The sequence below is a fragment of the Achromobacter colocynthidis genome (assembly GCF_057334535.1).
Genome location: NZ_JBHFIZ010000037.1, coordinates 167,868 through 213,871 on the forward strand (window position 1 = coordinate 167,868; position 46,004 = coordinate 213,871).

A 46,004-nucleotide genomic window follows, 5' to 3' on the forward strand; every position below is an offset into this window, starting at 1 on the left:
CGGCGGGGCCGCGCGCTTAGCCACGTCAACCCAAGAGGTTTTCATGCGTTTCCCGCGCTCTATTTCATTGCGCGCGCCCGTTGGCGCCGCGCCTTCCCACGCGCCCGATCCTCGGCGCCGCCTGCTGTTGTCTTCCCTGGCCCTGCTGGCCCTGACCGGCTGCGGCCCCGACGCCCCCAAGCTGCACGGCATGGACTTATCCGGCATGCCCACGGGCGATTTCCAACTGCAGGACAAAACCGGTCAAGCGCGCACCCTGGCCGACTACCGTGGCCACCCCATCCTGCTGTTCTTCGGCTTTACCCAATGCCCCGACATCTGCCCCACGGCGCTGACCCGCGCCCTGGAAATGAAGGACCTGCTGGGCGCCGATGCCGACAAGCTGCGCGTGCTGTTCATCACCGTGGACCCCGAGCGCGACACGCCGGAAATCCTCAGCGCCTACACCGAGGCCTTCGACCCCGGCTTCGTGGGCCTGCGCGGCACGGCGGAACAAACCCGCGCCGCCGCCCAGTCCTTCAAGGTGTTCTATCAGAAGGTTCCCACCGGCTCGTCCTACACCATGGACCACACCGCGCTGACCTACGTGATCGACGCCCAGGGCAAGTTGCGCCTGGCGCTGCGCCACGCGCAGACCGCCGCCGAATGCGTGGAAGACCTGCGCACCGTGCTGTAACGCTGCGCGCCACCGGCGCCGGGGCCTTCCTACGAACCCCAGATCCCTATAAATCCTTATAAACACCAAGACCCCATCATGAAGAACTTCTCGCTGCGCACGTTTGCCACCGCCCTGTCCCTGTCCGTGCTGGCAGGCTTTGCATCCCCCTCCCTCGCTGCCGACGCCGCGCTCAAGGTGGAAGATGCCTGGGTCCGCGCCACGGTTCCCAACCAGCACGCCACCGGTGTGTTCATGCGCCTGACCTCGCCGGACGCGGGCCGCCTGGTGGCCGTGGAGTCCGACGCCGCCAAGCATGTGGAAGTCCACGAAATGGCGATGCAGGACAACGTCATGAAAATGCGTGAAGTGCCTGCCGTCGACTTGCCCGCCGGTCAGGCCGTGGATCTGAAGCCGGGCGGCTATCACGTCATGCTGATCGACCTGGCCCGCCAGATCACCCCGGGCGACCACGTGCAACTGACGTTGATCGTCGAAGACGCCAAGCAGCAACAGCACCGGGTGCCGGTCACGGCTGAAGCACGCGCGCTGAACGCCAAGGCCGGCGCCGCGCCCGCAGCGGCCCATGGCCACGGCCACTGACGCGCTCTATATATAGAGGGCATTCAACTGGAACGCGATTGGCGGCGACAAAAATCGGGGACGCACACGACCCCGCGCCGCCAGCGTGTCGCGCTGAATCGCCATACAATGCCTGCACGTCCACCGTCGGCGCCTGCCCCCCCGGCCCGACGGCCAGCCGGCCACTTGCGCCGCGCGCCGGATGCCTGCGTTCCGCGCCGCCGGGCGCTTGACCCGCCGGCGGGCCGCCGGCAACTCTGTGTCTGGATATGCCCGGTAGTTCCGCTTTTTCATTCCTGCGTACCCTTTGCAGCCTGCGCTGGCTCGCCATCGCCGGCCAAGCCGCCACCATCCTGCTGGCCAGCAGCGTACTGGGCCTTGCCCTGCCGCTTGAGCCCCTGTGGATCGGCGTGGGCGTGCTCATCGGCTTCAACGCCTATGCCAGCCTGCGGCTGCGCCATCCCCGCGACCTGTCCCACGCCACTGCCTTCGGTCATCTGTTGGTGGACATGGCCGCCTTGTCCTGGATGATTGGCTGGAGCGGCGGCATCAGCAATCCGTTCGGCATGATGTTCTTGATCCTGACCGCGCTGGCGGCCCTGGCGCTGCCGCGCAATTGGGCGCTGGCGGCGGCGCTGGCCGGTATTTGCGGCTACGCGGCGGCGGGCATCTTCGGCCAACCCTTGCGCGGCGACGTGGACACGCACACCCTGCTGCTGTGGGGCCTGGGCGCCAATTTCCTGATTTCGGTAGTCGTGGTGCTGGTGTTTTCCACCCGCCTGGCGTCTGACCTGCGCGCCCGCGAGCGCGAACTGGCCCGCCTGCGCGAACGCTTCACCCGCAATGAAGGCATCGTCGCGCTGGCCACCCACGCCGCCGCGATGGCGCATGAACTGAACACCCCGCTGGCCACCATGACCTTGCTGGCCGACGAGATCGCCGCCGAGGTCAAGGACGAAGACCTGCGCGAAGATGTGTCCACCCTGAGCCAATTGCTGGCCCTGTGCCGGGAACGCATTCGCAATCTGGCGGTCCCAACCGCCGTGGACCTGGTGCGTGTGGTGGGCCAGTGGCGCCTGATCCGTCCGACTATCGACCTGCAACGCTCGGGCGCCTTGCCCCCCAGCCTGCGGGTGGACCCGGCGATCGCCCACTTGTTGCAGGCCCTGTTGAACAACGCGGCGGACGCCGGCGAAGCCGCCGAAACACCGCGCGTGGACCTGCATCTGGAATATGGCTACGGCGCTTTGCGCGGCGAAGTGCGGGACTACGGGCGAGGCTTCGACCCCGACCAGACCCTGCTGCCCGTGACCAGCCTGTTCAACAGCGGCAAGCCGGGCGGGCTGGGCGTGGGCCTGGCGCTGTCGCATGCCACCGTGGAACAGCTAGGCGGTGAAATGACCATGACCGCCGCCGTTGGGGGAGGCACCCGCATCCGCTTTTACCTGCCCCTGGGCAACCCCGGAACTTGATTGTGATGAACCCTACCGACCTTGGCCTGTTGATCGACGACGACGAACTGTATGTGCGCACCTTGCAGCGCAGCCTGTCGCGTCGCGGCCTGGAAACCAGAACCGCCACGGGCATCGCCGAAGCGCTGCGCGTGGCCGAGGAAATCCGTCCGGCGTTTGCCCTGGTGGACCTGCGCCTGGGTGAAGACTCCGGTCTGACGCTGATCCGCCCCTTGCGCGCCCTGCGCGCGGACATGCGGATCCTGCTGGTCACCGGTTACGCCAGCGTGGCCACCGCCGTCGAGGCCATCAAGCGCGGCGCGGACGACTACCTGCCCAAGCCGGCCACCGCGCCGATGATCCTGCGCACGCTGGGTTTGGTGAAGCCAGAATCCGTTACCATCGAAACGACCATGACGCCGTTGCACCGCCTAGAATGGGAGCACATTCATCAGGCCCTGCACGAAACCGGCGGCAATGTTTCGGCGGCGGCGCGCCTCCTGGGCATGCATCGGCGGTCGCTCCAGCGCAAGCTGGCCAAGAAACCGGGGCCGGAACGCGAAGTGATCGTCGACTGATTTGTGCGGGTGCGACACATCTTTACAACACCCCATTGTGCGGGTGCGACATAACGTCGCACCCCCTATATCTCCTCCGGGGCAACTGCCCCCCTAGGAAAACCCTGAATCTGCCCCTCTGGGGGCTGATTCCTCCCAGGCAATGCGACCATGTGTCGCATGCTTGACGGATATCAAGCCGATAGGATGGACGTTGCTGCTTGGCAGCATTTCGCCCCGCTGCTACGCAGCATTTCCAACCCTCCATCCAAGGCTGTACGTGAAACACCCCCTCCTTGCGACCCTAACGCGCATTTTTGGCGTCGGCGCGGTCATGCTGCTTGGCGGCTGCAACATGGAAATTCTCTCTCCCAAGGGAGACATTGGCGCCCAGGAAAAGACTTTGCTGTTCACGGCGACGGGGCTGATGCTCATCGTTGTGATTCCGGTACTGTTCATGATCGTGGCGTTTGCGTGGAAATATCGCGCATCCAATACCAAAGCTGACTACCAGCCCAAGTGGGCCCACTCCACGGCGATTGAAGTCGTGGTCTGGACCGTTCCTTGTATCATCGTGGCGATTCTTGCCGTGATCACCTGGCGCTCCACGCACGCGCTGGATCCCTACAAGCCGCTCGTTTCCGAACACAAGCCCGTCACCATCGAGGTGGTGTCGCTGGATTGGAAGTGGCTGTTCATCTACCCCGAATACGACATCGCCACGGTCAACGAGATCGCGTTCCCCGTGGACGTTCCGGTCAACTTCCGGATCACGTCGGCCTCGGTCATGAATTCGTTCTTCATCCCGCAACTGGGTAGCCAGATCTACTCGATGGCCGGCATGGAAACGAAGTTGCACCTGAATGCGCGCGAAGCCGGCACCTACGCCGGTATCTCGGCCAACTACAGCGGCGCCGGTTTCTCCGGCATGCGCTTCAAGGCCATCGCGACGTCGCAAGAAGGGTTCGACAACTGGGTCAAGGAAGCCAAGGCTTCGCCCACGGCCCTCACCCCCGAGGTTTATGCCGAGCTGACCAAGCGCAGCGAACGCAACCCGGTCGTCAAGTATTCGTCGGCGCCTCCCGCCATGTTTGATTTCGTCTTGGGCAGCACGATGTCCAAGATGGCCGGTGTGGACTCCGCCACGTGCACGTCCACGTCGAACAATCTGATCGCAGGAATTAACTAACAATGCTCGGGAAACTTACCCTCGAGGCCATTCCGTACCATGAACCTATCGTCATGGTTACGCTGGCCGCCGTGTGCCTGGGAGGCCTAGCGGTCTTCGGCGCCATCACCTACTTCGGCAAGTGGAAGTACCTGTGGACGGAATGGTTGACCTCCGTCGACCACAAGCGCATCGGCGTGATGTACATCATCGTCGCGCTGATCATGCTGCTGCGCGGCTTTGCCGACGCCATCATGATGCGCACCCAGTTGGCGGTGGCATCCGCCGACTCCGCCGGCTTCTTGCCACCACACCACTACGACCAGATCTTCACCGCCCACGGCGTCATCATGATTTTCTTCATGGCGATGCCCTTCATTACCGGGCTGATGAACATCGTGGTGCCGCTGCAAATCGGCGCCCGCGACGTGGCCTACCCGTTCCTGAACTCGCTGAGCTTCTGGCTGTTCGGTGCCGGCGTCGCGCTGATGATGATCTCGCTGTTCGTGGGCGAATTCGCCGCGACCGGCTGGCTCGCCTATCCGCCGTTGTCTGGGCTGGATTACAGCCCAAGCGTCGGGGTGGACTACTACATCTGGGCACTCCAGATATCAGGGTTGGGCACCACGCTTAGCGGCATCAACTTCATCGTGACCATCCTGCGCATGCGCGCACCGGGCATGAGCCTGATGAAGATGCCGATCTTCACGTGGACCTCGCTGGTCACCAACGTGCTGATCGTCGCCGCCTTCCCCGTCCTGGCCGCAACGCTTGCGCTGCTGACCATGGACCGCTACCTGGGCACGCACTTCTTCACGAACGACATGGGCGGCAACGTCATGATGTACGTGAACCTGATCTGGATCTGGGGTCACCCCGAGGTCTACATCCTGGTGCTCCCGGCGTTCGGCGTGTATTCGGAAGTGGTTGCCACCTTTGCCCGCAAGACGCTGTTCGGCTACAAGTCGATGGTTTACGCCACGGCCGCCATTGGCGTGCTGTCGTTCCTGGTCTGGCTGCACCACTTCTTCACCATGGGCGCGGGGGCCAACGTCAATGCCTTCTTCGGCATTGCGACAATGATTATCTCGATCCCGACGGGCGCGAAGATTTTCAACTGGCTGTTCACCATCTACCGCGGCCGCCTGCGCATCACGACGCCGGTGCTGTGGACGCTGGGCTTCATGATCGTCTTCGTCATCGGCGGCATGACCGGCGTGATGCTGGCCATCCCCGGCGTGTCTTTCGTGCTGCACAACAGCTTGTTCCTGATCGCCCACTTCCACAACACCATCATCGGTGGCGTGGTGTTCGGTTGTATCGCGGGCATGACGTACTGGTTCCCGAAGGCATTCGGCTTCACGCTGAATGAACGCCTGGGCCGCTACTCGTTCTACTGCTGGTTCGTTGGTTTCTTCATGGCCTTCATGCCCCTGTACATCCTGGGCTTCAAGGGCATGACGCGTCGCCTGAACCACTACGACAACCCCGAATGGCAGCCGTACCTGCTGGTTGCGCTGGCTGGCGCCGCGCTGATCATGCTGGGCATCTGGTTCCTGTTGCAGCAAGTGTTCGTGTCGGTTCGCCAGCGCAAGCAAAACCAGGACGTCACCGGCGATCCCTGGGATGGCCGCACCCTGGAATGGTCGATTTCGTCGCCGGCTCCTTTCTACAACTTCGCCCACGTTCCTCACGTTGATGAGCTGGACCAGTTCTGGGAAGACAAGCAAAGCGGCAAGGCCTACAAGCGCCCGGCCAAGTACGAAGACATCCACATGCCGCGTAACACCGGCGCCGGCGTCTACATCGGTTTGTTCGGCCTGGTGATGTGCTTTGCGCTGATCTGGCACATCTGGTGGCTCGCCGCCGCTGGCTTCGTCGGCATGATCGGTGCGTTCATCGCCCGTGCCTACGACCGCGACGTCGATTACTGGGTCCCGGCCGCGGAAGTCGAACGCATCGAAAACGCTCACTTTGACAAAATGCAGAAGGCCGCCTGAGCCATGATTCAAGCCGTAGCCACTCACCCCCACGCGGGTCACGACGATCACGCGCATCACGACGATGGATCCAAGACCGTTTTCGGTTTCTGGGTCTATCTGATGAGCGACTTGCTGATCTTTTCGGTGCTGTTCGCCACGTTCGCGGTGTTGTCCAACGCCACCGCGGGCGGCCCCACGGGCAAGGAACTGTTCGACCTGAAGTTCGTGCTGGTCGAAACGCTGTTGCTGTTGTTCTCCAGCTTCACCTTCGGCATGGCCAACCTGAACGTGCACGCCAACAACAAGTCCCGCGCAATGGGCTGGTTGATGGTCACGTTCCTGTTCGGCGCGGGCTTTATCGCGATGGAAGTCTGGGAATTCCATCACCTGATCACTGAAGGCGCGGGCCCCGGCCGCAGTGCTTACCTGTCGGCGTTCTTCACGCTGATCGGCACGCACGGCCTGCACGTCACCTTCGGCCTGATCTGGATCATCGTCATGCTCGACATGATCCGCCGCCATGGCCTGGACTCGATCAACAAGCGTCGCCTGGCGTGCCTGAGCCTGTTCTGGCACTTCCTGGACATCGTCTGGATCTGCGTCTTCACCTTCGTCTATCTCTTGGGAGCCCTCTGATGTCGCACTCCGCTGCGGCCGCACACGGCCACGACGATCACGCCGCCGACCACGGCAGCCTGAAGTCCTACATCATCGGTTTCGTGCTCTCGCTGCTGCTCACCTTCGGCTCTTTCGGCCTGGTGATGCACGGCGCGCTGTCGCACACCATCACCATCGTCGGCGTCGTTGCCCTGTGCGTGCTCCAGTTGCTGGTGCAACTGGTGTACTTCCTGCACATGGGCGCGTCGAAGTCGGCGCGCGACAACCTCGCCGCGTTCGTCTTCACCGTAATGATCATCGCCATCATCGTGGGCGGGTCGGCATGGGTGCTGTACAACATGAACGTCAACATGGGCCACGCCATGTAATGACGGCTTGCCGCCGGCGCGGTTAGCCGGCGTCAACGCAAAAAAACAGGCGCCTTCGGGCGCCTGTTTTGTTTTGGAGCGCATGCACCGTGCGCGGCCGCCTAGCCTGGCGCCTTCACCGTCAGCGTCACGTTGGCGCGCGTGGCCAGATCGCGGGCGGATACGCCCACAAAGGGCTGCACGCGCGAGGCCTGGTCCAGGTCGCAACTGGCCGCGCCCTGCGCGCCGTCCAGCACCTGCCGGATCGCCCGCGCGCCCGTCGGGCTGATGGGGCCGGTGTTGCTCAGTTGCCAGGCCAGCACGTCGGCCACCGCCATGCCGCAACGCCATGGGGTGCGATACAGCCCGGCGTCATGCGCCAGCAGCATTTGCGCCTTGGCGTCGTTGCCCACACGCAGCATGATCACCAGCGGCAAGGCGTCGGCATCCACGACGCCATCCAGGCGCGCGCCGGCGTCGCTTCTGTCCGACGCATCGGCGCCCTGTTCCAGCCATTGCAGATAGAGGTCGTCGGGCAGCCACGGCAGGCTGAGCGGCGCCAGGCGGTTGTTGCCCAGGCCGGTGGCGTCTTGCGCCCAGGTCAGCGGCACGCCGGCCGCCAGCAGACGGTCGGCGGTGGCGCGCAGCTTGGCGCGCTGGCCGTCCCATTCCGGGCTGTTCTGCTTGATGGCCGCGCGAATCTCCAACTGATTCCACACGCTCAACAGGCTGGACAGGGATTCCGGCGTCAAGGCCTGGCGTGGCGGCTTGGCGGCTTCCGCCAATTGGTCCACCAGCGTCGGCTGCATGGTGCGCGCGGCCAGCGTCAGCGCTTCATTCAGGCCATTGCGTTCCGGCGTCTTGCTGGCGCTATAGCCTCCCACCGCCGCGTCCGCGCCCTGGGCCAGGGCGAAGGTCACGCGCTCGGGAATGGGATACACCACCGTGGGCGTGAACTCGCCGCTGATGGCGCCGCGCAGCGCTTCCAGCAGGGGCGTTTCCCACATGTTCTGGTTGCCGTAGACCATGCGCACATAGGCGGCATTGATGTCGGCGCCCTTGGCCAGCAGCGCCTGGGCAAACCAGAATGTCTTGGGGCTTTGCATCGCGGCATGCAATGCCGACCGCCCGTTCTTTTCACGAGCGTTCGGGTTGGCGCCCTTGGCCAGCAGATAGCTGAGCGTGTCCTTGTCTTCGCTGTAGTACGAAATGCGGCGCACCAGCAGCGGCGTGCCGTTGGAGTCCGCCGCATCCAAAGGCGCGCCCGCCGCAATCAGGGTGTCGGCCAGCGCGTAGCGTTCGGCGGCGGGGCGGGTATCGCGGACGTCGGGCAGCGCGCTGGCCAGCAGCACATAGCCGTTGTTGGGCCCGTCGGCGCGCGCGCCCGCGGCCAGCAACACCCGCACCGTTTCCAACTGCTTGCGGGACACCGCCACCGCCAGCGCCGACGTGCCGTTCTCGTTCACGCCGTTGGGGTCTTGCCCGGCCGCCAGCTCGGCGCGCACGGCGTCCAGGTCGTCTGCCTGGATCGCCTTGAAGATGGCGAGCCTGGGGCGGCACGTCTCTGCGTTTAGCGGTGCGGCATCGTTCAACGCCGCGCCGATCCGCGTGGCGATGTTGCCGGGGATGGGCTCATTGGCTTCCAGCCTGCGCGTGCAATACAGGCGGTAATCTTCGCGCGCCAGGGCTTCGAAATAATTCCGCTTGTCGCGCGTCTTCGTGCTTTGCTTCCAGCGCGCATCGGCCCGGTTCAGATAGGCCACCGTGCGTGCCGGGTCGCGCCGCAATACGTCGGTCAGGATGCGGTCGGCTTGCTCGGTATCGCCCGACTCGGCCAGCCAGAAGCCGTAGTCGTTCAACGCCGTCAGCATCTCGGGATCTTTGCCGGTGGGGTCGATCTCGCGGTAGTCCTGCTCCATGACAAAGCGACGCAGATCGGCCAGCGCGCGGCTGAACTCGGCGGTCTTGGCGCGCGGCACGGCGCGCGCTACCTGATGCAGCGTGCGGAAGGTGGCGGTCACGTCCACCGGCGCGCGGTATTCAAAACGCACATCGGCGGGAAACGCCGGCATGCGCACGGGGTAGTCGGTCAGCGCCGGCCGCAGCGTGGCCAGGGCCTGCGTCTTGCGTTCGTCGTTCCAGGGCCGGTCGGCCGTCACGACGATCTGTCGTGCGTCGGCCTGGACGGTGGCCGCCACGCCGTCCGCATCCACCAGAAAGCCATCGGCCCGCGTGTCGTCCGAGCCCGGATAGGCGTAGCCCACCCAGTACTGGGTTTGACCCTCGCGCGGCGCCCTGACCCGCACATTTTCTTCACGCGTTGCCTGCCAGCTTGCCGGGTCGATCACCAGCGGCTGCGAGCGGAAATCCAGGCTGAATTCCTTGCCCGCGCCGCGCACGTACCGATACAGGTAAAGCCGGTTCTCCATCTGCCCGACCAGCACCGCGTCCTTGACGTTCTCGGTTCCCCAGACACGCCGCTCGGGTTCGCGCAGCGGGTAGCGCGACAGGCGCATGGCGTCGATGACGGCTCCGATGTCGTACGCCACGGCGGGCCGAGGCGCCGCCGAAAAACCTGCCAAGGCCACCAGGACGGCGCCGAACAATCGGGAAACTGCGGGACGAAAGCTGCGCGACATGCGTGGACGAAGCCAGAAGAATCAGGGACGCCGATGATACTCGTCCGCGCGCAGACATTTATCGCCCGTCATGGCCGGCTCTTCGGGTATGTCCTGAGACGATTTTGTCCACAATATCGTCAGGCTGACATGGCTTTCGTTATATATTTCGCAACATATCGAGTTCATTAACATCAGAATTACTTTCGCGACTGCCGCTACCGCCATGGACGCCGTGCTGACCCCTACTACCGCTCATGCCGACATTGCCATGCCGGCCCAGCGGTTTGCCCGCGCCCTGTTGCACCATGCGCCGCCGGGCCACCCTGATGCGGGCTTCTTCGCCACGGTGATCGGCACCAGCCTGGCGCACCATGACCTGGCGCGCAGCGGCCTTTGCCCCGAAGAACTGGCGGAACTGCTGAACTATCTGTTCCCGGGCGCACTCGCTTCCCCGGACGCCAGGCTGGCCGACCTGGTCCAGCAATACGCCGCCTACGCGGCGCGCGGCCGGGGCGACCCCAAGCCCGGCTTTACCTTGCTGATGCGCGTGCTGCTTGAAGCCTACCGCGCCCCCGATACCGCCACCACGCCCTGGGTCACCGGTGTGCTGGTGCACGCCTGCCTGCGACCCGACCATCTGTGGCGCGACCTGGGCCTGTCCGGCCGTGAAGACGTGACCTTCCTGCTGGCACGCCACTATCCCGGGCTGGTAATGCGCAACACGCGCAACCTGCGCTGGAAGCAATTCCTGGCCTACTCGGCGTGCGAACACGCGGGCTTGCCGCCGTCGGCAGCACCCGGCTGCCCGCAGTGCGAAGACCACGACGTCTGCTACGCCAACGCGCCCGACTGAAGGCATGTCGGTCTGAGAGATTTAGAACCGATAGGTGGCGCCCAGGCCCAACCCCAGGCTGCGCCCCGCGGCCGGCTCGTAATACCGGCCGTTGTTTTCGTTGACGATCACCGAGCCCACGTATTGCTTGTCGAACAGGTTGTCCACCCGCGCATAGGCGCTGAGTTCCCAGGCATCCACCTGCTTGATATAGCCGGCGCTTAAGGCCGCCACGAAGTAGCCGGGCGCGTCCTGGTCGTTGGCGTCATTCACATAGATCTTGCTGAGCAAGCGGCCTTCCAACGCCGCCTGCCAGCCTTCTGGCGGCGCCCAGGCCACGGAGGCAAACAGCGACTGCCGCGCAATGCCCGGAATCTTGTTGCCCGCGCGGATGCCGCCCGAGCCGTCGTCGGCGTAGCGCGCGTTCAACCAGGTATAGGCAAACTGCGTGCGCCAGTGCGGCGCCAGCTCCCCGGACCAGCCCAACTCCAAGCCGTCACGCCGCGTGCGGCCCGCGTTCTGGTACGTGGTGCGTCCGCCTGAACTGCCGGCCGAGACGATCTCATCATCGGTACCCGTGTGGAAAACGGCGGCCGTCAGCAGGCCGCCCGCCATGCGGGCCTTCACCCCCGCTTCCAGGTTGGTGCTGAGCGACGGCGCCAAGCCAAAATTCAAGCCCGGCAAGCCGCCTGGGCGATACGAGATTTCGTTGAAGGTGGGCGTTTCAAAACCGCGTCCGTAGGACGCATACAGGCTGACGTCGTCGCTTGCCGCATAGCGCAGCGCCGCAACCGGCAGGGCTTTGCGGTAGCGCGCCGTGCCGCTGTCGTCGCCGTTGCCGCTGGCGATGTAGTGGTCGTTGGAATTGAAGCTGACGGTGCTGTAGCGCAGGCCGGCGTCCAGCGTCCAACGCGAAGTCATTTGCCAGGATGCTTGCAGATACGGGTCGGCGTTGTACACGCTGTTGGTTTCATCGCGACGCAACGCGCCCTGCACGCCCAGTTGCGGGTTGGCCACCGTGCCGGTGAAGTTCTGATAGCCCTTGCGATCTTCCCGCATCGCATCGTAGGCAATGCCGCCCACCAGCGTCAGCGGCCGCCCGGCGACGTCCAGCTCAGACGTCCAGCGCACATCCGCGCCGCCGTACTGGCGCGATAGATCGATGACGCCCCCCGCCTGCGTGGGCGCCAATTGCACGGCCGGCGGAATCGATTGGTATTGGGTGGTGTCGCGCTGGCCGTAATACGCCATCACGCGCAGCGTGTTGCGGCTGTCCACCTGCCGTTCGTAGACCAGGCCCCCTTGCGTCTGGCGCACCGTCTTGCGGGTGTTGTACTGCTCGGCCAGGGGGGCAGCGCGGGGGTCGTCCTGAAACTGTTGATAGGTCAGGCCCAGCGGGTCTTGCGCGGTCAGGTCCACGCTGTTGACCACGATCGTCAAGCGGCTGGCGTCGTCCAGTTGCAGGCCCAGCTTGGCGTTGGCAAGGTTCTTGCGGGCCGCGCTGTGGTCGCGATAGCCGTCGGTGGTGAAGCGCGTGGCGCCCACCACATAGTCCAGGGCGCCGGGGTTGGGGCCGGAACCTGAGTCCGAGCCCGAACTCGAACCCGTGGCGCCGCTGGCGCGCGCGCCATAGCGCCAGGTGCCGTAGCTGCCGCCCCAGGCGCTGGCCGTCACGGACGGCGGCGCAACGCCGTCTTCGGTAAACGCCTGGATCACGCCGCCCGACGAATTGCCGTACAGCGCCGAAAACGGCCCACGCATGACTTCGACGCGGCCCAGCGTGGCGATGTCGATATTCGACGTCTGCCCTTGCCCGTCCGGCATCGTGGCCGGAATGCCGTCGACATACAGACGCACGCCGCGCACGCCGAAGGTGGACCGCGCGCCAAAGCCTCGGCTGGATATCTGCAGGTCTTGCGCGTAGTTCTGGCGGTTCTGGATCTGCAGGCCAGGCACCCCGACCAAGCCTTCGGACAGGTTGATTTGGGGTTGGCCCTGGCGCATGCGCACGCCGTCCACCACATCCACGGAGGCGGGCGTGTCCAGTATTGATGTGCCCAGGCGCGTGCCCGTCACCACCACGGGGGCCAGGATGGCGTCCGCCGGCTGCGCCCAGGCGCCATGGTCCAACCCTGCTGTCAGACCGGCCGTCAGGCCCCCCGCCTGCATCACCCCCCGCAAGCCTGGGCGCGGTCCGCGCCTGGCTTTGCCAAGTCCGATTTCTTTCTGCCGCGCCCTGCCGCCGCGTCCGACCGCCTGCGTCAAATCCGTCTCCCTGTTGAAATGCCTGGCTATTGCCTATGCCATTGGAAATCCGTCATGGGAATAGGTTCTAATAGCCGCCATGGAACCCATGCAAGACATCGAACGCCGCCTGCAAGAGCTGGAAATCAAATCCAGCTTTGCGGATGATCTATTGGAACAGCTCAATCAGATTATCGTCCGCCAACAACAGCAGATAGACCGGCTACAACGCGAAGTGGCCGACCTGCGCCAGCAGGCACCCGAAGGCGCCGCGCCTTTTCGCAGCCTGCGCGACGAACTGCCGCCGCACTATTGAAGCGGCATGATTGACGCGGCCCTACCGACGCCGCGCCGCTAGTAGCGGTAGCGCAGCAAGCGCCCCATCCGTCGCAGCAGCGGCACGCGCCGCATCAATCCGAAACCCAACCGCGCAAGCCAACTGAACCTGGCCCGTTGCGCGCGCCAGCTATCGTCATCCAGCCCTTGCTCGGTGTGCAGCAGCAAGCCGGGTGCCTGGGCTTCAAGATCTTGCGCATGGTTCAGGCTCCAGCGCATGGCGGCGCCCGTTGCGCGGAACATGCGGTTGCGCGAGGCCAGCGCCAGGCCCAGCCGGCTATAGGCGTCGAACACGACTTCCCCCGAGGGAAATTGCGTGCTGACCACCCGCAGCAGTTGCAGCACCTCTTCTTCGCGCAGATAGAGCAACAGGCCTTCGGCCACCACCAATGTCGGCTGACCGGTGGGAATGTGCGCCAGCCAGCCCAGTTCGGACAGCGTGGTCCCGATCAGTTCGCAACCCGGACGCGCGGGATAGAGCGCGCGGCGCAGCGCGATCACGTCGGGATAATCCACGTCGAACCACGCAACCGAAGGTGGCGGGTCCACTCGAAACACGCGGCTGTCCAGGCCGCAACCCAGATGCAGCACCGTGGCCGAGGGATGCGCGGCAAGGAACTCCCGCACCCAGGCATCCAGCCTGTGGGCCCGCATCGACAGCCCGATCATGGCATCGCGGCCCATGCGCAGCGCCGCGAAGTCGTAGTCGATGCGGGCAACCGCCGCCGCGGCGTAGCCATCCTGCAACAACGAATCGGGCATGCGGCTTTCTTGCGCCTTCGCGTACAGCGTAATCAGCAACGTGGCTTTTTCACCGCTAAGCCGCACCTTTTCCATGCAAATCCCCTCTGCCGGTTGGACGCTATCGATTCCATAAATGGAGACTATGCCGAAAATAGAACGATATTCTTTCCATTTATGGAAATATCTTTTACGGATATCCGGGTTTATCCCTAGCTTCGATCGGCGCAGAATTCAGTCATCGGGAAACAGCAACGAACCACGACGGATAGGCCGCCGGATTCGCTCCCACGGCTCTTGAAATCGGAGATTTACCATGAAGAAGACCCTCGCTACCGCTTTGATGTTGTCCTTTGCCGCCCTGAGCGCCGGCGCCTACGCATCGGATAACACCGAACCCAACAACGTGCCGTTCCAAGGCGTTTACGGCACGCCCTATCAAGGCCCGACCCGCGCCCAGGTGCAAGCCGAATTGGCTGAAGCCAAGGCAGCTGGTCTGGTGACCAACGTAGAACCGAACAACGTGCCGTTCCAAGGCGTCTACGGCACCCCGCACACGGGCAAGACCCGCGCTGAAGTTCAAGCTGAACTAGCGACCGCCAAGGCTGCCGGCCTGGTGTCCAACGTTGAACCGAACGACATGCCCTTCGCCGGCGTCTATCACAGCAACTGATCTGCCTGGCGACGCTTGGGCCGCGCACCCGCAACGCTCAGGCAACGAACGCACAACGAGTGCTCCCTCCCCTTGTTGTACCCTTGGCCGCCCGCATTCAGGCGGCCTTTTTTTGTCAGCCGCCCCCGCGTGGCAAACGCAACGGCTTCGCGTACTATCGGCTCCAGTGCAAGATAAAAATCTGACTCATCAGAAGGGAGCCCATCTTGAAATACACCCGCGTTCTCGCCGCGCTGCTGGTTGCAGGCGGTATGTCGGCAGCGGCGGTCGCCGCGCCGCCCGTGATGCTGAACAACTCGCTCATCACGCAAATTCCCAAACGCGACCGGACCTCTTTCCATGATGCCGTGGCCCAGGCCTTGAATAGTTCGGCCGATGGCCAGCGCACGGAATGGACCAGCAAAGCCCAGGCCAAGCGCGCCGCGCCGATCACCGTGCAACTGACGCCCACGCAAACCTCCAAAGTGAAGGACGACCGCGTCTGCCGCTTCCTGGTGGCGGATTTTGCGCGCACCAGCACCACCGAAACCTGGAAGTTCTGGTTCTGCAAGCAACCGGACGGCACCTGGAAGGCCAGCAGCACGTAAAGCTGCCCAAAGAAAAAATGCCCCCTCGGGGGCATTTTTCTTTGGGAGAGCGCAATGGATGCTATTGCGCAGGCTGCACGCCACACCATTGCGCGATGAACAGCGCGATGGTCTTGGTGATCAAGCGCACCGATTCCAGATGCACGCGCTCGTCGAAGCCATGAATGTCCAAAGACTTTGGCCCATAGACCAGGGTCGGCATGTCGCCATAGATCACGAACACGCGCGCGTCCAGATAGCCGGGCGTCGTGAACGTTTGCAAGTCGCTCTGAAACGCCTGGCGATGGCAATCGCGCAAGGTGCTTTCGGCGTCGGAGCCTTCTTCCAGCACGTAGCCTTCGGCGTAGAAGCCGGTGTACGTGACCTCGGGCGGCGTGCCGCCCAGGCGCGGGTCTGACACGGCATCACGCAGGCAGGCATCGATCTCGGCCCGCGCCTCGTCCGCGGTCGTGCCCGGATAGATGGCGGCGCGCACGTCGAACTCGCACCAGGGCGGCACGGTCGACGGCCAATCACCGCCCGCGATCTTGCCGATGTTGAAGTTGATGGGGTGGTCCAGGTGCTCGAAATGCCGGTGGCAATGATGCTGTGCGTTCCACTTGCCCTCCAATTTACGTAGCGCTTCGATCGTGGCGTAGGCGGCGTCGATGGCGTTGAAGCCGTTGGCCATTTCGCGCGTGTGCGTGGGATGCCCCTGCACGCGGACCTTGAACCACAGCACGCCGACGTTGGCGCGCACCAGCATGTTTTCCTCGGGCTCGGGAATCAGGACCGCGTCGGCCTTGTACCCCCGCAACAGCGCGGCCAGCGCGCCATTGCCGGTGCATTCTTCTTCGACCACCGACTGGAAATAAATGGGCGCCGCCGGCGCATAGCCCGCCGCGCGCAGGGCGTCGTAGGCGAAAAGATTGGCGGCCAGGCCGGCCTTCATATCGGCCGCGCCTCGGCCATACATCCAACCGTCGATGATGGCCGGATCCCAGGGCGAGCGGCTCCACATTTCCTGCGGCCCCGTCGGCACCACATCCACATGTCCGTTCAGGATGAGCGAGCGCCCGGTCTGTACCTCGGGCCGGTAGGTGCCCACCACATTGAACGCGTTTTCGTAAGACACGGTGACCGGGCCGAACCCCGGATGCGAGCGGATGTCTTCCACGTCGATCTTCCAGCGGTCCATGGCAAAGCCGCGTTGGCGCATCGCCTCGTACAGGAAGTCTTGCGCCGTGTGCTCCTGCTCGCGCAGCGACGGAAAGCGCACCAGATCCTGCGTGAACGCCAGTTGCGCATCGAAGTGGTCGTCAACCGCTTGCAGAATGCGGCGCGTCTGTTCCGCGGTCAGTGGCGCGGGTGCGATTGCCTTGTCCATGATGTGTCCTTGAGCGAGGAGGAAATGTCAGTGCCTGGGGCTTTATCGCCTGCTGTCAGAACCTGCGTCAATTTCCGATTTCTTATCATCGACTTAAGGGAAATTAATGTTGAAATAGACGAGCGACGGCGGCGAAGATATCGCGTCCTCAAATTCCATCAATTCCTTATTGTTCAACGCACTATGAAAGAAAAGGCCATGCCGACGGCAACGGTTTCCCGCATGGGAGACCGTCTGGATTGGAATCTTCTTCGCACTTTTCTGGTGATTGCAGAAGAGCGCAGCATTAGCGGCGCTGCTATCAAACTGCATCTGACGCAGTCGGCGGTCAGCCAGGCCTTGCGCCGCCTGGAAGCGCAGTTGGACCGCAGGTTGATTGAGCGGCATCACGCCAAGTTCGCCATCACTCCGGCCGGGGAAGAGGTGCGACACGCCGCGCAGGCCATACATGGAAGCGTGTCGCAACTGCTTAGCGACGTGGCGCAAGCCGAAGAGCAAACGGTGGGCCGCGTGCATCTGCTGGTGGCCAGCCGCATCCATTCGGCGGTGTATGACGATTTTTGGGCGCGCTTTCATCGTGCGCACCCGCGCATTGAAGTGCAATTGGACGTGTTGCCCAGCAGCGAGATCGTGAACGCTTTGCAGCAGCGGGCCGCCACGGCGGGCATCGCGCTATGCCGGCAGATTCCCCAGCGCCTGGACCACAAGCTGTTCCTGCAACAGCGCTATGCGCTGTTCTGCGGCAAGAACCACCCGCTGTTCGGGCGTGCCGACATCCGCATGGAAGACCTGCTGCACGAGAACTTTGTGTCTTTCGCCAGTGACGCCTTGGGCGACAGCCTGTCGCCGCTGACGATCTTTCGCGATCAGCGCGGTTTCTCGGGAAGCATCGTCGCAACGTCTTCGCAGCATGACGAGGTCAAGCGCTTGCTGGTGGCGGGCTTTGGCATCGGCTGCCTGCCGGAACATAGTGTCGAGGCAGACCTTGCCGAAGGCCGATTGTGGCGGTTGCCGCCCGGCGAGGGTGTGTGCGCGGCGGACCTGCACCTGCTGTGGCACCGCGACGCACACCGCAGCCCCGCCGAGGACCTTTTCATTACAGCCTTGCGCGACCATATCGACAGCTATTCGCTGCCGCAGCGGCTGTTGGCCCATCTGCCCTAGGCGGCTTCCACCCGGTTCGCGTCCAGCACGGTCATTGCCGTCATGTTGATGATGCGGCGCACCGTGGAACTGGAGGTCAGGATATGCACCGGTGCGTTCGCGCCCAGCAGGATCGGGCCCACCGCCACGTTGCCGCCCGCCGCCGTCTTGAGCAGGTTGTAGGCAATGTTGCCCGAGTCCACGTTCGGGCATACCAGCAGGTTGGCTTCGCCCTTCAAGGTGGACGACGGCAGGATGCGCATGCGCAGCGCTTCGTCCAGCGCGCAGTCGCCATGCATTTCGCCGTCGATTTCCAATTCAGGCGCGGCTTCGCGCACCAGCTCCAGCGCCTGGCGCATCTTGGCGCCCGAGGCCGAGCTGCCGGAACCGAAGTTCGAACGCGACAGCAGCGCTACCTTCGGCGCAAGGTTCATGCGAGCCATTTGCTGGGCGGCCATCACCGTGAATTCGGCGATCTGCTCGGCCGTGGGTTCATCGTTGACATGCGTGTCCACCAACACCACCGTGCGCTCGTTGAGCAGCAGGATGTTCATGGCGGCATACACGTTGGCGTCGGGGCGGCGGCCGATCACTTCGTTCACAAAACGCAGGTGGTCGTGATAGGCGCCGACCGTGCCGCAGACCATGCCGTCGGCGTCGCCCAAGTGCACCATCATCGCGCCGATCAAGGTCAGGCGGCGGCGCATTTCCACGCGCGCCATTTCCTTGGTGATGCCGCGACGGCACATCAGTTCCCAGTACGTGGTCCAGTACTGATGGAAGCGTTCGTCGTATTCCGGGTTGGTGACTTCAACGTCTTCACCCAGGCGCAGGCGCAAGCCGAACTTCTCGATGCGCGACAGCAGCACGGCGGGACGGCCCACCAGGATGGGACGGGCCAGGCCTTCGTCAACCACCACTTGCACCGCGCGCAGCACGCGCTCGTCTTCGCCCTCGGTGAAGACGATGCGCGCCTTGCCCCCGCCGCGCACGATGCGCTTGGCGGCCGAGAACAAGGGCTTCATGAACGCGCCCGAGTGGTACACGAACTGCTGCAATTGTTCTTCGTAGGCTTCCAGGTCGGCCAGCGGGCGCGTGGCTACGCCGCCGTCCATGGCGGCCTTGGCCACGGCCGGTGCAATGCGCACGATCAGGCGCGGGTCGAACGGCTTGGGGATCAGGTATTCAGGGCCAAACGAGATGTCGTAGGTGCCGTAGGCGGCGGCCACGACTTCGTTCTGCTCTTCTTCCGCCAACTGCGCAATGGCGTAAACGGCCGCCATTTCCATTTCGCGCGTGATGGTGGTGGCGCCCACGTCCAGCGCGCCACGGAAGATGTACGGGAAGCACAGAACGTTGTTGACCTGGTTCGGGTAGTCGGACCGGCCCGTGGCCATGACCACGTCATCGCGCACGCCGTGCGCCACTTCCGGCAGAATTTCCGGCGTGGGGTTGGCCAGCGCCAGGATCAACGGGCGCGAGCCCATGGCCGCGACCATTTCCGGCTTGAGCACGCCGCCTGCCGACAGGCCCAGGAACACGTCGGCGTCCTGGATCACTTCCGCCAGCTTGCGGGCTTCCGTTTTCTGCGCAAAGCGCGCCTTGTCCGGGTCCATCAACACGGTGCGGCCTTCATAGACCACGCCTTCGATGTCGGTGACCCAGATGTTTTCCAGCGGCAGGCCCAGGTCCACCATCAGGTCCAGGCACGCCAGGGCGGCCGCACCGGCGCCGGACGTCACCACCTTGACCGTCTTGATGTCCTTGCCCACGACCTTCAAGCCGTTGATGAACGCGGCCGACACGGTAATGGCGGTGCCATGCTGGTCGTCGTGGAAGACGGGAATCTTCATCCGTTCACGCAGCTTGCGTTCCACGGTGAAGCATTCCGGCGCCTTGATGTCTTCCAGGTTGATGCCGCCGAAGGTGGCTTCCAGACCCGCGATGATCTCGACCAGCTTGTCCGGGTCGGTTTCGTTGATTTCGATGTCGAACACGTCCAGGCCGGCAAACTTCTTGAACAGCACCGCCTTGCCTTCCATGACCGGCTTGGAGGCCAGCGCGCCGATATTGCCCAGGCCCAGCACCGCCGTGCCGTTGGTGATCACGCCCACCAGGTTGCCGCGCGCCGTATAGCGGTAGACATTGGACGGGTCGGCCACGATTTCCTCGCAAGCCGCCGCCACGCCCGGCGAATACGCCAGCGCCAGGTCGCGCTGGTTGACGAGCGGCTTGGAGGCCACCACGGAAATCTTCCCCGGGGTCGGGAACTCGTGATAGTCCAGTGCTGCTTGACGGTCGGAGGGCGAGTTCATGTGGCGGTAGCCTCGTTTGACTTGAATAGGTGACGGGAATGCCAGCGTGTAGGCCGGGCTTCAATATGGGAAAAATTCTAGGCGGACAGGCATAAGGTGATGATTCGGATTTAATATCGTCCCATTACCTTTACCTTATGACGTGTCTATGACGGCCTTTGACCCGGATGCCGTTATCCGGAAACTGACCTCGCGTCTGAAGATGCGCCACCTGATGCTGCTGCTGCAAATCGAGCAGCACGGGTCACTGACCCGGGTGGCCGAGCACATGGCGACCAGCCAGCCCGCCGTGACGAACGCCCTGGCCGAACTGGAAAGCATGTTCGACGTGCCGCTGTTCGACCGCTCGGTCCGGGGCATGACCCCGACCCCCTTGGGCGCGGTGGTGCTGGCGCGCGCGCGCGGGCTGGTCCACGACCTGGGCCACTTGGTGCAGGAAATGGAGGCCGTGGCGGCCGGCCACGCCGCCCATCTGCATATCGGCGTCATCCCCTTCGTGTCGGGCCAGATGCTGTCGGCCGCCATCAGCCGGACCTTGCCGCAGGGGCGGCGCATCACCGCCACCATTCACGAAGGCCAGGGCCCGGCCCTGCTGCGCCAACTGCGCGACCATACTCTGGATATCGTGGTGGGCTGGGCCACGCCGTCGGTGGACCTGAGCAATATCGATTTTGAAGTGCTCTACCACCAGCAACCGCGCCTGATCGCCAGCCGACGCCTGGCGGCTCGGCTGGGGCGGTCGCGGCTGGAATGGAACCGGCTGGCGGACCTGGACTGGATCCTGGGCACGCCGGGCAGCCCCATCCGTGAACAGGTGGCCGACATTTTCCTGCGCGCCGGCCTGGCGCCGCCCCCGCCGTCGGTGCAAAGCGATTCGTCCAAGCTGATCGGCGAAATGATCGTGGCCAGCGACCGCGCGGTGTCGATCCTGCCGGCCGACATCGCCGACGAACTGGTGCGGATTGCCGGCGCGGCCATCGTGCCCTATTCGTTTGACTGGACCTTGCCGCCGATCTCGCTGTTTACCCGCGCCGACGGCCTGCGGCGCAACGTGGATGCGCTCTTTGCGTCCGCCCTGCGCGAGGTCTACACCAAGGGAGCACGGCCTGCGGCCTGAGCGCCGCCGATGACGATAATTGCCAAGAAATGCAAACGGCCCACAGTACGCGGCGGCGCCCATCCTATACTTGCCGCGCCAAGTTTCATGCAGGAGGCCGCCGCTTGTTCCCCCATACACCATCCGCCGCACCACGCCGCGCCCTAGCCCTCCTTAGCCTTGTCGGATTGACCACGTTATCGGGCTGCAGTTCGTTGCTTGGCGAAGGCACCGGCGCCGCCGCGGGCATTGCGGGTACGGCCATCGCCAATAAAGTCACGGACAACGCTACGGTGGCCACCGGCATTGGCCTTGGTGTACAAGCGGGCGCCAAGGCGGCACTGGCCTACGCACAGCGCAAAACGCGCGGCGAAGAGCAGGATGCCATCGCCATGGCCGCGGGCGTGCTGAATGTAGGTAGCGTCGCCGCCTGGAGCGTCAAGCATCAGCTTCCCATCGAAAGCGATGCGCAAGGGCAGGTTTCCGTCAGCCGCGTCATCGGAGGCGTCGGGCTGGAGTGCAAGGAAGTCGTTTTCTCCATCGACACGCCCGCCGACAAGCCGGGCACGGAACCGCAGCGCGAGTTCTACGTCACCACCATCTGCCGAGACGGCGCGCAATGGCGCTGGGCCAGCGCAGAACCCGCTACAGCCCGCTGGGGGGCGCTGCAGTGAAGCAACGCGCTTGTGGGCTGGCCTTGATGTTGGCCGTCAGCATCGGCTTGTATGGCTGCCAAAGCTCCTCGATCGGCGGCGCAACGGGCGCGGTCGTCGGCACGATCAGCGGCGCGGCCACCGCCAACCCGGTTGCCGGCTATGCCATCGGCGTCACCGTGCAAGCCGCGGTGGACGCCACAGTGAAGTACGTGATGCGCGATTGGAAAAACGATCAGCAGAACGTGATGGCAAACGCGGCTGGCGAACTGCCCATCGGACAAGTACGGCACTGGCAGATTCGTCACGCGCTGCCCGTGGGCAGTGAACAGGGCGGCATCCAGGTCGTGCGTGACATTGACACCCCGCTTACCCACTGCCGTGAAGTGCTTTTCACGGTGGAGCAAGACGACGCCCCTGCGCCCGCCTACACCAGTTTGATCTGCCGGCAGCCCTCCGGGCAATGGAAGTGGGCGGCGGCCGAGCCATCAGTCGCCCGCTGGGGCGGCTTGCAGTAGGCTTGATCACGCCAAGACCGGCAAGCGATACTAGGCTGATCCGACTTTCCCAGCCCGCCGCTTTCCCGCCCATGCCCTCTGGCCAATTCCTGATGCATCGCAGCGCGCTTGCCGGCGTGCAGGCCGTGGCCGCGCGCAGCCGCCATGCCTTTGCGCGGCACACGCATGACCAGTTCGGCATTGGCGTGATGCGCCAGGGCGCGCAGGTGTCGCACAGCGGACGCGGCCAGGTACGCGCCGGCCCGGGCCACGTCATCACCGTCAACCCGGGCGAGGTCCATGACGGCGCGCCCATCGGAGACACCCCACGCGCCTGGCAGATGCTGTACCTGGACCCGGACGTGGTGGCGCAAGCGGCAAGCGACCTGGACGAGGACGGCCGCGCGGGCGCCTGCTACGAATTCGAACACCCCGCGCGAAGCCAGCCCGCCTTGGCGCGCGACGTATTGACGTTGTACGCACACGCCATCAGCAGCCCCGCCCCGCTGGCCTGCGACGCCTTATTGCTGCGTATCCTGGCGCAGGCGCGCGGCGACGGCGCCCGCAGCCTGGCGCTTGAGGCCAGCCAAAGCGTGCCCGCATCCATCCGCCACGCGCGCAGCCTGATCGATGATGCCCCCGCCGCCACGCTGTCGTTGGCCGACCTGGCCGCCGCCAGCGGACTCAGCCGCTATCAGGTGCTGCGCGCCTTTGCCCGTGCCACCGGCATGACGCCACATGCGTATCAAATACAGCGGCGCCTGCTGCTGGCGCGCCAGTTGATCCGGCGCGGCATGACGCTGGCCGACGCCGCTGCCGCCAGCGGCTTTGCCGACCAAAGCCACATGACGCGGCTGTTCGTTCGGACCTACGGCGTATCGCCTGGCCACTACGCCATCGCGGCCTGCGCGGCCTGAGCCGGGATCTGGGCTTGGCTCCGCGCCTGATCTGAACCAGGGCCTGTACTCACCCTCTGCAATTTCGTTCAAGACCGGCCGCGCCCGCGCGCCCTACGCTGCGTGCTTTCCACACTTGGCACGGCAATGGACACGAACAAACGAATGTGGGGTTATGGCTTTCTGGCAGCGGCCATGGCGCTGGTGGGCAGCACCGTCATCGCCAGCAAGATCATCGGGTCGGGCATGCCGCCCTTTACCGCCACCGCCCTGCGGTTCGCCATTGCGCTGCCCTGCTTCGCCTTGCTGATGGCCGCCACCGGCGCGCGCCTGCCGCGCCTGCAAAGGCGTGACTGGCTGCTGCTGGCGGCGCAGGCCATTGCCGGCAGCGTGGGCTATACGACACTGTTGATCGCCGGTCTGCAACGCGCCTCGGCCGTGGATGGCGGCATCATCCTGGGCACCTTGCCGCTGGTATCCGCCGCCATCGCCGTGTTGCTGCTGGGCGAACGGCCGGGCAAGGCCACGCTGGGCGCCATCGCCATGGCGGCTTTCGGCGTCTGGCTTATGACCCGCGGCGAGGCAGGCGCGGATCACGCCACGTCGTGGACGGGCAATGCGCTGATTCTGGGCGCGGTGGTGTGCGAAGGGCTGTTCATCCTGCTGAACAAGCGCTTGCGCGTGCCCGTGCCGCCGCTGGCGTTGTCGACGGTGATGGCGGGGTTCGGGCTGGCGTTTTCGGCGCTGGCGAGTATGGCCGAGTCGCCTTGGACATTGAGCATGTCGACCGACGCCATGATGGCGGTGGGCTATTACGCGCTGGTGCCCACGGTGGGGGGATTTCTGCTCTGGTACGCGGGTGCTGCGCGCGTGCGTGGGTCGGAAGCGGCGCTGTTCACCGCGCTGGCGCCGGTGTGCGCGGTGTTGCTGGCCGCCAGTGTGTTGGGTGAAACGGTGACGCTTGCCCAGGCGGCCGGCATGGGCTGCGTGCTGGCCGGCGTGTTGATGCAGGGTCTGGCCACTAGCCTCGGCTGAACGCCAGCGCGAACTCGTCGGAAAAAATATCCGCCAGCGCATGCCGCAACGCGGCGGCGCGCTCGGCGCCGTAGGCCGCTTCGAAACGGCGCTGCGCATCTTTCCACAGGCGTTTGGACTCGGCCAGTTTGGCGCGGCCAGCCTCGGTCAGCGCCACGCGGCGGCTGCGCCCATCGCGCTCATCGCGCGACATTTCCACATAGCCGTCGCGTTCCAGCGGCTTCAGGTTGTGCGCCAGCGCCGAGCGGTCCAGCACCAGCGCGCGCGCCAGGTCGGTCATTGACGGCGAACCCGCGCGGGCGATGTGGATCAGGATGGAATGCTGCGACACCTTCAAGCCGCAGGGCGCAAGCACCGTGTCATACAACTGCGACACGCGCCGGGTCGCCTTGCGCAAGGCGGCGCCATTGCAGACGAGGGGGTCCGTGATGGTGGCGAGGGCAGAGGGTTCAACGTCGGACATGAGGGCAGGAATAGAACAACAGCAAGGGCAAGGACAAGGACAAGGACTTAAGGCGAAGGCGAAGGCAACCGCAGCAGCAGCGACAGCGACAGCAAACCGGGTCAGGCAGGTCAATACCCTACTGCCGAGGCTGGCTCGCGTCCAGCCCATTCTTGACAGATATTGGCATATGCACGTAAATTTTATCGCACTCCATTCCGGCGCACGTCCATGTCAGCCAGCCCCCCTTCGCCCTCCCCCACGGCAAGCTCCGCCAACCCGCGCCTGCAAGCCATGCTTGACGCGCCCATTGCCCCCACGCTGGCCCGCCTGGCCTGGCCCAATGTGTTGATGATGACGGCGCAGTCCGCCACCAGCCTGATCGAAACCTGGTTCCTGGCGCGGCTGGGCACCTCGGTGCTGGCCGGCGTGGCGCTGGTGGTGCCGGTGCTGTTCCTGATGGGCAATATGTCGCAAGGCGCGATGGGCGGCGGCATTTCTGCGGCCGTGGCGCGCGCGCTGGGTGGGGGGCGCCGGCTGGAAGCAGACCAGTTGGTGCTGCACGCCGTGGTGCTCAACGCGATCTTGGGCATGCTGTTCTGTGTGCTGATGCTGGCCTTCGGGCCACAGTTGTACCGCGCGCTGGGCGCGCAAGGCGAAGCGCTGGACGCCGCGCTGACCTATTCCAACGTGATCTTCGGCGGCATCGTCCTGATGTGGCTGATGAACGCTTTTGCCAGCGTCATCCGGGGCACCGGCAACATGCTGGTGCCCGGCGCGGTGATCTGCGGCGGGGCCTTGCTGCTGGTGCCCTTGTCGCCCTGCCTGATCTTCGGTTGGGGTCCGTTTCCCGCCCTGGGCGTAGCTGGCGGCGGTTGGGCACTCGTCATCTACTACGGCGTGGGCGCGCTGATCCTGGGACTCTACTGCGCCAGCGGCCGCAACCCCGCGCGGCTGGTCGCGAGCCGGCTGCACTGGACACTGATGCGCAGCATTCTTAGCGTGGGCGCATTGGCAACCCTGAACCCGCTGCTGACCAATGCCGTGGTGGCGCTGACGGCGGCCTTGGTCGGCGCCTATGCCGGCACGGCCGCCGTGGCCGGCTACGGCATTGCCGTGCGGCTGGAATATTTGCTGATGCCCATTGCCTTCGGGCTGGGCGCGCCGATGGTTGCGATGGTGGCGTCCAACATCGGCGCGGGGCGGCCCGAGCGCGCCATGCGTATTGCGTTGACGGGCGGCGCCATGGCCTTCGTGCTGGCCGAAGCCATCGGGCTGACGGCGGCGTTTTTTCCAGAGGCCTGGCTGCGGCTGTTCGGCGCCGAAGACCACATGCTGCAAGCAGGCGCCGACTACCTGCGCACCGTCGGTCCTGTGTACGGATTCTTTGCGCTGGGGTTTTCGATGTACTTCGCCTCGCAAGGCGCGGGGCGCTTGAAATGGCCGTTGGTGGCCGGCGGCCTGCGCCTGGTAACGGCGGTGGGCGCGGGCGCCATCGCGCTGCACCTGACCGGGTCGCTGACGGTGTTCTTCCTGGTGGCGGCCGTGGCGATGTGCCTGTACGGCTTGATCATTCTGGCCGCGGTCGCTTCCGGCTCTTGGTTTGCGCCGGGCCATCTGCAAAAGGCCCGCCCCTTGGCGCGTTCGTAAGCGGCGCATCGCGCAGCGCGTACGCCACCAGTTCGGCGGCATACGCCGGCAGCGCGTCGCGCACGCACAGCACCAGGTTGCGCGCGGCCCAGGCGTCGGCCAGCGCCACCCGCTGCACGCCCGCCGCCCGCCCCAGGCGTATGGCCGCCACGCGCGGCACAATCGCGATACCCACGCCCTGCCCCACCATGCGGCACACGGCATCGAAGCCGCGCAAACGCACGCGGTACGACAGCATCTTGCCGCTGCGCCGCGCATGGTGCGCAATATGGTCTTGCAAGGCGCTGCCTTCCACCAGCCCCACGAAATCTTCATCCACCACATCGCTCAGCATGACGGACTGCCGCTGCGCCAGCGCATGGCCACGCGGCACGATGACGCTCAGCGGATCATGGCGAAAGGTCTGGGGATGCAGGCCGTGCAGGTCTGCCGAGTCCGCCAGCACGCCGATATCGCAGGTGCCCGCGCGCAAGGCATCGGCGATTTCCAGGCTGGCTTTTTCTTCCAGGTCCACCGACACGCGAGGATGGTCGCGCAGAAATTCGCCCAGCACGGGCGGCAGGTATTCACTTAAGGCGGTGGTGTTGCACAGCACGCGCACGTGCCCTTTCAGGCCATGGCCAAAGTGGTCGAGCTCGCCGCGCATGCGGTCAATCTGCGCCAGCACGACGCGCGCATGATGCGCCAACGTCTGGCCGGCCGGCGTGGGCTCCACGCCGCGATGCGCGCGCAGCAACAGCGGCACGCCCAGGTCGCCCTCCATGCCCCGGATGCGTTCACTGGCCGAGGCCAACGTCATATGAGTACGCTTGGCGCCCGCGGTGATGGAGCCCGATTCCTGCACGTTGAGGAAAAGACGAAGGTCGGTCAGGTCGAATCGCATGCGGCCAGCGTAGCACGCAGCCCTATGGCCCAGCCATAGGATGGCTATGCAAGATCCCGATTCTGATGGCGGTGCATTGCGGCGCAGAATTCAACTTTCGATGCCTTGGTAATCCTTAGAAAATGATGAATTCCATTCCAAGACCACACCCCACCAGGAAATACGCTGGGCCGATTTGCCAGCGCATATTCCTGGCCAGCATCAGGCAAGACCATAGCCATGCCCGGCACACGGTGACGACATGACGACGATGGATCTCCTGCCCGGCGGCACGCCGACAATACTGGCCGCCGTCGTGTCCGTATTCGTCCTGGCCGGTGTGGTCAAGGGCGTGGTGGGCTTGGGGCTGCCCACTATTTCCATGGCGATGCTGGCCTTGGTGATGGCGCCCGCGCAGGCCGCCGCCTTGCTGATCGTGCCGTCCTTGATCACCAACCTGTGGCAGGCACGCCCCTGGCCCACGTTGGCGCCTGCCCTGCGGCGCATCGGCACCATGCAGGTCGGCGTGTGCGTGGGAACGCTGGCCGGTGCGATGTGGCTGGGCGCGCCCAGCGGGCGTTGGTCCAGTGTGTGCCTGGGGCTGGCGCTGATCGCCTATGCCGCGTGGGGCCTGTTCGGATCGCCGCCCAGCGTGCCGCGCCGGCACGAGCGCGTGCTGGGCGCGCTGGTGGGCACGATCACCGGCATGATCACGGCGGCCACCGGGGTGTTCGTGATCCCCGCCGTGCCCTACCTGCAAGCCTTGAACCTGGGTAAGGACGGGCTGATCCAGGCCATGGGCATTTCATTTACGGTGTCTACGGTGGCGCTGGCGGCGGGCCTGTGGCTCAACGGCGGCTACAGCCCGGGCGCCGCCAGCGCATCGCTGCTGATGCTACTGCCCGCGCTGGCCGGCATGGCGCTGGGGCAATGGCTGCGCGGCAAGTTGTCGGCCCGCACATTCAAGCTGTGCTTCATGATCAGCCTGGCTTTACTGGGCGCGTGGCAGGTGGCGCAAGGCTGGGCGGGCTAAGCCGCATTCGACGCGCGGCTTGATCGGGTACACCACGCTTGGCGCGCGGCCTGATCAGGTAAACCACGCGTGGCGCGCGGCTTGACGGCCTACCGCGCCCCATGCGCACCACTCGTCATGCCGCCAGGCGCCGCTCGTCCACGAAGCCAATGGACACCGACATGTCGCGCCAGCGCGCCAGTTCCTGCTGCACCGATTGGATCTTGCCGCGCGCCTGGTCAAACGCATCGCGCCCCAGAAACAGGTGCAGCGGCGCGTACTGCGCTTCGGCCGCCTGAATCAACGCCTGCGCCGCCTTGGCCGCATCGCCGCCGTCATGCGCCTGGACGGCGCACGCGGCCCGTTCGGGAGAGCCGCCGCCATCACGCGGCGATACCGCCCGCATCGCGCCCGGGTACACCAGCGACACGCGCACGCCCCAAGGCGCGGCTTGCGCCGCCAGCGCCTCGGTCATGCCGCACACCGCGAACTTGGCGGCGCTGTAGGCGCCCCACTCGGCATGCCTGCCGTCAAAGCCCAAGATCGACGAGACATTGATCACATGCCCGCTGCCCTGCGCCCGCATGCGCGGCAATACGGCGCGGATCATATTGAGCGCACCGAAGACATTGATATCAAACGCGGCCCGCACGTCGGCGTCAGACAGTTCGGCCAACGAGCCCGGGCACGCCGCCCGCGCGTTGTTCACCAACACGTCCACCCCACCAAAGGCCGCCAGCGTGGCGGCCACCGCGCGGCGCACGCTGCGTTCATCCGCCACGTCCACCGTCAGCGGCAGGAACTGGCCTTCAAGCTTCGCGCCCACCGCGTCCAGCAATGCATCGCCATCCCGCGACGTCGCCGCCACCTTGTGCCCCAGGTCCAGCAGCATCCGCACCAATGCCAGGCCCAGGCCCGTCGATGCGCCCGTCACCAACCAGATTTTTTCGGATTTCATGCGATTCCCTTCCCTTGCTTGTCGTACTTGCGGCCTCCGGCAAGATGCCTGGCGGCCGGCTCGGGACAACGCTTTTCATGACGAAACATCGACCCCAAGCCTGGAAGGGATATTAAGAATCGAGCGCGAGCGCGTACAGGCTCGTTCTTGCTGGAAACCTGCCTATTCCTACGTTGATGCGGCGACGGGGGGGGACGCGGGGAGGTCCGCCGGAGCGGACGTGGCGCGGACGCTGGGCGCGGCGCTGGGTTGACGCTGGGCGGACGCGAACCTCAGCGCGAACCTCAGCGCGAAAACCGCCGCCGTTGCCCGGTCTGCCTGACCGCCGCCACCAAACCCTGCACCGCGGATTCCTCTGAACGCAGATAGGCATAGAAGCGCGCCGCCGGCAGGTCGGGCATGCCGTCCTCTTGCGACAAGGCGCGCAGACCCTCGCGCAACTGGCTGCGCGCCACCGGCGCCACGGCAAAGCCCGCTTGCGCGGCAGCCAGGCAGCCCGCCATGCTGCCGCTTTCAAACGCCGGCAGCCACGCCTTGCCCGCCTGCGAGAGCGCCGCGATGGCCGCGGCGCGGTACACGCACGGATCCGGAAACACCGCCAAGGGCACGGGCGCATCGGGATCCCAGGGCTGGTCGTCACCCCAGGCCCACACCAAATCCTCTTCCCACAGCAGTTCGCCCTCGTCGTGCACGCGCGCACATTGCTTGCCGAAGACCACGTCCAGCTTGCCGCGCGCCTGCTGGCGCAGCAGGTCGGCGGTGATGCCCACCTTCAGCTCGATCGACGCATCCGGGTGCGCCCGATGAAAGGCTTGCAGCACTTGCGCCAGCCAGGCCCCCGCAAAGTCCTCGGACGAACCGATACGCAAGCGGCCCTTCAAACGCGCGCCGCTCAAGCGGGCGCGGGCCTCGCGTTCCAGGTCGACGATGTTGCGGGCGTAGGCGTACAGCGTCTGGCCGGCGGGCGTCAGTTCGAAGCTGCGCGTGGTGCGCGCAAGCAAGGTGGCGCCGGCCAGCATTTCAAGCCGCTTGATGTGGCCGCTGACCGCCGACGGCGTCAGCGCCAGCGCATCGGCGGCCAGCGCAAAGCCGCCGCAGTCGACCACCTCGATAAAGGTACGCAACAAGGTCAGGTCCAGCACTGCGCCTGCCGAGTCGTTGAGGGTGTCCATGGCCACTGCCTGTTAATTCACGAAGCATTGATAATAGCCTTTCATTCATCATGAATCATGACAACTCGACCCGGTATCGTGACAGCGTCATCACAACCCAAGGAGCCATCGCCATGCCCGCCTACGCCCAGGTACAAACACCCTTGCTGGATATCGCCTACCTGGAATGGAACCCCGCCGGGTCGCGCACCGCCGTGCTGGTGCATGGCTGGCCGGACAGCCCGGAATGCTGGACCCCGGTCGCGGCGCGCATGGCCGCAGAAGGCTACCGCGTGCTGTGCCCCGCGCTGCGCGGCTTTGGACCGACGCGCTTTCGGCATGCCGCCACGCCACGCAGCGGCGAGCTGGCCGCACTGGGGCGCGATCTGCTGGACTTCATCGACGCACTGGCCTTGGACCGCCCCACCCTGGTCGGCCACGACTGGGGCGCGCGCGGCGCCGCCAACGCCTGCGGCCTGCGGCCCGGCGTGGCAACACAACTGATCCTGCTGTCGGTGGGCTACGGCACCAACGACCCGAACCAAGTGCTGCCGCTTATGCAGGCGCGCAACTATTGGTACCACTGGTACATGGCCACGCCCCGGGGCGCGGCCACCGTGCGCGACGACCGCCTGGCCTTTGCCCGCATGATGTGGGACACCTGGTCGCCCGGCGCCTGGTACGCGCCGGATGATTTCAACGAAGCGGCGCGCGCGTTCGACAACCCCGACTGGGCCGACATCGTGCTGCATTCCTACCGGCACCGCTGGGGGCATGCCGAAGGCGACCCGGCCTACGCGGCCGACACCGCCCGGCTCACCCCCGCACCCGTATTGACGGTACCAACGCTGGTGCTGCACGGCGGGGCCGATGCCGCCAACCACCCCGCCACGTCCGATGGCAAGGAACACTTTTTCAGCGGCGCTTACGAACGCCTTGTGCTGAACGGCGTGGGCCATTTTCCGCAGCGGGAAGCCCCGCAGGCCGTGGCGGATGCCATCCTGCGGTTCTGCGCGACACCCGGCAATGGCGCCCCGCCGGGCAGCCCGCCACGGAATGGCGGATAATCCGTCTGTTTCCCGCCGCGCAACGCGGCGGATTTTTGTGGGTGCGTGACGCGCCCGACAGCATTCGGAGTCAACTATGCATCGCGGCATTCAGGCGATTGAACACTTCATGGAATCCATCGGCCTGACCTGGCGCCCCGGCTCGACCGAAAGCGCCGAGCTGCGCGTCAGCTACCGCATCGGCAACACCCGTCCGCTGGGCATTGACCGCACCTTGGTCGAGTTCCATTGCGACGCCAAGCGCCCCAAGGTCTGGGTGCCCGAGTTCTCGCGCACCAGCTTTCACCAGTGGTTTGAAGTGCCGTTCCAGGAATTCGAGTTCACCCCCGGCGGCTCGATGCTGAAGATCAAAGCCCCCGCGCGCGGCAACGCGCCCCCGTACAGCGTGGGGATCAAGCCGCTGGCTTGATGGATGAAGTCCCGTGCCTGCGGCGTGCCGCAGGGCAAGCGGGCCAGATTTGACTCGATCGGGTCAAATCTGGCCCGTTTTTATTGTTGCTTATCAATGGCTTATAAAAATCGAGTCAAAACTGGCCCGATATCTTGTGAAAAACCCCGGTTTTTAGGGGTGCGACGAAGAAATCCGCGCCCACATCGGGTTTTGTATTTCACAAGCCATTGATTCAAAAAGGATAATTTTCAGTTCCTTAACCTGGCACCGTTCTTGCATAAGAGGGCATGGCGGCCGTTTCGGCCTGCCATCCGGCTTTTCCAGCCGCGACGACAAGAACGGAGCCCGTCATGCCCCCCAGCGCCTGCCCGAAAGCCCTGCAAGCCCCGCATCCCAGTTCCAAGTTGTTGGGCAAGGCGATATCTCCCCCAGCCTGCGAAGCCGCCATTCCCCTGTACCCCTTGCGCTATGGCATTGCGGATTCGCCTTATCGCACCGATATCCATCAGACGCTGGCGACACCGGACTATCCCGCCCTGACAGGCGACAAGGCCTATGGCCTGCGCGTGCTGCGGCCGGGAACCTATGTGTACCTGTGCTACTTCCGGGATGGAAGGATGTGGAACCGCCACTACCAAGTCACGGAAGACATCCGCTTTGCGCCAATCTGGTGGGGCGAGGCGGACGTTGTTCATTCGACGCCGGGTTCGCAGACACGGCCAGACACCACCGGCGCGGCGCCTTGCGTATGGGTGCCGCCCGCCGCGCGTGACAGCCTGGTCTATCTGCTGGTCAGCGACACGATCCTGACGCATGAAGCCCTATGGGAAGTCGAGACCAACGCGGACGGGCGGCGCGATGCGCTGGCCACGGTCGTCGCCCCGTTCAACGGCCCGGAGCAGCCCCACGTATTCAACGCAGTGCTGTTGACGCTGGCCACGCCGGAACTGATGCGACCCACTTTAGGCGGCGTGCCCACGTACTACCGCTGGAGCGAGATTACGCCCGCGAAACACTATCCGGATGTGAACGACATTGTCAGCCGGATGCATGCCGTTCTGCGTCCCCACGGAGATGTCGTGCCGCTGGCGGTCGTGCTGCACGACCCCGTGGGCATCGCCAGCGAGCTCAACTACCTGTGCGCCGCCCAGGTCAAGAAACGCGACGACTATCAGGCGCAAAGCAAGCACCGGCTGCACAGCGCCGGCCTGATCGACGCCTACTTCAAACAAGCCGAAGCCGCCAGCAAGACCCCGCCCGCCTTGACCGCGCTCGCCCGCCAGCGGGCGCTGGTGACTCTAGCCGGCGCGCGGGATTTTCCTTCCACGTATCAAGCCCGCGTCACCGCGTTTCAGGCGGACATCACCCGCGCCTGCGCGGACGTGGTCGCCTGGCTGAAATTTGTGCACAAGGCGGGGTTACTGGAGCAAGCGTTCGGCCTCTTCGACCTGCGCTGCCCGCACAACGCCAGCAACTTTGAAGCGGTTGTCCTGCATTGCTTTGGCGCCACGGTGCATTCAGACGATGGGCTGGCGGAACTGGCCAGGCACATCGAAGCCGCTCCCCACATCAGCCCGCTGTGGCGCGCGCTGGGCGCGGGCGACGAGCCGCTGATGGCACGGCTGGCAGCACCGATGACCATCGGCAAGGGCGTGTACGACGCGGTGGACCGCGTGCTGGAAGAACGGCCCGGCACGCCGATTACCGACCTGCTCACACGGCTGCTGTGGCCGTACCTTGGAAGCGCTTCTGTGCAGGCTGCGGATATTCAGGTCAGGCGATTGCGGCATATCGGCGAAATGCGCTTTGGCATAACGGTCGGACGCCGACTGGTGACCCCGCAACAGTATTTGGCGTATAGCGGGGAATTGCAGGGGTATGTGGCGATGGGGCGGGAGGTACAAGTGCGATGGCCTGGCGCGTTTTTGCCTGCGGCAGGCACGGGCACAGCCACGCGCGTGCAGGCGGCGAGCGTTGAAATTTGGGAATGGGAGACGGTGGGGACGACGACGGTTGTTGATAAGACGAAGGCGATGGATCCGGAGGGGAACCCGCTAATCAGGAATTTGAATCGCTTGCGTGCGACGGCTGGGGCGGTGGCAACGGGCGTGGGGGGTGGGTTGGCGATTTGGGGGATGAGGAATGCGGTGGATGCCGTAAAGCGCGCGGGATGGACAGGCGAAACAACATCAACCTTGGCTGGTACCTTATTTGCACTTTTGAGTGCATCTATTGAGGGCAGTACGCTCGCTATCACTACGTTTGCGCGCCGAGAAGGAAAGACCACCTTAGCCACCTCGGTCAAAATCTTCGGGGTGAAATGGGGCGCTACCGTAGCGGGCTCGATTGCGGGCGGATTGCTCGCCCTTGCAGATTTACTCCGAGCGGCCAACGCTAGCGGAGACGCCAACCCAGAGCAATCGCGAATGTACCTGTACTCGGCACTGGCGGGAGGTCTCTTGGCCCTTTCCACAGGTGCCGGGGGTTCTGCGACCGTCGCTACGATACTGGGGGGAGGAAAAGCTGCCGCAGCGCTCGGCCTTACCCCAGCAGGCTGGGCCGTCATCGCAATCTTGGCAATAGGCGCCGTCGTCTACTTCACCCTTCAAGCTGATCAGGCCCAACACAACCCCCTGGAAATCTGGCTCAAGCACTCCGCCTGGGGCGCCGCCACGCCGCGCTTCACGCTAGCGCAAGAACTACATGCCTGGCACAGCCTGTACTTCAGCCCCCGCATCACCCCGCATTGGCAGTCCCTGCGCGGTGTTGCCGGCAACCTGCGTATCAGTTGCACGCTGCCCGAGACGTCCGCGCAGGACGACTTTCAATCCAAACTCAAAGTCACCCTATACGGGATGCCACTGGAAACCGTGGACACCTCCACTGCTTTCTGCACGCCAGGCGCTTGCGTGGATCTCAACAGGCAATACGTTATCGGCCCGTTGAACAATGGCCCTGGCCCGGAACGCGGATGGCGGATCAGCATGCACGAGGATGCCAAGGTCGAGCTGACGTACCTGTACCGTCCCGATACCCAGAACTTGCCCTCAATCGGCCTGGAACAACCAGGCGCGCCCGAACCGCTGGTGTTCACCTCATCGGGTTTCTTCTCTGACTCCATCGACCCCGCCAAGCTGGCTCTCGTCAAGGCGCCGACATGAGCAGGCACAACGACATCGTCAAACGGCTTCCTCGCAGCCTTTTCCTTGGGGGCAAGAGGTTCGTCCGTCAGCACCTTAAGGCTGAAGATGTTCCTACGGGCGGAATGCTGCTCCCCGAAATAATCGGACTACGCCGAATCAATGATCAGTGCATAGAGTTGGAACCCTACGGCAACCAGGTTCGAAGCAACCACGCTAGAAGCATCGGCTTCCTTTTTTCCATGGGAATCGGCATTTCAATATTCACCGCCTGGATAATTTCCCCGCCTGTCCCTGCCTCGATATGGACCATGATGGTGCTGTTCCCGTTGATCGCCGCAGCCTTCGGTGGCGTCATGTATCTCTGCGTACACAAGCTGTCGGGCCGATTCCGTGGCGGCTTTGTTCGTGTCCATCGCGGCACCCGCAAGCTGTACTTCGTCATGCCGCACGACGAGCACCTGCTCACCCTTGAATGGGATCAGATTCAAGCCCTGGCCGGGTATATCCCCATCGTGGGCGCGGGGCTCTACACGAGCCGTTATCCGTTGTACCTAGTGGCAGTCGACTGGAACCAGACACCACCGGCGGAAGTCTGCATCGCCTGCGGGAACCTAGGCTGGCGCGACGGTGGAGATTCCGCCAAGCAACTGTGGGATTGCCTGCAAATATTTATGGAACACGGCCCGGACTCCTTGCCCAAGCCACCCCCCGTTCCTGCGCGACGGTCACGCAAGCAGACCTTTCTGCACGGCTATCACGATTGGGCTGTCGGTTTCAGGCGCGACCTTGCCACGCCTAAAGGTAAACGATGGGCACCGTTGATGATTCCCGCAAAGATCCTTGGGCTGATATTCATCGTGTTCCCCGACAGCCTCGCCGAGTTCATTGAATACAACGTGCCCTACACGTCCTTTCCCAAAGAGATCGACGCGCTCTGCGGCTTCAAGGAAAAGCGTGTTCCCATCATGCGGCTGAACGGTGAACGCATTGAGCCCTAACCTATATCAAGCGCCAGAACGACTGCCTCGCTCTTTGCTGATCGGCGCCCAGAAGCTTGCTCGACATCGATTCGCACTGCATTCGATTTCTACGGATAGCCTGTCAATCCGCGAAGCACTCGGGGTCCGTCAGATAAACGAGCTCTGTATTGAGCTCGAATCCTATGGAAAGCAGGCCCGCAATATTCACGCTAGCAGCATCGGAGTATCCATGGTGATGGCACTGGTAGTCTCAATGCTCTTGACCGCCATTGCCATGGTCCTTACGCCTGAACGTCCACCGAGCATAACTGGCTGGTTGTTCATCGCGTTTCTACCATGGAGCGGTGTCATGATCGTCAGCGCGATCTACCTATGGCATCGCCTCCTCTCCGGAAAATTCCGCGGCGGTTTCATCCGCATCCATCGCGGCACTCGCAAGCTCTATTTCGTCACCCCTCGAGACCAACGCCTGCTGACGCTCGATTGGGACGAGATTCGCGCCCTGGCTGGGTATATCCCCATCGTCAGTGCGGGCGGCTACACCAGCCGGTATCCGCTGTACCTGATTGCAACCGACTGGACGCAATCCCCTCCCAAAGAAATCTGCGTCTCTTGCGGCAACCTCGGCTGGCGAGACGGTGGAAGCTCCGCCAAGGAGCTATGGGACTACCTTCAGATATTCATGGAACACGGCGCCGACGCGTTGCCGCAACCGCCCCCCATCCCACCCCGCCTATCACGCAAAGAAACCTTCCTGCGTTTCTACCGTGACTGGGCGGACAAATACCGCCGTGACCTCGCCACCCCGAAAGGAAAGCGATGGGCGTTCTTGGTAATCCCCGCAAAGATCCTGGCGCTGATCTGCATCGTGTTCCCCGACAGCCTCGCCGAGTTCATCGAATACAACGTGCCCTACACGTCCTTCTCCAAAGAGATCGACGCGCTCTGCGGCTTCAAGGACCAGCGCGCTCCCATCATGCGGCTGAATGGTGAACGCATAGACTCGTGATCAAACTCGAACGGTAGAACGCCTTTCTACAAAGCTCTGCGGCTTCGTCGACCTGCCTGTTCCCGTCACACCCGCTTGTACATGATCGTCGTCGCATCGACCTTGCCCGGGTCATGCGGGTCGCGGCTGAAGCCGGGAATTTGTCCCACCGCGATATAACCGGCCGACGTATACAAGGGTTCGGCGCTATCGCCCGTGCGGGTGTCCAGGGTGATCAGGCTGCGCCCGAGCTTCACGGCTTGCGTTTCGGCTTCGTTGAGCAGGCGGCGGGCGATGCCGCGGCGGCGGAAGTCCGGATGGACCAGCAGCTTGCGGATCTCGGCCCGATGCGGTTGATTGGGTGGCGTATCGCAATCCAGTTGCACGGCGCCGGCCAGCCGGCCGCCCTCTCGCGCGACCCACAACGACAGACCACCTTGCGCAACCGCGGGCAGTACCTTTGCCCGCCAGAACGCATTGGCGTCGTCCATTGAAAACGGCAGGACAAAGCTGACACTGGCCCCATTCTGCACGCAGGCGTGCAGCAGGCAGCTCAGTTCGGCCAGGCAGGCTTCCGCGGCGTCGGCCGTCAGAAAGGTCAGTTCAAGGCGGTTGTTGTCGTGGGGCATGGTGGGCTCAGACGATGAACAGCAGATAGCGGGCGCCGCGTTGCGGCGGGGTAAGGAACAGGCTGGCGCCGAACAGTTGGTAGCGCAGGCAATCGCCGGGCGCCAGGGTGTACGACTGTCCATCAACGGTGATGCTCAGTTCGCCTTCCAGCATCAGCAGGTGGTGTTCCAGGCCGGGCCGGGGTGATTGCTCGTAGGCAATGCGGGCGCCGGGCGCAAGTTCGCAGGCCAGGACTTCGCCGGCAAGTTGCTGCGCGGGCGGGGATACCGAACGCCTGCGAAAGCCCGCGCTGTCGTCGACCCACACGGCCTGGCCGTGTTCGGGCACCAGCGGCGCGAAGTCGTCTTCCACCATCATCATCAGGCGCGACATGGTCAGGCCGTGCGCGGCGCACAACTTGCCGAGCACGGCGGCGGTGGGGCTGACGTCGGCGTTTTCCAGGCGCGACAAGGTGGCGCGGCTGACGCCCGCCAAGCCGGCAAGCTCGTCCAGCGACCAGCCGCGTTCTTGCCGCAGCGCCTTCAGCCGCTGGGCGATGCGGCGGTCCAGATCAGTATCGATGGGTGCGTTTTCCATATATGGGAATTTATCTCACATAAGAAAACCCGGCAAGATCGGATCTTAAATAAAACTTCGGCACAATACGGCATGCCTTTGGCCAGAATCCTACTCATGTCTCTCCTTTGCCTATCGTTTTTGGGCGGCTGCGCCCTGCCGCCGTTGGACAAACGCAGTGAATCGCAGGCCTTGACGCCTGACGAGTCGCTGGCCACGCCGCTGGGTCGCGGCATTGCGCCTCGGGCGGCGGCCCACCCCGGAAAATCCGGCATCCACCCCTTGAGCGATGCCCATGACGCCTTTGCAGCCCGCATGATGCTGGCGCGCGCGGCTGAGCGCAGCCTGGATGTGCAGTACTACATCTGGCACAACGACATGACCGGCACCATGCTGCTGGAAGCGCTGCACGAAGCCGCCGACCGGGGCGTGCGCGTGCGCCTGCTGCTGGACGACAACGGCACGGCTGGTCTGGACAAGGTGTTGGCCGCGCTGGATACGCACCCCAATATTGAAGTGCGGCTATACAACCCTTTCGTGCTGCGCTGGCCGAAGCCGCTGGGCTACGTCACGGATTTCAGCCGACTGAATCGACGCATGCACAACAAGTCATTCACCGCCGACAACCAGGCCACCATCATCGGTGGCCGCAACATCGGCGATGAGTACTTTGGGGCGGGCAGCGGCGTGGTGTTCACCGACCTGGACGTGCTGGCCATCGGTGCGGCGGTCAATGATGTATCCAAGGACTTCGACCGCTACTGGGCCAGCGACTCCGCCTACCCGGTGGACCGCTTGCTGAAACCGGCCCTGCCCGGCGAACTGGAAGCCCTGGAGGAACAGGCCAGCAAGGTCGAGCGGTCACCCGAGGCCGCCACGTATGCCGAAGCGCTGAAGCAGTTGCCGTTCATCCGGCAACTATTGCAAGGCGAGCTGGAACTGGAATGGGCCGAGACCCGCATGGTCAGCGACGACCCGCGCAAGACGCTGGGCACCGCGCCGCGCGAGGCCATGCTGCCGCACCAGCTTTACGACATCATCGGCACGCCCACCCGCGACATGGAACTGGTGTCGCCCTATTTTGTGCCGACGGCCGACGGCACCCAGTCCTTTGCAAGGCTGGCGCGAAACGGCGTGAAGGTGCGGGTGCTGACCAATGCCCTGGAGGCCACCGATGTGGCGGTGGTGCATTCCGGCTACGCCAAGCGCCGCAAGGACCTGCTGGTCAGTGGCGTCGAACTGTATGAAATGAAGCGCAAGGCGGGTGGGGCCGAGCGCAACAAGAGCATGGGACCGTTTGGGAGTTCGGGTTCCAGCCTGCATGCCAAGACCTTCGCGGTGGACGGCCAACGCATCTTTGTCGGGTCGTTCAACTTTGATCCGCGATCGGCCACGCTGAACACCGAACTGGGCTTTGTGATCGACAGCCCCACGCTGGCGGGCCGCATTGCCGAGGCGTTTAGAGAAGACGTGCCCAAGGTGGCGTATCGGGTATGCCTGGACGAGCAAGGCAGCTTGTACTGGCTGGAACAGCGCGACGGCAAGACGCTTCGGCACAACACCGAGCCGGGCACGTCGGCGTGGAAACGGTTCTCGGTGTGGTTCGTGTCGCTGTTGCCGCTGGAATCCATGCTGTGACGCCATCGCAACAAGCGGAGTTCACGGCGACCGCGACGGACGTAGACTGATCTTTTTGAGACCCAGCTTTTCAGCCGCTGCGGTTCAAACCCCGCTTTTCAGCGCCATGCCCGCCTTTAACGTTCCACCATGACTGCCCCGCCCCGCCCTGCTTTGCCCGACCTGGACTGGACCGCCGCCACGCAGTCCCTGGACGCGCACGGCAATGCGATCCTGCCCGGCCTGTTGACCCCCGCGCAATGCACCGATCTGGCCGACGCCTATTCCGAAACGGACCGCTATCGCAGCCGCGTCGTGATGGCGCGACATGGCTTCGGGCGCGGCGAATATCAGTACTTCGCCTACCCGCTGCCGCCCCTGCTGCAAGGCCTGCGCACCGCGCTGTACCCCCGCCTGGCGCCCATCGCCAACCGATGGAACCGGCAGACGGGCATCGCCGTGCAATACCCCGATGATCACGCCGCCTTTCTGCAACGTTGCCACGACGCCGGGCAACGGCGGCCCACGCCCCTGATCCTGCAATACGGCCCCGGCGACTACAACTGCCTGCATCAAGACCTGTACGGTGAACACGTGTTTCCCCTGCAAGTGGCGGTGCTGCTGTCGCGCCCGGGCGTGGATTTCACGGGCGGTGAATTCGTCATGCTGGAAACCAGCAGCCGCGAGCAGCGCGCCGAGGTGCTGCCGCTGCAACAAGGCGACGCGCTGATCTTCACCGTGAACCAGCGGCCCGTGCCGGGTACGCGGAGTTGGCGCAAAGTGGCGATGCGCCACGGCGTGAGCGCGCTGCGCAGCGGCCGGCGCCATACGCTGGGCCTGATCTTTCACGACGCGCAGTAGCCGCAAAACCATGACGCTGGATCTGTTCAACGACGACGACACCACCCAGCACGGCCGCGAGCAGATCGGCCCGCAGTCTTTCGTGCTGCGCGGCTTTGCGCTGCCCTACACGGACGCCCTGCTGCAAGGGGTGGACGCGGTGGCCGCGCGGTCACCGTTTCGCCACATGCACACGCCGGGCGGCTACACCATGTCGGTCGCGCTGACCAATTGCGGAACGCTGGGTTGGACGTCGGACGCGCACGGCTACCGCTACACGCGCATCGATCCGCTGTCCGGCCTGCCCTGGCCCGATCTGCCCGACGCCTTTCTGCGTCTGGCCCAGGCCGCCGCGGCCGATGCGGGTTTTTCAGGTTTTACCCCCGACGCCTGCCTGGTGAACCGCTACGAACCCGGCTCGCGCCTGTCGCTGCACCAGGACAAGAACGAACGCGATTACGACGCGCCCATCGTGTCGGTGTCGCTGGGCATGCCCGCCCTGTTCCTGTTCGGCGGCCACGCGCGCACGGACAAGGCCGCGCGGGTGCCGCTGTTGCATGGCGACGTCGTCGTCTGGGGCGGGGTGGACCGGCTGCGCTATCACGGGGTGCTGCCGATGAAGGACGCGCCTCACGCCCGGCTGGGCAGCCAACGGGTCAATTTCACGCTGCGCAAGGCGGGTTGACCCCTAAGGCCACGCGTCCCAGGGCCCCGCCCGCAAGGCCAATTGAGGGCAAAGCGGCGCGGCCGGGTTAGCATAGCCGCACGCTTAACCTCAAAGAGAGTCCTGACATGCATTCGCTGGGCCGTCTCGTCCTTCTCGTGAACGACTACGACACCGCCATTTCCTTCTATCAAGACAAGCTGGGCATGGAGGTGTTCGCAGATATGCCCGTGGGCCAGCAGCGCTACGTGCACCTGCGCCTGCCGTCCCAGCCTGCCGTGGGCGTCTGGCTGTTGCAAGCCCTGACCCAGGCGCAGCGCGACCGCGTCGGCGACCAGACCGGCGGCCAGCCGGTTGGGGTGTTCTACACCGACGACGTCATGCGCGACCACAGCAACTTCACCGCGCGCGGGGTGCGCTTCACCAAGGAGCCCATCCATGACGACACCACCATTTATGCCCACTTCATTGACCTGTACGGCAATGAATTCATACTGGTGCAAATGAAGCGCCCCTAGCGCTCCTGGCGCCACGCAAGACCGCCATGACCCTGGCCAACCCGAAACAGGACTGGATTCTCCGCGCGGCCACCTCCGGCCACGTCGAGCGCATCGAAGCCTATTTCGGTGGTCATGGCTACGACATGCACCGCCACGACACCTACGCCATCGGGCGCACCCTGTCGGGCGTGCAAAGCTTCCATTACCGTCGGGACTTCCGGCACAGCCTGCCCGGCGGCACCATCGTGCTGCATCCCGATGAGCCGCACGACGGCCAGGCCGGCACCGAAGCCGGCTTCCACTACCGCATGATCTACGTCGAACCCGCGCTGATCCAGCAGATTCTGGGCGGACGGCCACTGCCGTTCATCGCGGGCGGCCTCTCTGGCGACGCCCGGCTGCACGCCGCCAGCGGCGCCTTGTTGCTGAACACGCAGGAAGCGCTGGACCCCCTGCGGGAAGACGACGCGCTGTATGACCTGGCCCACGCGCTCTGCGCCGCGGCGGGAGGGCCTGGCGGGCGAAAAGCGGGGCCACGAATGGGGCAACAAACGGGGCAACAGAGAGGACGACAGACGGGTCGGCGGTCCGCCGACTACGTGGCCGCCGAGCGCGCCCGGCACTACATCCATGACTCGCTGGACACGACCATCACCTTGGACGCATTGGCGGCGGCGGCCGGAAAAGACCGCTGGAGCCTGTCCCGCGATTTCCGCGCGCTGTTCGGCACCAGCCCTTACCGCTATGTGATGTTGCGCCGGCTGGACCTGGCACGCCGGCTGATCGCCAACGGCATGCCCTTGGCGGATGCGGCGGCCCATGCCGGTTTCACCGACCAAAGCCACCTGACTCGCCGACATGTCCAAACCTACGGCATGCCCCCGGACCGGTGGCGGCGCATGCTGCACGCCTAGCCCGCGCCGGCCAACAAAGCCCGCCTGGGCATGAAGCCGCCTGATCCCTCCCCACCCCGGCCCAAACCTGCAAGAACGTACAAGACGCGACGCCACGGTGCGCCCTAATCTGTACCTCTCTCTTCTTGTCCAGGTTCCACCATGCCCCCCATTTCCGCCATCAATATCTCCGGCAAGCTTGCGTTGTTTTCCGAGCACTGGCGCCCCAAGGTCATCGCGCAGATGAACGACTACCAGTTCAAGGTGGTCAAGGTGCAAGGCGATTTCGTCTGGCACAGCCATGCCGACACCGACGAAACCTTCATCGTGGTCAGCGGCCGATTGCGCATCGACCTGCGCGACGGCCACATCGACCTGGGGCCCGGCGAAATGGCCGTCATCCCCAAGGGCGTGGAACACAAACCCTGTGCCGTCGAGGAAACGCATCTGATGCTGGTTGAACCCTGCGGCGTGCCCAATACCGGCGACCAGGGCGGCGAGCGCAGCGCGCCCAACGACGTCTGGATTTGACCCCCGTGATTCTGCTACCGTGAATTCCCCCCAGGAGGACACCATGCCCAAAGTCATGCTCGTTACCGGCGGCAGCCGTGGCATCGGCGCCGCCGTCGCCAAGCTGGCCGCGCGCCGCGGTTACGCGGTCGGCATCAACTACCGCACCCACTCTGACGCCGCCGACGCCGTCGTGGCCCAGATCCAGCAGGCGGGCGGCACCGCGCTGGCCATCCAGGCCGACGTGTCGCAAGAGGACGATGTGCTGCACATGTTCCGCACGCTGGACGAGCGACTGGGCCGCATAGATGCCCTGGTCAACAACGCCGGCATCCTCGAAACGCAGATGCGCCTGGACCAGATGGAAGCCAACCGCCTGCTGCGCGTGCTGTCCACCAACGTCATCGGCGCTTTCCTGTGCGCGCGCGAAGCCGTGCGCCGGATGTCGACGCGCCATGGCGGCGTGGGCGGCGCCATCGTCAACGTGTCGTCCGCAGCGGCGCGCCTGGGTTCGCCCAATGAGTACGTGGACTACGCGGCCTCCAAGGGCGCGCTGGACACGATGACCATCGGCCTGTCCAAAGAGGTGGCGCCCGAAGGCATCCGCGTGAACGGCGTGCGCCCCGGCACCATCTACACCGACATGCACGCAAGCGGCGGCGAGCCGGGCCGGGTGGACCGCCTGAAAAGCGTGATCCCGCTGCGGCGCGGCGGCTCGGTGGAAGAAGTGGCCGGCGCCGTCATGTGGCTGTTTTCCGAGGAAGCCGGCTATACCAGCGGCTCGTTCATCGACGTGTCCGGCGGCAGTTGAACGGATCGCTGGAGGGGTAACAGGAGGGGCTACCTGCCTGCCGAGGCTCAGCCGTTACCGCGGGGTTTGTCGTCGGTGGCGATGACGCCCTTGTTCTCCGGGCCGTCGGAAATGCGCGCCTCGACGCGGCGCAGCACCGCCAGCACGAACAACGCCAGCAAGGTGCTGACCAGCGCCGTGGCTTCGCGGCCCATGCCTGCCGCCACACCGATGGCGGCGGTCATCCAGATGCTGGCGGAAGTGGTCAGCCCGTGGATCTCGCGTTCATCGCTGAGCTTGATGATGGCGCCCGCGCCCAGAAAACCGATGCCGGCGATCACCCCCTGCAACACCCGGCTAAGGTCACCGACTTCCATGCCGCCCTGCAAAGGCACCAAGACAAAAATGGCCGCGCCCAGCGCCACCAGCATATGGGTACGCAAGCCCGCCGCCTTGCCGCTGCGCTCGCGCTCGAACCCCAGCATGCCGCCCAGGATCACCGCCATGCCCAGGCGAAGGACAATGCGCGTGGCTTCGCCAACATCCGGAATGTCCGCGAATTCGCTACGCACGGTGGACCAGATTTCAAACCAGACTTCCGCCATCTGTTGCATCCTGAAAGGCACGGGTTGAAGGGAGTGGGGTGAAGGCAACGAGGTCAACGTGATGAGGTGGGTCGAGCATAGCAGGCGCGGCCGCGGCCGCGCCATGTCCGCGCTGGCACCGGCCGCGCAACTGGTTTACAACCAATGCGTGCCCCGCGCGTGCGGGCGTGAAACCACAGGAGCCATACATGGACTTGCAGCTTGACGGAAAGCGCGTGCTGATCACGGGGGCATCCAAGGGCATCGGCCTGGCCTGCGCCGCGGCCTTCGCGCGCGAGGGCGCCGACCCGATTCTGGTGGCGCGCGACGATGCGGCGCTGCATCACGCCACGGCATCCATCCTTGAACAAAGCGGCCGCGCGGCGCATGCCATCACGCTGGACCTGGCCCTGCCTGGCGCGGCGGAAAAGCTGGCCAAGGAAACCGGGCCTATCGACATACTGGTCAACAACGCGGGCGCAGTGCCGGGCGGCGCGCTGGACCAGGTGCAAGACGAGCGCTGGCGCGCGGGGTGGGAACTGAAGGTACACGGCTACATCAGCCTGGCGCGCTGCTACTACCCGCACATGCGCGAGGCGGGCGCGGGCGTCATCGCCAACATCATCGGCATGGCGGGCGCGGCGCCGCGCGCGGACTACATCTGCGGCGCGGCGGCCAATGCCTCATTGATTGCGTTTACCCGCGCGCTGGGCGGCGAAGCGCCCCGCCACGGCGTGCGCGTCTTTGGCGTCAACCCCTCACGCACACGAACCGACCGCGTGCTGACGCTCGCCCGGCAACGCGCGCAAGCGCGCTGGGGCGACGAGACGCGGTGGCAGGAAACGCTGTCGGACCTGCCCTTCAACCGCCTGATGGAACCCGACGAAGTGGCCGACATGATTGTGTTCGGCGCCTCGCCGCGCGCGGGTTACCTGAGCGGCACGGTGATTGACCTGGACGGCGGCGAGCAGTACGCAAAATAGTGCGGCGGCCGGCGCTTGGGCCGGCCAGATAACTCAGCGCGCGCCGGCTTGCCAGCCCGCCAGCAGTGCGGGTAGTTGCGTCATGTCGGTGAACACATGGGCCACGCCCACATTGCGCAGTGCCTCGGCGCCGCTGTGGCCGTTGGCGTCGGGGCTGTAGCCGAACACCGTGGCGCCCGCGGCCACCCCGGCGGTGGCGCCGGTGACCGTGTCTTCAACAATTGCGCAACGCTTGGGGTCAACACCCAGCGCTTGCGCGGCGGCCAGGTACACGTCCGGAAACGGCTTGCTGCGCGGCATCTCGTGACCGCTGAAGACACGCCCGTCAAAACACTCGGCAATGCCGACCTTGGCCAATTGCAGTTCCACCTTGTGGCGGTCGGCGCCGGCCGCCCCGGC

General features: G+C 64.8%; 46 protein-coding genes. 33 read left to right on the forward strand and 13 right to left on the reverse strand.

The window, feature by feature from the left end; genetic code table 11:
* The first annotated feature begins 43 nt into the window (after positions 1 to 43).
* The 8 genes from ACE04A_RS20550 (at position 44) to cyoD (ending at position 7,381) form a co-directional block, all read left to right on the forward strand.
* Positions 44 to 676 (forward strand): SCO family protein, encoded by a 633-nt coding sequence (locus tag ACE04A_RS20550; RefSeq protein ID WP_259249729.1) that lies wholly within the window; start codon positions 44 to 46, stop codon positions 674 to 676.
* A gap of 78 nt (positions 677 to 754) precedes the next feature.
* The gene (locus tag ACE04A_RS20555) at positions 755 to 1,258 is read left to right on the forward strand and encodes a copper chaperone PCu(A)C (RefSeq protein ID WP_438859754.1); all 504 of its coding nucleotides are present in this window, start codon (positions 755 to 757) and stop codon (positions 1,256 to 1,258) included.
* Between the two features lie 248 nt (positions 1,259 to 1,506).
* Entirely contained in the window at positions 1,507 to 2,709 is a 1,203-nt protein-coding gene (locus ACE04A_RS20560) for an ATP-binding protein (RefSeq protein ID WP_259249732.1), read from the forward strand.
* A gap of 5 nt (positions 2,710 to 2,714) precedes the next feature.
* Complete coding sequence (locus ACE04A_RS20565) at positions 2,715 to 3,266, forward strand: response regulator transcription factor (RefSeq protein WP_100854729.1); 552 nt, start codon at positions 2,715 to 2,717, stop codon at positions 3,264 to 3,266.
* A 259-nt stretch (positions 3,267 to 3,525) separates the two neighbouring features.
* The gene (gene cyoA, locus ACE04A_RS20570) at positions 3,526 to 4,434 is read left to right on the forward strand and encodes a ubiquinol oxidase subunit II (protein WP_259249735.1); all 909 of its coding nucleotides are present in this window, start codon (positions 3,526 to 3,528) and stop codon (positions 4,432 to 4,434) included.
* 2 nt (positions 4,435 to 4,436) lie between these two features.
* Positions 4,437 to 6,413 (forward strand): cytochrome o ubiquinol oxidase subunit I, encoded by a 1,977-nt coding sequence (gene cyoB / locus ACE04A_RS20575; RefSeq protein WP_054422652.1) that lies wholly within the window; start codon positions 4,437 to 4,439, stop codon positions 6,411 to 6,413.
* A gap of 3 nt (positions 6,414 to 6,416) precedes the next feature.
* Positions 6,417 to 7,031 (forward strand): cytochrome o ubiquinol oxidase subunit III, encoded by a 615-nt coding sequence (gene cyoC, locus ACE04A_RS20580; protein WP_100854727.1) that lies wholly within the window; start codon positions 6,417 to 6,419, stop codon positions 7,029 to 7,031.
* Entirely contained in the window at positions 7,031 to 7,381 is a 351-nt protein-coding gene (cyoD, locus tag ACE04A_RS20585) for a cytochrome o ubiquinol oxidase subunit IV (protein WP_046805162.1), read from the forward strand. The genes cyoC and cyoD overlap by 1 nt, the downstream gene beginning before the upstream one ends.
* A gap of 101 nt (positions 7,382 to 7,482) precedes the next feature.
* Here the strand turns inward: cyoD and ACE04A_RS20590 are convergent, their stop codons facing one another.
* Complete coding sequence (locus ACE04A_RS20590) at positions 7,483 to 9,966, reverse strand: ankyrin repeat domain-containing protein (protein ID WP_485820459.1); 2,484 nt, start codon at positions 9,964 to 9,966, stop codon at positions 7,483 to 7,485.
* 238 nt (positions 9,967 to 10,204) lie between these two features.
* Here ACE04A_RS20590 and ACE04A_RS20595 point away from each other — a divergent pair, with 238 nt between their 5' ends.
* The gene (locus ACE04A_RS20595; protein WP_447991136.1) at positions 10,205 to 10,834 is read left to right on the forward strand and encodes a nitrogen fixation protein NifQ; all 630 of its coding nucleotides are present in this window, start codon (positions 10,205 to 10,207) and stop codon (positions 10,832 to 10,834) included.
* 21 nt (positions 10,835 to 10,855) lie between these two features.
* Here the strand turns inward: ACE04A_RS20595 and ACE04A_RS20600 are convergent, their stop codons facing one another.
* Complete coding sequence (locus tag ACE04A_RS20600) at positions 10,856 to 12,982, reverse strand: TonB-dependent receptor domain-containing protein (RefSeq protein ID WP_485820592.1); 2,127 nt, start codon at positions 12,980 to 12,982, stop codon at positions 10,856 to 10,858.
* A gap of 175 nt (positions 12,983 to 13,157) precedes the next feature.
* Here ACE04A_RS20600 and ACE04A_RS20605 point away from each other — a divergent pair, with 175 nt between their 5' ends.
* Positions 13,158 to 13,373 carry a SlyX family protein gene (locus tag ACE04A_RS20605; protein ID WP_046805159.1) on the forward strand — a complete coding sequence of 72 codons (216 nt, stop codon included), beginning with the start codon at positions 13,158 to 13,160 and terminating at the stop codon, positions 13,371 to 13,373.
* Between the two features lie 38 nt (positions 13,374 to 13,411).
* Here the strand turns inward: ACE04A_RS20605 and ACE04A_RS20610 are convergent, their stop codons facing one another.
* Complete coding sequence (locus ACE04A_RS20610) at positions 13,412 to 14,230, reverse strand: class I SAM-dependent methyltransferase (RefSeq protein ID WP_448716788.1); 819 nt, start codon at positions 14,228 to 14,230, stop codon at positions 13,412 to 13,414.
* A 220-nt stretch (positions 14,231 to 14,450) separates the two neighbouring features.
* On the opposite strand from ACE04A_RS20610, the gene ACE04A_RS20615 reads away from it, so the two are divergent.
* On the forward strand, positions 14,451 to 14,807 hold the full coding sequence (locus tag ACE04A_RS20615; RefSeq protein WP_448716789.1) for a DUF4148 domain-containing protein: 357 nt from the start codon (positions 14,451 to 14,453) through the stop codon (positions 14,805 to 14,807).
* Positions 14,808 to 15,013: 206 nt separating this feature from the next.
* Positions 15,014 to 15,394 carry a hypothetical protein gene (locus ACE04A_RS20620; RefSeq protein ID WP_485820460.1) on the forward strand — a complete coding sequence of 127 codons (381 nt, stop codon included), beginning with the start codon at positions 15,014 to 15,016 and terminating at the stop codon, positions 15,392 to 15,394.
* Between the two features lie 61 nt (positions 15,395 to 15,455).
* Here ACE04A_RS20620 and ACE04A_RS20625 read toward each other — a convergent pair whose 3' ends face one another.
* Complete coding sequence (locus ACE04A_RS20625; RefSeq protein ID WP_438858406.1) at positions 15,456 to 16,760, reverse strand: ArgE/DapE family deacylase; 1,305 nt, start codon at positions 16,758 to 16,760, stop codon at positions 15,456 to 15,458.
* A gap of 198 nt (positions 16,761 to 16,958) precedes the next feature.
* On the opposite strand from ACE04A_RS20625, the gene ACE04A_RS20630 reads away from it, so the two are divergent.
* Positions 16,959 to 17,924, forward strand: coding sequence for a LysR family transcriptional regulator (locus ACE04A_RS20630; RefSeq protein WP_448716791.1), 966 nt, complete (start codon positions 16,959 to 16,961; stop codon positions 17,922 to 17,924).
* Here the strand turns inward: ACE04A_RS20630 and ACE04A_RS20635 are convergent.
* The gene (locus tag ACE04A_RS20635; protein WP_485820461.1) at positions 17,921 to 20,218 is read right to left on the reverse strand and encodes an NADP-dependent malic enzyme; all 2,298 of its coding nucleotides are present in this window, start codon (positions 20,216 to 20,218) and stop codon (positions 17,921 to 17,923) included. The two genes, ACE04A_RS20630 and ACE04A_RS20635, sit on opposite strands and share 4 nt — an antisense overlap.
* 148 nt (positions 20,219 to 20,366) lie before the next feature.
* On the opposite strand from ACE04A_RS20635, the gene ACE04A_RS20640 reads away from it, so the two are divergent.
* From ACE04A_RS20640 to ACE04A_RS20660, 5 genes are all read left to right on the forward strand, one after another.
* Positions 20,367 to 21,335: a LysR substrate-binding domain-containing protein gene (locus ACE04A_RS20640; protein WP_100854718.1), complete on the forward strand. Its 969-nt coding sequence runs from the start codon at positions 20,367 to 20,369 to the stop codon at positions 21,333 to 21,335.
* Positions 21,336 to 21,439: 104 nt separating this feature from the next.
* Complete coding sequence (locus tag ACE04A_RS20645) at positions 21,440 to 21,988, forward strand: hypothetical protein (protein ID WP_259249759.1); 549 nt, start codon at positions 21,440 to 21,442, stop codon at positions 21,986 to 21,988.
* The gene (locus tag ACE04A_RS20650; protein ID WP_259249760.1) at positions 21,985 to 22,485 is read left to right on the forward strand and encodes a hypothetical protein; all 501 of its coding nucleotides are present in this window, start codon (positions 21,985 to 21,987) and stop codon (positions 22,483 to 22,485) included. Before ACE04A_RS20645 ends, ACE04A_RS20650 begins: the two co-directional genes overlap by 4 nt.
* Positions 22,486 to 22,556: 71 nt before the next feature.
* Entirely contained in the window at positions 22,557 to 23,381 is an 825-nt protein-coding gene (locus ACE04A_RS20655) for an AraC family transcriptional regulator (protein WP_448716795.1), read from the forward strand.
* Between the two features lie 126 nt (positions 23,382 to 23,507).
* On the forward strand, positions 23,508 to 24,395 hold the full coding sequence (locus ACE04A_RS20660) for a DMT family transporter (protein WP_279995186.1): 888 nt from the start codon (positions 23,508 to 23,510) through the stop codon (positions 24,393 to 24,395).
* Here the strand turns inward: ACE04A_RS20660 and ACE04A_RS20665 are convergent.
* Positions 24,382 to 24,858 carry a MarR family winged helix-turn-helix transcriptional regulator gene (locus ACE04A_RS20665; RefSeq protein WP_259249768.1) on the reverse strand — a complete coding sequence of 159 codons (477 nt, stop codon included), beginning with the start codon at positions 24,856 to 24,858 and terminating at the stop codon, positions 24,382 to 24,384. The genes ACE04A_RS20660 and ACE04A_RS20665 overlap by 14 nt on opposite strands.
* A gap of 273 nt (positions 24,859 to 25,131) precedes the next feature.
* Between ACE04A_RS20665 and ACE04A_RS20670 the strand changes: the two genes are divergently transcribed.
* On the forward strand, positions 25,132 to 26,487 hold the full coding sequence (locus ACE04A_RS20670; protein ID WP_448716825.1) for an MATE family efflux transporter: 1,356 nt from the start codon (positions 25,132 to 25,134) through the stop codon (positions 26,485 to 26,487).
* Here the strand turns inward: ACE04A_RS20670 and ACE04A_RS20675 are convergent.
* Entirely contained in the window at positions 26,408 to 27,370 is a 963-nt protein-coding gene (locus ACE04A_RS20675; protein WP_485820462.1) for a LysR substrate-binding domain-containing protein, read from the reverse strand. The two genes, ACE04A_RS20670 and ACE04A_RS20675, sit on opposite strands and share 80 nt — an antisense overlap.
* A gap of 241 nt (positions 27,371 to 27,611) precedes the next feature.
* Between ACE04A_RS20675 and ACE04A_RS20680 the strand changes: the two genes are divergently transcribed.
* Positions 27,612 to 28,382 (forward strand): sulfite exporter TauE/SafE family protein, encoded by a 771-nt coding sequence (locus ACE04A_RS20680; protein WP_259249774.1) that lies wholly within the window; start codon positions 27,612 to 27,614, stop codon positions 28,380 to 28,382.
* 115 nt (positions 28,383 to 28,497) lie between these two features.
* Here ACE04A_RS20680 and ACE04A_RS20685 read toward each other — a convergent pair whose 3' ends face one another.
* Complete coding sequence (locus ACE04A_RS20685; protein WP_448716798.1) at positions 28,498 to 29,319, reverse strand: SDR family oxidoreductase; 822 nt, start codon at positions 29,317 to 29,319, stop codon at positions 28,498 to 28,500.
* Positions 29,320 to 29,603: 284 nt separating this feature from the next.
* The gene (locus ACE04A_RS20690) at positions 29,604 to 30,491 is read right to left on the reverse strand and encodes a LysR family transcriptional regulator (protein WP_448716799.1); all 888 of its coding nucleotides are present in this window, start codon (positions 30,489 to 30,491) and stop codon (positions 29,604 to 29,606) included.
* A gap of 113 nt (positions 30,492 to 30,604) precedes the next feature.
* Between ACE04A_RS20690 and ACE04A_RS20695 the strand changes: the two genes are divergently transcribed.
* From ACE04A_RS20695 to ACE04A_RS20715, 5 genes are all read left to right on the forward strand, one after another.
* Complete coding sequence (locus tag ACE04A_RS20695; RefSeq protein WP_448716800.1) at positions 30,605 to 31,537, forward strand: alpha/beta fold hydrolase; 933 nt, start codon at positions 30,605 to 30,607, stop codon at positions 31,535 to 31,537.
* A gap of 76 nt (positions 31,538 to 31,613) precedes the next feature.
* Entirely contained in the window at positions 31,614 to 31,946 is a 333-nt protein-coding gene (locus tag ACE04A_RS20700; RefSeq protein WP_100854710.1) for a hypothetical protein, read from the forward strand.
* A gap of 332 nt (positions 31,947 to 32,278) precedes the next feature.
* A complete protein-coding gene (locus ACE04A_RS20705) occupies positions 32,279 to 35,089 on the forward strand; it encodes a toxin VasX (protein ID WP_448716801.1) in 2,811 nt (936 codons plus the stop codon).
* Positions 35,086 to 36,069: a hypothetical protein gene (locus tag ACE04A_RS20710; protein ID WP_448716802.1), complete on the forward strand. Its 984-nt coding sequence runs from the start codon at positions 35,086 to 35,088 to the stop codon at positions 36,067 to 36,069. Before ACE04A_RS20705 ends, ACE04A_RS20710 begins: the two co-directional genes overlap by 4 nt.
* A gap of 331 nt (positions 36,070 to 36,400) precedes the next feature.
* Positions 36,401 to 37,060 carry a DUF6708 domain-containing protein gene (locus tag ACE04A_RS20715; protein ID WP_448716803.1) on the forward strand — a complete coding sequence of 220 codons (660 nt, stop codon included), beginning with the start codon at positions 36,401 to 36,403 and terminating at the stop codon, positions 37,058 to 37,060.
* Between the two features lie 65 nt (positions 37,061 to 37,125).
* Here ACE04A_RS20715 and ACE04A_RS20720 read toward each other — a convergent pair whose 3' ends face one another.
* Positions 37,126 to 37,668, reverse strand: a complete 543-nt coding sequence (locus ACE04A_RS20720) for a GNAT family N-acetyltransferase (protein WP_448716804.1) — start codon at positions 37,666 to 37,668, stop codon at positions 37,126 to 37,128.
* 7 nt (positions 37,669 to 37,675) lie between these two features.
* A complete protein-coding gene (locus ACE04A_RS20725) occupies positions 37,676 to 38,245 on the reverse strand; it encodes a helix-turn-helix domain-containing protein (protein ID WP_448716805.1) in 570 nt (189 codons plus the stop codon).
* 72 nt (positions 38,246 to 38,317) lie between these two features.
* On the opposite strand from ACE04A_RS20725, the gene ACE04A_RS20730 reads away from it, so the two are divergent.
* The 7 genes from ACE04A_RS20730 to ACE04A_RS20760 all read left to right on the forward strand — a co-directional run bounded on the left by ACE04A_RS20730 (position 38,318) and on the right by ACE04A_RS20760 (position 44,059).
* Positions 38,318 to 39,862, forward strand: coding sequence for a phospholipase D family protein (locus tag ACE04A_RS20730; RefSeq protein WP_485820463.1), 1,545 nt, complete (start codon positions 38,318 to 38,320; stop codon positions 39,860 to 39,862).
* Positions 39,863 to 39,991: 129 nt separating this feature from the next.
* The gene (locus tag ACE04A_RS20735) at positions 39,992 to 40,702 is read left to right on the forward strand and encodes a 2OG-Fe(II) oxygenase (protein ID WP_448716806.1); all 711 of its coding nucleotides are present in this window, start codon (positions 39,992 to 39,994) and stop codon (positions 40,700 to 40,702) included.
* 10 nt (positions 40,703 to 40,712) lie between these two features.
* Positions 40,713 to 41,366, forward strand: coding sequence for a DNA oxidative demethylase AlkB (gene alkB, locus ACE04A_RS20740; RefSeq protein ID WP_448716808.1), 654 nt, complete (start codon positions 40,713 to 40,715; stop codon positions 41,364 to 41,366).
* 107 nt (positions 41,367 to 41,473) lie between these two features.
* Positions 41,474 to 41,863, forward strand: coding sequence for a VOC family protein (locus ACE04A_RS20745; protein ID WP_100854704.1), 390 nt, complete (start codon positions 41,474 to 41,476; stop codon positions 41,861 to 41,863).
* 26 nt (positions 41,864 to 41,889) lie between these two features.
* Complete coding sequence (locus ACE04A_RS20750) at positions 41,890 to 42,759, forward strand: AraC family transcriptional regulator (protein ID WP_448716810.1); 870 nt, start codon at positions 41,890 to 41,892, stop codon at positions 42,757 to 42,759.
* A 141-nt stretch (positions 42,760 to 42,900) separates the two neighbouring features.
* Positions 42,901 to 43,269, forward strand: a complete 369-nt coding sequence (locus tag ACE04A_RS20755) for a cupin domain-containing protein (protein WP_448716811.1) — start codon at positions 42,901 to 42,903, stop codon at positions 43,267 to 43,269.
* A gap of 43 nt (positions 43,270 to 43,312) precedes the next feature.
* Positions 43,313 to 44,059: an SDR family oxidoreductase gene (locus ACE04A_RS20760; RefSeq protein ID WP_485820464.1), complete on the forward strand. Its 747-nt coding sequence runs from the start codon at positions 43,313 to 43,315 to the stop codon at positions 44,057 to 44,059.
* A gap of 47 nt (positions 44,060 to 44,106) precedes the next feature.
* On the opposite strand, the gene ACE04A_RS20765 is transcribed toward ACE04A_RS20760, so the two are convergent.
* Positions 44,107 to 44,643 carry an MgtC/SapB family protein gene (locus ACE04A_RS20765; RefSeq protein ID WP_259249803.1) on the reverse strand — a complete coding sequence of 179 codons (537 nt, stop codon included), beginning with the start codon at positions 44,641 to 44,643 and terminating at the stop codon, positions 44,107 to 44,109.
* Between the two features lie 188 nt (positions 44,644 to 44,831).
* Between ACE04A_RS20765 and ACE04A_RS20770 the strand changes: the two genes are divergently transcribed.
* Positions 44,832 to 45,605, forward strand: a complete 774-nt coding sequence (locus ACE04A_RS20770; protein ID WP_259249805.1) for an SDR family oxidoreductase — start codon at positions 44,832 to 44,834, stop codon at positions 45,603 to 45,605.
* A gap of 33 nt (positions 45,606 to 45,638) precedes the next feature.
* On the opposite strand, the gene ACE04A_RS20775 is transcribed toward ACE04A_RS20770, so the two are convergent.
* On the reverse strand, positions 45,639 to 46,004 hold a 366-nt coding region (locus ACE04A_RS20775; protein ID WP_485820465.1), incomplete at its 5' end, for an HAD-IA family hydrolase.

Excerpts from the sequence above, each read along its gene's own strand:
- ACE04A_RS20550 (WP_259249729.1), top strand. The coding sequence starts at position 44 with ATGCGTTTCCCGCGCTCTATTTCATTGCGCGCGCCCGTTGGCGCCGCG.
- ACE04A_RS20555 (WP_438859754.1), top strand. The coding sequence starts at position 755 with ATGAAGAACTTCTCGCTGCGCACGTTTGCCACCGCCCTGTCCCTGTCC.
- ACE04A_RS20560 (WP_259249732.1), top strand. The coding sequence starts at position 1,507 with ATGCCCGGTAGTTCCGCTTTTTCATTCCTGCGTACCCTTTGCAGCCTG.
- ACE04A_RS20565 (WP_100854729.1), top strand. The coding sequence starts at position 2,715 with ATGAACCCTACCGACCTTGGCCTGTTGATCGACGACGACGAACTGTAT.
- cyoB (WP_054422652.1), top strand. The coding sequence starts at position 4,437 with ATGCTCGGGAAACTTACCCTCGAGGCCATTCCGTACCATGAACCTATC.
- cyoC (WP_100854727.1), top strand. The coding sequence starts at position 6,417 with ATGATTCAAGCCGTAGCCACTCACCCCCACGCGGGTCACGACGATCAC.
- cyoD (WP_046805162.1), top strand. The coding sequence starts at position 7,031 with ATGTCGCACTCCGCTGCGGCCGCACACGGCCACGACGATCACGCCGCC.
- ACE04A_RS20595 (WP_447991136.1), top strand. The coding sequence starts at position 10,205 with ATGGACGCCGTGCTGACCCCTACTACCGCTCATGCCGACATTGCCATG.
- ACE04A_RS20600 (WP_485820592.1), bottom strand. The coding sequence starts at position 12,982 with ATGCAGGCGGGGGGCCTGACGGCCGGTCTGACAGCAGGGTTGGACCAT.
- ACE04A_RS20605 (WP_046805159.1), top strand. The coding sequence starts at position 13,158 with ATGGAACCCATGCAAGACATCGAACGCCGCCTGCAAGAGCTGGAAATC.
- ACE04A_RS20610 (WP_448716788.1), bottom strand. The coding sequence starts at position 14,230 with ATGGAAAAGGTGCGGCTTAGCGGTGAAAAAGCCACGTTGCTGATTACG.
- ACE04A_RS20615 (WP_448716789.1), top strand. The coding sequence starts at position 14,451 with ATGAAGAAGACCCTCGCTACCGCTTTGATGTTGTCCTTTGCCGCCCTG.
- ACE04A_RS20625 (WP_438858406.1), bottom strand. The coding sequence starts at position 16,760 with ATGGACAAGGCAATCGCACCCGCGCCACTGACCGCGGAACAGACGCGC.
- ACE04A_RS20630 (WP_448716791.1), top strand. The coding sequence starts at position 16,959 with ATGCCGACGGCAACGGTTTCCCGCATGGGAGACCGTCTGGATTGGAAT.
- ACE04A_RS20635 (WP_485820461.1), bottom strand. The coding sequence starts at position 20,218 with ATGAACTCGCCCTCCGACCGTCAAGCAGCACTGGACTATCACGAGTTC.
- ACE04A_RS20640 (WP_100854718.1), top strand. The coding sequence starts at position 20,367 with ATGACGGCCTTTGACCCGGATGCCGTTATCCGGAAACTGACCTCGCGT.
- ACE04A_RS20655 (WP_448716795.1), top strand. The coding sequence starts at position 22,557 with ATGCCCTCTGGCCAATTCCTGATGCATCGCAGCGCGCTTGCCGGCGTG.
- ACE04A_RS20660 (WP_279995186.1), top strand. The coding sequence starts at position 23,508 with ATGGACACGAACAAACGAATGTGGGGTTATGGCTTTCTGGCAGCGGCC.
- ACE04A_RS20665 (WP_259249768.1), bottom strand. The coding sequence starts at position 24,858 with ATGTCCGACGTTGAACCCTCTGCCCTCGCCACCATCACGGACCCCCTC.
- ACE04A_RS20670 (WP_448716825.1), top strand. The coding sequence starts at position 25,132 with ATGCTTGACGCGCCCATTGCCCCCACGCTGGCCCGCCTGGCCTGGCCC.
- ACE04A_RS20675 (WP_485820462.1), bottom strand. The coding sequence starts at position 27,370 with ATGCGATTCGACCTGACCGACCTTCGTCTTTTCCTCAACGTGCAGGAA.
- ACE04A_RS20680 (WP_259249774.1), top strand. The coding sequence starts at position 27,612 with ATGACGACGATGGATCTCCTGCCCGGCGGCACGCCGACAATACTGGCC.
- ACE04A_RS20685 (WP_448716798.1), bottom strand. The coding sequence starts at position 29,319 with ATGAAATCCGAAAAAATCTGGTTGGTGACGGGCGCATCGACGGGCCTG.
- ACE04A_RS20690 (WP_448716799.1), bottom strand. The coding sequence starts at position 30,491 with ATGGACACCCTCAACGACTCGGCAGGCGCAGTGCTGGACCTGACCTTG.
- ACE04A_RS20695 (WP_448716800.1), top strand. The coding sequence starts at position 30,605 with ATGCCCGCCTACGCCCAGGTACAAACACCCTTGCTGGATATCGCCTAC.
- ACE04A_RS20700 (WP_100854710.1), top strand. The coding sequence starts at position 31,614 with ATGCATCGCGGCATTCAGGCGATTGAACACTTCATGGAATCCATCGGC.
- ACE04A_RS20705 (WP_448716801.1), top strand. The coding sequence starts at position 32,279 with ATGCCCCCCAGCGCCTGCCCGAAAGCCCTGCAAGCCCCGCATCCCAGT.
- ACE04A_RS20710 (WP_448716802.1), top strand. The coding sequence starts at position 35,086 with ATGAGCAGGCACAACGACATCGTCAAACGGCTTCCTCGCAGCCTTTTC.
- ACE04A_RS20715 (WP_448716803.1), top strand. The coding sequence starts at position 36,401 with ATGATCGTCAGCGCGATCTACCTATGGCATCGCCTCCTCTCCGGAAAA.
- ACE04A_RS20720 (WP_448716804.1), bottom strand. The coding sequence starts at position 37,668 with ATGCCCCACGACAACAACCGCCTTGAACTGACCTTTCTGACGGCCGAC.
- ACE04A_RS20725 (WP_448716805.1), bottom strand. The coding sequence starts at position 38,245 with ATGGAAAACGCACCCATCGATACTGATCTGGACCGCCGCATCGCCCAG.
- ACE04A_RS20730 (WP_485820463.1), top strand. The coding sequence starts at position 38,318 with ATGCCTTTGGCCAGAATCCTACTCATGTCTCTCCTTTGCCTATCGTTT.
- ACE04A_RS20735 (WP_448716806.1), top strand. The coding sequence starts at position 39,992 with ATGACTGCCCCGCCCCGCCCTGCTTTGCCCGACCTGGACTGGACCGCC.
- alkB (WP_448716808.1), top strand. The coding sequence starts at position 40,713 with ATGACGCTGGATCTGTTCAACGACGACGACACCACCCAGCACGGCCGC.
- ACE04A_RS20745 (WP_100854704.1), top strand. The coding sequence starts at position 41,474 with ATGCATTCGCTGGGCCGTCTCGTCCTTCTCGTGAACGACTACGACACC.
- ACE04A_RS20750 (WP_448716810.1), top strand. The coding sequence starts at position 41,890 with ATGACCCTGGCCAACCCGAAACAGGACTGGATTCTCCGCGCGGCCACC.
- ACE04A_RS20755 (WP_448716811.1), top strand. The coding sequence starts at position 42,901 with ATGCCCCCCATTTCCGCCATCAATATCTCCGGCAAGCTTGCGTTGTTT.
- ACE04A_RS20760 (WP_485820464.1), top strand. The coding sequence starts at position 43,313 with ATGCCCAAAGTCATGCTCGTTACCGGCGGCAGCCGTGGCATCGGCGCC.
- ACE04A_RS20765 (WP_259249803.1), bottom strand. The coding sequence starts at position 44,643 with ATGGCGGAAGTCTGGTTTGAAATCTGGTCCACCGTGCGTAGCGAATTC.
- ACE04A_RS20770 (WP_259249805.1), top strand. The coding sequence starts at position 44,832 with ATGGACTTGCAGCTTGACGGAAAGCGCGTGCTGATCACGGGGGCATCC.